Raw genomic sequence first — 54,758 nt, 5'->3', positions numbered from 1 at the left:
GCCCGCCCCCCCCCCGCCCGCCCCCCCCCCCCCCCCCCCCACGCCCCCCCCCCCGCCCCCGCCCCCCCCCCCCCCACCCCCCCCCCCCCCCCGCCCCGCCCCCCCGCCGCCCCCCCCCCCCCCCCCCCCCCCCCCCCGCGACGGGCTACGCGTTCCGGACCGACAACGCCCTGCGCAGGTCGTCCAGTTGGTCGACCAGTTTGCGGCGGAGGGCCGGGATCATGGCCGACTCGTCGAGGCAGCGTTCGCCCAGGGCGAGGGATTCCGCGTCCACCGCGTGGAGCGGGAAGGCGTACCGGCCCGCCGCCTCCGCGATCGCCGGGCCACGGCGGGACGCGAGGGCGATCGAGTCGGGGTAGTAGCGGGGGACGTACTCCCGTACCAGGTCCGCCTGTTCGGGCTGCCAGAAGCCCTGGGCCGTGGCCGTGAACAGGTAGTTGGAGAGCGAGTCGGCGCTGAACAGGCTCTGCCAGGCCGCCTCCTTCGCCTCCGGAGTGGGGAGTGCGGCCCGGCAGCGGGCCGCGCCCTCCTGGCCCGTGGCGCTGGGGTCGCGGTCCAGTTCCGCGGCGATCGACGCTTCGTCCGTCGCGCCGAGCACGGCGAGGCGGTAGAGGGTGCGCCAGCGCAGCTCGGGGTCGAGCTCCGGGCCGCCGGTGACGCTGCCGTCGGTGAGCCAGTGCTGGATGGTCTCCGGCTGCGCGGTGGCGTCGATGTAGTGGCGTACCGCGGTGAGCCGCAGACCGGGGTCGCTGCCGTCCTCCGTGCGGCGCAGCAGATCGCGGCAGATGCCGCGGATCGCGCGCAGCGCCTCGGGCCGCTCGTCGTCGGGCAGATAGCGGTCGGCGAGCTGCGACGCGGCGAACGCCAGGACGCCCTGGACGATAGCGAGGTCGGACTCGCGCGGGAGGTGGGCACGGGCGGCGTCGAGATAGGCGGTGGGCGGGAGCTGGCCGTCGCGGACCATGTCGCGCGCCGCGTTCCACACGACCGCGCGGGTCAGCGGGTCGGGCAGCCCGGACAGCGAGCGTACGGCCGTGTCCCAGGAGGTCGCGTCGAGGCGGACCTTGGCGTACGTCGGGTCGCCGTCGTTGAGGAGGACGAGGGCCGGACGGCGGCCGGGCTGCGCGCCGTTGTCGCTGTACGGGATGTCCAGTTCGAACCGGTTGCGCAGGACGAGCCGGCCCGCGTCCACCGGGTCGGTGTCGTACGCGCCGACGGCGATGCGGTGCGGGCGGCTGCCGTCGCGGTTGATCGACAGCGACCAGGTGCCGTTGGTCTCGGCGACGGTCGGCGTGAGCGTGTCGACACCGGTCGTGCGCAGCCAGGAGTCGGCCCAGCCGTGCACATCGCGGTCGGTGGCCTGGGCGAGCGAGTCGATGAAGTCGGCGAGCGTGGCGTTGCCGAACTTGTGCCGGGCGAAGTGGATGTTGATGCCGGCGAGGAAGTCCTTCTCTCCCATCCAGGTGACGAGCTGGCGCAGGGCCGACGCGCCCTTGGCGTAGGAAATGCCGTCGAAGTTGAGCATCGCGGACGCGGTGTCGGGCACGGCGTCCGGGTCGGGTGCGACGGGGTGGGTGGAGGGCCGCTGGTCGGCGTCGTAGCCCCAGGACTTGCGGCCGATGCCGAAGTCGACCCAGGTGTCGGTGAAGCGGGTGGCCTCGGAGAGCGTCTGGTAGCCCATGTACTCGGCGAAGGACTCGTTCAGCCAGATGTCGTCCCACCACTTGAGCGTGACGAGGTCGCCGAACCACATGTGGGCCATCTCGTGGGCGATCACCATGGCGCGGGTCTGCCGCTCGGTGTCGGTGACGGCGGAGCGGTAGACGAACTCGTCGCGGAAGGTGACCAGGCCCGGGTTCTCCATGGCCCCGGCGTTGAACTCGGGCACGAAGGCCTGGTCGTACGAGTCGAAGGGGTACGGCTCCTCGAACTTCTCGTGGTACCGGTCGTAGCACTGCCGGGTGACCTCGAAGAGCTCGTCGGCGTCCGCGTCGAGATAGGGCGCGAGGGAGCGGCGGCAGTGCAGGCCGAACGGCAGTCCGGCGTGCTCGGTGCGCACGGAGTGCCACGGCCCTGCGGCGACGGCCACGAAGTAGGTGGCGAGCGGCTGCGTCGGGGCGCAGGTCCAGACGCCGTCGTCGCCCTGCGTGGCGATGGTGTTGCCGAGAACGGTCCAGCCCTCGGGCGCGGTCACGGAGAGCTCGAATACGGCCTTGAGGTCGGGCTGGTCGAAGGCGGCGAAGACGCGCTGGACGTCCTCCATGAACAGCTGGGTGTAGACGTAGGTCTGGCCGTCGGTGGGGTCGGTGAAGCGGTGCATGCCTTCGCCGGTGCGGGAGTAGCGCATGTCCGCCTCGACGCGCAGCTCGTGCTCGCCGGCGCTCAGGCCGGTGAGCGGGAGCCGGTTCTCGACGAGCGACTCGAGGTCGATGGGCCGACCGTCGAGGGTGACGGAGTGCAGCACGGCCGGCTTGAGCTCGACGAAGGTGTCCCCGGCCGCGCGCGCGGTGAACTGGATGACGGTACGGGAAGCGAAATCCTCTTCGCCGGCCGTCAGATCGAGGGCGATCGTGTACCGGTGTACGTCGAGGAGCTGGGCACGGGTCTGCGCTTCGTCGCGCGTGAGTACGGACATGTGAGCCATGCTGCCTGATGGGTCCCGTTCCGCACACGGGGTATCGGTTGCGCTTCGGTCGCAGTGCCGTCACCGGACATGACGCACGGTGCCGTACCACGCATGGGACGACCCGTGGTGCGGGACTACGCGTCGTGCGTGGCCTCGGGGTTGGCGGCGATCGTCTCGTGGTGCCTGATCACCTCGGCGATGATGAAGTTCAGCAGCTTCTCGGCGAACGCCGGGTCGAGCCTGGCGCTCTCGGCGAGCTGGCGCAGCCGCTCGATCTGGCGGGCCTCGCGGTCCGGGTCGGCCGGCGGCAGCTGGTGCTGGGCCTTGAGCCGGCCGACCTGCTGGGTGCACTTGAAGCGTTCGGCGAGCATGTGGACGACGGCGGCGTCGATGTTGTCGATGCTCTCCCGCAGCCGGTTCAGTTCGGCTCGTACGCTCTCGTCGATGTCCCTCGTGGTCATGGTCATCGAGCTTACGTGGCCCGGCCGGGGCCGATCACGTGGCGATCGTGGGCGGGTGATCGGGATCGGGGATCTGGGTGCTCCAGCCGCCGGGGACGGCACGGCCCTGCTGTTCGCGGAAGCGGACCGGAGCCGTGCCGACACGGCGGGTGAACAGCCGGGAGAAGTACGCCGGGTCCTCGTAGCCGACGCGGCGGGCGACCGCGGCGACGGGCAGTTCGGTGGCCGCGAGCAGTTCCTTGGCCCGGCCGAGGCGGATGCTCAGCAGATAGTCCTTGGGGCTGCAGCCCGCGCCGCGGCGGACGGCCGTGCGCAGTTCGGCGGCCGTCATGCCGTGCCGGGCCGCGTGCTCGGCGACCGAGAGCGGCAGGTAGGCGTCGCGGGCGAGCGCGGTGAGCACCGGGTCGCCGGCGGCGTTGGTGTCGGCGCGGGCGCGGCGCAGCGCGACGAGCAGTTCATGGACGGCGGCGGCCGTCTCGACCTCCAGGAGCGGATTGCCGCGGCGGGCGGCCCTGGCTATGCGGCCGACGGCGGCGCGTGCGCCGGCGGCGTCGGAGAGCGGGACCACGGGCCGGTCCGGCTCGATGTATCCGAGCTCGGTGTACGTGGCGGTGGCGGGCCCGGTGAAGTCGACAAAGCTCTCGTCCCAGCCGCTGCCCGGATCCGGACCGTAATGATGAGGTGTGCCCGGAGTGAGCCAGATCAGCGCGGGCGCGGTGACGGTGGTGCGCCGGCCGTCGGGAGCGCGGAACCAGCCGCCGCCCGCGCTGATCACGACGGCGACATGGTGGTCCAGCGTGCGGGGGCCCACCGTCGGCAGCACGCCGTGCTGGAGGCCGACGCCGAGACAGACCAGGCCGAGGCGGTGATGGACCGGACTCGGAGTGAAATAGCGCATCCACGTGTGGTACATCCGACCTCCCGCCCGCCGGTCCGTCCGCGTCCAACAGCTGGTCCACACGCTATACGTCCAAACAACGCTGATCTTTGTCCATGGACCCGCTCACCGCCAGAGCGCGATCGTTGAAAGCCGTACATGATCATTGTGAGGGGTGGGACGGTGGCGGACTTCACCGTGGGCGAGACGGACTTTCTGCTGGACGGGCGGCCGGTGCGGCTGCTGTCGGGAGCGCTGCACTACTTCCGGGTGCACGAGGAGCACTGGGACCACCGGCTGGCGATGCTGCGGGCCATGGGTCTCAACTGCGTCGAGACGTACGTCCCGTGGAATCTGCACGAGCCCGAGCCGGGCCGGTACGACGACGCGGACGCGCTCGGCCGGTTTCTGGACGCGGCGCACGCGGCCGGGCTGTGGGCGATCGTGCGGCCGGGTCCGTACATCTGCGCCGAGTGGGACAACGGCGGGCTTCCGCACTGGCTGACGGGCCGCATCGGACGGCGGGTGCGCACCGAGGACCCGGAGTATCTGGGCCATGTGGAACGCTGGTTCACCCGGCTGCTCCCGCAGGTCGTGGCGCGCCAGATCGACCGCGGCGGACCGGTGATCATGGTGCAGGCGGAGAACGAGTACGGCAGTTACGGCACCGACCAGGCCTATCTGCGGCATCTGGTCGAGCTGCTGGGGAGCTGCGGAGTGACCGTGCCGCTGTTCACCTCCGACGGGCCCGAGGACCATATGCTCACCGGCGGTTCGGTGCCGGGGGTGCTGGCGACGGTGAACTTCGGGTCGGGAGCCGCCGACGCCTTCGAGACGCTGCGCCGCCATCAGCCGGGCGGGCCGCTGATGTGCATGGAGTTCTGGTGCGGCTGGTTCGATCACTGGGGCGACGACCATGTCGTACGTCAGTCCGCGGACGCGGCCGCGACGCTGCAGGCGATCCTCGACGCGGGCGCGTCGGTGAATGTGTACATGGCGCACGGCGGCACGAACTTCGGCGGCTGGGCCGGGGCGAACCGTGCGGGCGATCTGGCGGATCTGGAACTGGAGCCGACGGTCACGTCCTACGACTACGACGCGCCGATCGACGAGGCCGGCCGGCCGACGGAGAAGTTCTGGAAGTTCCGCGAGATCCTGGGCCGCTACCTGGAGGGCCCGCTGCCCGAACTGCCGCCCGAGCCCGCGGTTCTGGGCGCGCGGCTGTCCGTCGAGCCGGGCGAGTGGGCGCCGCTCGGCGACGTGCTCGAGGTGCTCGGCGACGACGAGTGCGAGGGCCCGGTCCCGCCCACCTTCGAGGAACTGGGCGTGGACCGCGGCCTGGTCCGCTACCGCGTCCGCATCCCCGGCCCGCGCGCCCCGCTCCCGCTGAGCGTGGCGGGCCTCCGCGACCGGGCGGTGGTGTACGTCGACGGCGTCCGGGCGGGCGTGCTGAGCGGCGAGTACCAGTCCCTGGAGAAGCCGGTGCCGGGCCCGGCGTCGGTGGAGCTGTGGGTGGAGTCGCTGGGCCGGGTCAACTACGGCCCGCGGACGGGCGAGCCGAAGGGGATCACGAGCGGGGTGCTGCACGAGCGGCAGTTCCTGCACGGAGTGGGGGCACGCGGCCTGCGGCTCTCCGCCTTCGAGCCGGCGGCGGTGGCGAAGGTCCCCTTCCGGCCGCGCGACGGCAAGGGCCCCGGCCTGTACCGGGGCTCGCTCGACATCGCGCTGCCCGGGGACGCACGGCTCGAACTCCCGGGCTGGACACGGGGGTTCGTGTGGGTGAACGGCTTCTGCCTGGGCCGGTACTGGTCGGCGGGACCGCAGAGGTCGCTGTTCGTGCCGGGACCGGTGCTGCGGGAAGGCGCGAATGACGTGTGGGTGCTGGAGGTCGAGAACGCGGGTGAGGCGCTCTGCCTGTCCAGCAGCTGAGAGCTCCGCCCCCGGACCCCGGTACTGCGGGGTCCGGGGGCGGACCCGGTGGACCGGCCCGGCTGGACCGGCCCGGCTGGTCCTCTCGGCTAGACCTCTCGGACCTCGAACGCGTCAAGGGCGAACTCCGCCACCCCGTCCCCGCCCACCTTCCGCAGGCCCACCCAAGCCTCGCCCGATCCCGGTGCCGTGAACTCGTAAACGAACCAGGTCGGTTCGAGGGCCACCGGGAGCGGTTCGCGCGTCAGCTCGGCGTCGTCCGCACCCGTCACCCACGCGTACTCCCCCGCCTTCTCGTTCTCGTATCGGAACGAGACCCGGTACCGCTTGCCCGTCTCGAACCGCACCGTGTGCTGCACCGTCCGGTACACCAGACCCTCGTTCTCGCCGCGGGACTTCAGGGACTCCGTGCCGTCGATGACGTCGTCGATCGCCTTGCCGTTCCAGCCGCGCTGGGTGAACGGCGCGTGGCGCTGGGCGATATGGGTGCGCGGGTCCGTCGCGCCGCCCGCGTCGCCCTTGACGAAGGTGCCCCAGCCCTGCGGGACGTTCTGGAAGTCCTCGTACGCCACCGTGCCCGGCCGCGTCGTCGGCACGGAAGCGACGACCCGCAGATTGTCGAAGCGGACCCGCGCGTCGCCCGCCTCGGCCCGCAGGGTGAGGACCACCGGGCCCCCGCCCTCCGGCACCGTGAAGTACGTGAACATCCGCTGGAAGCGGGTCCCGTGCTTGCGGTCTGCCGCGACAAAGTTGACCGCGGTCGACACGTCCGTCCAGTTCAGGGCCGTGACCCCGTCCGCCGTGCGGACCTCCAGGCTCGCCCTGCGCCGGTCCCCCGCCCGTTCGCCGACCTCGACCTGCACCGACGCGGCGTACGTTCCCGGTGCGAGGCGGGCGAGCCGCTGGCCCGCCGCTGCCGCCGCGCCCGGGGCGATCACCAGCTCGTAGTCGCCGAGCGGGCTGAGCACGACGGACGCGGGACCGGCCACGGTCCAGCCGGACAGGGAGCCGGAGTTGAAGCCCGGGTCGTGCAGCGGTGTCGCCTCGCCCCAGCCCGGGTCGCGCGAGGCCCGCACCCGGCTGCGGTAGACGACGTACGGCTGGCCGGCCGATGCCTCGATGGTCACCCTGCCGGAGCGGACCGGCAGGTCGCCGACGTGCACCCGGCCCTGGTCGGTGAGCCGGTACAGCGCGACCCGCGAGGTGCCCGACCAGCCGCGGGGCAGCTGCCAACTGCTGCTGCCGCCCTGCGGGTTGTAGTGGTAGAGCTTGGCCGGGTCGGTCGCCTTCCGTGGCTCCCACGGCAGCAGATACCGCCCGCCCTCGTACACCAGACGCCCGTCCGTGGTGATGCGCCGGACGCCGCCCGCGTCGGAGACGGAGCTCGGGCCGAAGAAGGTGATCTCGTGGTCGGTCCACCGCTTGATCGGATGGGCCTGGAGATACTTCGCGGGCAGCGACTCGGTCCAGATCAGGTCGTAGAAGACGGTCCAGTCGGTCTTGCCGACCCAGCCCTCGAAGTTGCCGGTGCGCCCAATGCCCAGCAGCGTGGGCCACTTGTCGGCGAAGACGTCCTTCTGGTGGTTGCGGATGAAGCGGATCAGCCGGGAGTTGATGCCGCGCGAGGTGTCGGGGCCGTAGTCGGTCTCGGTGGCCCAGTGCGCCCACAGCGCGGAGCGTTCGAGGCCGTGGCCCCACTCGGTGGTGATCAGCCAGCCCTGTTCGCGCAGGGCCCGCTGAAGCCGGTCGGAGGTCCAGCCGGACTCGCGGAAGACGTCGATGTAGAGCATGTTGAGCGCCGGATCGGTCTCGGCGCGCAGCTCGGCGAAGCGCCGCACGATGTCGCCCGAGACAAGATCGCGGCGTTGGTCGATGCGGTACGACTGGTCGAGCCAGTCCCACTGCTGGTTGGTCTTGTCGACGAGCGTCTCGGAGAAGGCGTTGGCGACGGGGTAGGACTCGGTGGCGTTGACGTGCACGCCGAAGTCGCTGCCCCAGATTCGGCCGTTCCGCACGAGGGTGTTGAGGTCGTCGAGCCCGCCCGCACGCTTGTTGTGGTTGCCCGCGTAGTCCGGGTGGGCCGAGTCGTGGCCCTCCGACTGGTAGCCCTTGAGCAGCGTGTACTGGCGCAGTCCGTCCGTCGCCAGCGAGATCCGCTTGACCTGGTCGAGCGTGGCCAGGAACGGATTGGTCGCCTGCGAGGCGAAGTTGAACGGGATGTGCGGCACGACCCGCAGATGCTGCTCGTCCGCGCCGAGCGGGCTGACCATGATGTCGCGGAAGGCGATGGCCGCGTCCTGCCAGTCGACGACACCGTCCCCGTTGCGGTCGCGGGTCAGCACGACGGTGGCGTACGGAAGCGGCTCGACGGCGTCGACGGGCGCGGTGGCCGCGCGGTGGGTCCACTGCCCGGGCGCGAGCTGCGCCTTGGTGTAGCCGTCCTTCTTGAGGGTCTGCCGCCAGAGCCTGCCGTTGTCCCAGGTGGTGCCGGACGCGGAGGCGGGCAGGTCGTAGACGGTGTTGGTCTCGATCGCGCCGCCGAGCCGGTCGTGCGCGACCACGGCGTACGCGCAGCCCGTCGGCGCGGCGTCCGCGGCCGTGTCCGCGGTGACGCTGACGAGCGTGTCGCCGCTGGTCGCCTTGTCCAGCTGGATACGGGCGGCGAGCAGGGTCGCGCCGGGCTGGTCGCTGCGCACGGAGAGCAGCGCGAGTGCCGGGATCTGCACGGTGCCCACCCGCAGGGCCGCGGTGTCGGCGATACGGGTCACGCGCCAGTGGACCCGCCATCCCTCGACCCGGATCTCGACATCGATCTCGGTGGCGCCGAAAGCGAGCGTGTACGCGATCCGGTCCAGGCCGGCCCGCGCGCTGACCGTGGGAGTGCGGGCGACGGAGTCGATCAGCACCGAGGTGACCGGGTCCTCCTGCCCGTGGAGCTGCGCGCCCGTCCCGCGGTCGGTGTACGACACGATCCGCGGGAATCCGCCGTCGACGCGGACTTCGAGCTCGCTCGAGCGCAGCACCGTCTCGGCGGCGGGTCCGGCGGAGGGTGCTGTCGCGGCGGCCCGTGCGGTTCCCGGGGCTCCGAGAGCCGCACCGGCACCGGCAAGGGCCGTGGCGGCCACGACGGTTCTGCGACTGGGCCCGCGTTCTTCTGCGTACACGCTCGCTCCTTCTCGTCCACGGTGTTCCGTGCACGTCAAGATGCGTCGCGTGAGCGGGGCGGGCCCATGGACAAAGAAGGGGCAGGTGTTGGACTAACGACCGGGGAACCGGCCACCGGCGCTGTCCGACACCTGCCCCACCTGTTCTGCGGGGAAGCTCAGTTGCTACAGACCGGCCGCGGCGGACTTGATGGCGGCGGCGAAGGTGGACACCTCGGTGTACACACCCGGGAGGTTGGGCCGTGCGCAGCCCTCGCCCCAGCTCACGATGCCGACCTGGATCCAGGCACCGGCGTTGTCACGGCGGAACATCGGGCCGCCGGAGTCACCCTGGCAGGTGTCGACGCCGCCCTGTGTGTAGCCGGCGCAGATCTCTTCCCTCGCGATGAGGCTCGGGTACGACTGCTTGCAGGAGGCGTCGGAGACGAACGGGACCTGCGCCTTGAGCAGGTAGCGCTGCTGGCCGCCGCCCTCGCGGGCCGCACCCCAGCCGGCGACGGTGAAGGTGCCGCTGTTGTACGCCGTCGTGTCGGCGATCTTCAGCGTGGGCAGGTTGATCGGCTGGGCGAGCTTGATCAGCGCCCAGTCCTTGCCGTTGCCGTTGTAACCCGGGGCCTGGAGGACCTTGGTCGACCTGACCTTGATGGCACTGGAGCTCTGGAGGTCCACGACACCGGCGGTGGCGGTGATGCTCGTGTTGTTGCCGGAGCCGCTCACACAGTGCGCGGCGGTCAGCACGATCTGCTGGGTGAGCAGCGAGCCGCCACAGCCCATGGAGAGCCGGACCATGAACGGGAACTCACCCTGCGCGGCGCGGGTGCCGCCGACGACGGGCGGGGCGGCGGCCGAGGCCGTCGAGGGCTGGAGACTGATCGCGGCGAGGACGACGGCGCCGGCCGCCGCGCATCTCTGGAGGACGCGGAGAAGCTTCAACGGACTGCCTTTCGTGGGGGGTTCAGAAACACGTCCGTGCCGGATCCAGACGGCACCGCCCGGTGCTGACATGGGCCCGACAAGACGTGATCCGGATTATGGAGAGTGGGTGAGCCACGCCACAAGAAGTGGTTTTCAGCCAGTCGGCGGGCCGGGACGGACGGCCGTCCGTCGCCCGTGGCCGCCCGCCGCCGCCCCGTAGAGTTGAACCGGGTCGGCCGTCGTGCGTGGGGAGCAGGGGACGTGGTCGCGAAGGACAGCGAGGTCGTGCATGGCTATCCGCACCTCGACACCGTGCGGGCGGCGATCACCGCGCTGCACCGGCGTCTCTCCGCCGACGGCGTGCTCTCCTACGCGCCGAGCGTGCTGCCCGCCGATGTGGCCTTCGCCGACCACAACGACCTCCATCTCGGCGCCCAGCGGGTCGCGCGGGCCCTGGTGCAGCATCTGAAGCTGCCGGAGGCGCGGATGATCGTCAGCTTCCGCGAGATGGACCATGCGGCGAGCGTCGAACTCACGGCCGGACCGGAGTACTTCATCGAGCTGAACGACCGCTTCCGCACTCACCGCAGGGACATCGGGGCGGCGCTGGCCCACGAGATCATGCATGTGCTGCTGCACCGGCTCGGCCTCTCCTTCCCCGGCACCCGCGACAACGAGATCCTCACCGACACCGCGACAACCTATCTCGGCGCGGGCTGGCTGCTGCTCGACGCGTTCAGAGAGGACGGAGTGTCCAGCCAGAAGCTCGGCTATCTGACTCCGGAAGAGTTCGGTTACGTGCTCGCCAAGCGGTCGCTCGCCTTCGACGAGGACCCCAGGCCCTGGTTCACCAGCCCGCAGGGCTACACCGCGTACACCAAGGGCCGCGCCCAGGCGCTGCGCGACGCACAGCGGCCGCCGCTGACCACCGCGGGCTGGGCGGGCCGCCACCGCTATGCCAAGGACCGGCGGTACGCGCGGGAGAACCCGGGGCACGCGTCGGCCGGGCCCCACCCGGCCGACGAATCGTCCTCGCCCGCCGGATCGTCCTCGCCCGGATCGTCCTCGTACGCCTTCGAGCACGGCCCGGACGGGATGCGGGTCTCGTTCCCGTGTCCCACCTGCAACCAGCGCATCCGCGTCCCCGTGCGCGGGCGGGTGCGGGCCCGCTGTGGGCTGTGCCGGACGATTCTCGAATGCGACACCTGACCGTGCTTCCGTAGGCTCGAATCATGACGAAAGAGCCGACGGCGGACGTCCAGGATCTGCGGGAGCTGTTCGAGGCCGTGTACGGCGGGGACGACGACGCCGTGGTGCGGCTGCTGCGGGCCGGGGTGCCGGCCGACGCGACCGACGAGGACGGGGAGACGCCGCTGTACCGTGCGGCCGTCCAGGACGAAGTGGGCATCGTGCGGCTGCTGCTGGCCGCGGGCGCGGACCCGGAGCGCGGCAGCGGGACGGAGGGTGGCGACCTGCCCCTGTGCGGGGCCGCGGTCGGCGGTCACACCGAGGTCGTACGGGCCCTGCTCGCCGCGGGCGCCCGGCCGGATCTCACGGAGGCCTTCGGCTTCCGGGCGATGACCTGGGCGGTCGGACAGGGACACGCGGGCACCGTCGAGGCGCTGCTGGAGTACGGCGCCGACCCGGATCTCGTGGGCCCGAGCGGCGAGCCGCCGCTGGTGCTGGCAGCCCGTCGCGGCTCGCCGTCGACCGTACGGGCGCTGCTGCACCACGGCGCCCGCACACAGGAGGCGGCGCTGGCGGAGGCCCGTAAGTGGCTCGGCCGCGATGTCGAGCGGGAGGTGCGGCAGGGGCTGCTGGAGACGTTCGGCGAGGAGTACGAGACGGTGACGCGCCGGATCGAGGAGGACGGCGGAGTGACCGTCGTCGTCGAGGTGCTGCGGGACGGCCGGCCGACGGCGGGCAACGAGCAGCAGACCGGCCATGCGGCGATCGCGACGCTGCTGGAGACCGAGTTGGGCATCCAGACCCCGTACGCGGAACTGGCGGAGCGGGCTCTGCGCTGCGGTGATCCGGAGCGGGACGACTGGATCGAGGCGGTGATGGCGCTGTGGGGCCGCGGGGACGAGGAGACGTTCCAGGCGGCGGCCGCGTGGTGCGCGAGCGGGGACCCGATGCGGCAGGCGTTCGCGGCGGAGGTGCTGGCGCAGCTGGGGTTCGCGGACGAGAAGGACGGCTCCGGGACCGGCCCGGACGAGACACCGAACTCCGACGCACTACGGCCGTTCGCGGCGCGGGCGCTGCCGCTCCTGCGGGAACTGTCACGGGAGGCGCGGGAGCCGGAGCTGATCCAGGCGGTCGTTCTCGGGCTCGGGCACCACGGGGATCCCGCCGCGCTGCCGGAGATCCTGCGGCATGCCGAGCATCCGGACGCTGAGGTGCGCAACCAGGTGGCGCTCTCGCTGTTCGGACTGGTGCCCGGCGACCACCAGGAAGGCATCGAGACGCTGATCGCGCTCAGCCGCGACCCGGAGGTCCATGTCAGGGACTGGGCGACGACGGCGCTGGCGGGCGTGGACGCCGATGTGCCCGTGCTCAGCGATGCGCTGGCGGCCCGGCTCGACGACCCGGACATCTGCACCGCGGCGGAGGCGGCGTACGGTCTGGCGAAGCGTCAGGACCCGCGCGCCGTACCGGTGCTGGAGCGCATCCTCGCGGACGAGGACCCGGACGGCTACGCCTACGAGACGGCCGTGGACGCCGTGCGCCATATCGAGGACGAGCGGATCAGGCGGCGGCTCGAAGGCACGGTGCCGCGCTGCCGCTGACCGGGAGTTTCGTCAGAGCAGCCGCAGCGCGCCCGGCGCCCGCTCCTCCATGATCTCCACCAGCCAGTCGAAGACCGTCGGCCCCCGGCCGGCCTTGGCCCGGTCCAACTCCTCCTGGAACGCAGCCTTGTTCGTGGGATGCGCCCGCGCCAGCCGAAGCTCCAGCCGGCGTACGGTCTCCTGCTGCCCCAGCGCCCGGCGCGAGGTCTCGTGGTCACGCCACTCGATGACGAAGTCGCCGTCGTCGGGCGTGCCCATGCCGCCGCTGAGGCAGTCCGCGAAGGAGTCGAGACTGCGGCCGAAGTATCCCTCCGGCCCGTTCACGGCCTCACCGATCACTCGCCAGAAGGCGTCCAGGCCGGTGACCTCCGCCCCGTCGATCACATAGGTCTTGGTCACGGGGCGGAGGATACCGGCTCAGCAGCCGTAGTCGACGAGGTCGAACGAGGCGTAGTGGTCGGCGGTGTAGTAGTCCTCTTCGAACGACTCACCGGTGACGATGCGGCGTGCGCCGCGGTTGGAGGAGCCCGGCGTCTTGACGGTGTACTCGTGGTAGTAGCCGGTCGAGTGCTGGGGCAGGATGCCTTCCCGGTTCTGGAAGACCGTGCCGTCCTGGGGGTACGGGAACGGCCCGTCCGATTCGATCAGATCCAGTGTGGTGTGGGCCTGTGAGGGGAGGTCGGAGTAGCAGATGTCACCGACCGCGGCGATGGCCGCGGGGGTGGCGGTGGCCTGCCCGCCGATGAGGAGGGTGGAGGCGAGCGCGGCGGCTGCGCCGATGGCGGCGATTCGTGGGGGGATTCGCATGTCGGCCATCATGACGCGCGTAGACATGGACGCGTCAATGCCAATTCCCTTGAGTTTTCTGTGAATTAACCTGAGGCAACCGGTTCAGCGCGAGCCGTACACAGGCTGCGACGGCTGAGCTTCCGACAGGAGTTTGAGCGCCGCGTCGCCCGCCTCCGCCGGAGTCCAGCGAGCGCCCTTGTCCGTCGTCGGGCCCGGACGCCAGCCCTCCATGACCGTGATGCGGCCCGCCTCGGCCTCGAAGACCCGGCCGGTCACGCCCGCGCTCGCGGCGGAGCCGAGCCAGACGACGAGCGGCGAGACATCCTCGGGCAGCGCGGCCAGAGCGGCGAAGGTCTGCTCGGTCATCCGCGTACGGGCGGCCGGCGCGATGGCGTTGACCTGGACGCCGTACCGGCCCATCTCGGCCGCCGCGACCAGCGTCAGACCGACGATCCCGGCCTTGGCCGCCGCATAGTTGCCCTGCCCGACACTGCCCAGCAGACCTGCTCCGGACGTGGTGTTGACGACGCGGGCCGCGACCTGCCGCCCGGACTTCGCCTCGGAACGCCAGTGCGCGGCCGCGTACTTCAGCGGCAGGAAGTGGCCCTTCACATGCACCCGCATGACCGCGTCCCAGTCGTCCTCGTCGAGGTTGACGAGCATCCGGTCACGCAGAAAACCCGCGTTGTTGACCAGAGTGTCGAGGTGTCCGTACGCATTCAGCGCGGCGGCGACGAGTGAGGCGGCGCCGTCACCGGTCGCGATGTCACCGCCGTGCGCCACCGCCTCGCCGCCCGCGGCCACGATCTCGTCGACGACCTGCTGGGCGGGGTCGTCGCCCGAGCCGCCGGAGCCGTCGAGGCCGACGCCCAGGTCGTTGACGACGACCTTCGCGCCCTCGGCGGCGAAGGCGAGCGCGTGCGCGCGGCCGAGGCCGCGGCCCGCGCCGGTGACGATCACCACTCGGCCTTCGCAGATCCCTGTCATGTCACTTCTCCTTGTTGGCGGTTGAGGCATCGAGAAAGGCCGGGCGCTCGCCGCCGCCGTGCACCAGCAGCGACGCGCCGCTCACATACGCCGCCCGGTCCGAGGCGAGGAAGACGGCCGCGTCGCCGATCTCGGAGGGCTCGGCGAGACGGCCCAGCGGCACGGTGCGGCCGACCGCCGCGATGCCGTCCTCGTCTCCGTAGTGCAGCCGCGAGAGCTCGGTGCGGACCATGCCGAGGACCAGCGTGTTCACCCGCACTTCGGGCGCCCACTCCACGGCCATCGAGCGGGCCAGGCTCTCCAGTCCGGCCTTCGCCGCTCCGTACGCCGCCGTGCCCGGCGAAGCCCGGCCGCCGCTGACGCTGCCGATCATCACGATGGAGCCGCGGGCCGTCCTGAGATGTTCGTACGCCGCGAGTGACGCGGTCAGCGGCGTGCTGAGGTTGAGCTCGATGACCCGGGCATGGCGGGCCGGATCTCCGTCGCCGAGCCGCTGGTACGGCGTCCCGCCCGCGTTGTTGACGAGCGTGTCCAGCCGGCCGTGACGCTTGGCGACCTCGTCGAAGAACGCGCCGACCGCGGCGGGATCACGCAGGTCGAGTGGTACGAACTCGGTTCCGCCGACCGGGACTTCGGGCGGTCTGCGAGCGCAGGTAATTACCGTCGCGCCCGCGGCCACGAACGCCCTCGCGATGCCCGCGCCGACGCCCCGCGTGCCGCCGGTGACGACGGCGACCCTCCCGTCCAGCTCCATCGGCTGCTACCTTCCTTGCCTAACAAACGTTTGGTGGAAAGGTAGCTGATCCGCTCATGGGTGTCTCCACCACAAGCCCCGAAAAGGGCGTCTGCGTCGTCACGGCCGACTTCCCACCCGTCAACGCCCTTCCCGTACAAGGCTGGTACGACCTCGCCGACGCACTGCGCGGCGCGGGCCGCGACCCCGACATCCGCTGTGTCGTGCTCGCCGCGGCCGGCCGCGGCTTCAACGCGGGCGTGGACATCAAGGAGATGCAGCGCGACGCCGGGCATGACGCCCTGATCGGCGCCAACCGCGGCTGCTACGAGGCCTTCGCCGCCGTCTACGAGTGCGAGGTGCCCGTCGTCGCCGCGGTCCAGGGCCACTGCCTGGGCGGCGGCATCGGCCTGGTCGGCAACGCGGACGCGATCGTCGCCTCCGACGACGCCTCCTTCGGCCTGCCGGAGCTGGACCGCGGCGCGCTCGGCGCTGCGACGCATCTCGCCCGGCTGGTCCCCCAGCACCTGATGCGCACGCTGTACTACACCTCGCGGACCGCCACCGCCGCCGAACTGCACGCGCACGGTTCGGTCTGGAAGGTCGTCCCGCGCGACGAACTCGCAGGTGCCGCCCTGGAGTTGGCCAGGGAGATCGCGCGCAAGGACGGAACTCTGATCCGGCTCGCCAAGGCGGCCATCAACGGCATCGACCCCGTCGACGTACGCCGCAGCTACCGCTTCGAGCAGGGCTTCACCTTCGAGGCGAACCTCAGCGGGATCGCGGACCGCGTCCGGGACACCTTCGGGAAGGAGCACCGGCCGTGACCGACAAGACGATGACGGTGGACGAGATCGTGGGCCGCCTCAGCAGCGGGATGACGATCGGCATCGGCGGCTGGGGCTCGCGCCGCAAGCCGATGGCGCTGGTGCGGGCGCTGCTCCGGTCCGAGGTCACCGATCTCACGGTCGTCTCCTACGGCGGCCCGGACGTCGGCCTGCTCGCCGCCGCCGGCCGGATCCGCAGGCTCGTCACGGCCTTTGTCACCCTCGACTCGATCCCGCTCGAACCGCACTACCGCGCCGCCCGCCAGCGCGGCGCCTTCGCGCTCACCGAGATCGACGAGGCAATGTTCATGTGGGGCCTGCACGCGGCTGCCAACCGGCTGCCGTTCCTGCCGGTGCGTTCCGGGATCGGATCCGACGTGATGCGGGTCAACCCCGAGCTGCGTACGGTCACTTCGCCGTACGAGGACGGCGAGGAGTTCGTCGCCGTACCCGCCCTGCGGATGGACGCCGCGCTCGTCCATCTGAACCGCGCCGACCGGCTCGGCAACGGCCAGTATCTCGGCCCCGACCCGTACTTCGACGATCTGTTCTGCGAGGCGGCGGACGCCGCGTACGTCTCCTGCGAGCAGCTCGTGGAGACCGCGGAGCTGACGAAGGAGGCCGCGCCGCAGACCCTGCTGGTCAAACGCCACTCCGTGACCGGCGTGACCGAGACGCCGAACGGCGCGCACTTCACGTCGTGCGCGCCGGACTACGGCCGGGACGAGGCGTTCCAGAGGCTGTACGCCTCCACGCCCTGGGCCGCGTTCGCCGAGCGCTTCCTGTCCGGCTCCGGCGAACACGACTACCAGTCGGCCGTCCAGGCCTGGCAGGAGGAGCAGCAGTGAGTGTCAGCCGCGCCGAATACTGCGTGATCGCCTGCGCCGAAGCCTGGCGCGACAACGGCGAGATCCTGGCCAGCCCCATGGGCCTGATCCCGTCGGTCGGCGCACGGCTCGCCCGGCGCACCTTCTCGCCCGACCTGCTGCTCACCGACGGCGAGGCGATGCTGCTCGGGCCGGACGGGGAACGCGAGGGCTGGCTCCCGTACCGGCAGCATCTGGCCATGGTCACCGGCGGAAGACGCCACGTCATGATGGGCGCGAGCCAGCTCGACCGGCACGGCAACCAGAACATCTCCTGCATCGGGGAGTGGGAGCGGCCGACGCGCCAGTTGCTCGGCGTCCGCGGAGCGCCGGTCAACACCCTCAACAATCCGGTCAGTTACTGGGTCCCGAAGCATTCCGCCCGGGTCTTCGTCGGCAAGGTCGACATGGTGTGCGGCGTCGGCTACGACAACGCGACCGCGGCGGGCCCGAGCGCCACCCGCTTCCACCGCATCCCGCGCGTCGTCTCCAACCTCGGCGTGTTCGACTTCGCGACACCGGACCGGTCGATGCGGCTCGCATCGCTGCATCCTGGCGTCACGGTGGCCGAGGTCGAGGAAGCGACGGGCTTCGCGCTGACGATCCCCGACGATGTCCCGTTCACGCGCGAGCCCTCCGCCGCCGAACTCCTGCTGATCCGCGAGGAGCTGGACCCGAAGGGGCTGCGAAACCGCGAGGTCGGGCCCTGATGGAGACGGCGCTCACGAAACTCACCGGAGTCCGGCATCCGATCGTGCAGACGGGGATGGGCTGGGTGGCGGGCCCGCGTCTGGTCACCGCCACGGCGCGTGCGGGCGCGCTCGGCATCCTCGCGTCGGCGACGATGACCGTGGACGAGCTGCGCACCGCGATCCGCGAGGTCAAGTCCCGTACGGACGCGCCGTTCGGCGTCAATCTGCGCGCGGACGCGGGAGACGCTCACGACCGGGTCCGGCTCATCGTCGACGAGGGCGTACGCGTCGCCTCCTTCGCGCTCGCGCCGTCCCGTGAACTGATCGCCGAACTCAAGGACGCGGGAGTGATCGTCATCCCGTCGGTCGGGGCGCGGCGGCACGCGGAAAAGGTCGCGGCGTGGGGCGCGGACGCGGTGATCGTCCAGGGCGGCGAAGGCGGCGGCCACACCGGACATGTCGCAACGACCGTGCTGCTGCCGCAGGTTGTCGACGCGGTCGGCATCCCGGTGATCGCGGCGGGCGGCTTCCACGACGGCCGCGGGCTGGTCGCGGCGCTCGCGTACGGCGCGGCGGGCATCGCGATGGGCACGCGCTTCCTGCTCACATCGGACTCGACGGTCCCGGACGCGGTCAAGGCGCGCTATCTCGCGGCGACGGTACGGGATGTGATGGTCACCCGGGCGGTCGACGGCCTGCCGCACCGGATGCTCCGTACGGACCTGGTCACGTCCCTCGAAAACGCGGGCCGCACGCGGACCCTGGCCCGCGCGGTCCGGCACGCGGCCGCCTTCCGGAAGCTCTCCGGCCTGACCTGGCGGCAGCTGCTCCACGACGGCCTGTCCATGAAACACGGAAAGGACCTGACGTGGAGCCAGGTCCTTCTCGCCGCGAACACCCCGATGCTGCTCCGGGCCTCCATGGTGGAGGGCCGCACCGACCTGGGCGTGATGGCCTCGGGTCAGGTGGCGGGTGTGATCGACGACCTGCCGAGCTGTGCGGAGCTGGTGGAGCGGGTGATGACGGAAGCAAAGCGGGTGCTCACGGAGCTCCCGAGGTAACTGGGGGCCGAAAACCCCCAGTTACTTCGACACTTCGACGGCTTACGCTACGCCGCGATTCCCCGGCCGCCCTGCGCCCCGCGTCCCGCGCGCCGCGCCTGACCGGACTGGCCGTCGCGCCGCGCCTGACCGGACTGACCGCCGGACTGGCCCGCGCCACCGCGCCGCCCGCGGCTGCGACCCGCGCCGCCGCCGCCCTGACCGCGACCTGCGCCGCCGCCCTGGCCGGGGACCTGCGCCCGCCGACGCTGCGTCGACGGCCGCTGCTGCACCGCCGGCTGCGGCACCTCGACCGTGACCGCGACTCCGGACGGCTCGCGCGCGCCCGTGATCCGGCTCAGTTCCTCGTCGCTGGACTTGACCCTGGCCGACCGCGGGCTGATGCCGGCGTCCGCCATCAGACGGGTCATCTCGCGCCGCTGCTCCGGCAGCACCAGGGTCACGACGCTGCCCGACTCGCCGGCCCGAGCGGTGCGGCCGCCGCGGTGGAGGTAGTCCTTGTGGTCGACGGGCGGGTCCACGTTGACCACCAGGTCGAGGTCGTCGACATGGATGCCACGGGCCGCCACGTTCGTCGCGACGAGCGCGGTGACCTGACCGTTCTTGAACTGGTCGAGCGTCCGGTTGCGCTGCGGCTGCGAACGGCCGCCGTGCAGTGCCGCCGCCCGTACGCCGCTGGCCAGCAGCCGCTTGGCGAAGCGGTCCGCGGACCGCTTGGTGTCCACGAAGAGGATCACCCGGCCGTCACGCGCCGCGATGCGCGTCGCCACGGCCTTCTTGTCCGTCTCGTCGGCGACGTGCAGCACATGGTGCTCCATCGTGGTGACCGCACCCGCGGACGGGTCGACCGAGTGCACGACGGGATCGGTGAGGAACATCCGCACGAGCCGGTCGATGTTCTTGTCCAGCGTCGCGGAGAACAGCATCCGCTGACCGTCCGGCTCGACCTGCTTGAGCAGCGCCGTGACCTGCGGCATGAAGCCCATGTCGGCCATCTGGTCGGCCTCGTCGAGGACGGTGATCGCCACTCGGTCGAGGACGCAGTCGCCGCGTTCTATGAGGTCCTTCAGACGGCCGGGCGTGGCGACGACGACTTCGGCGCCGCGCCGCAGCGAGCCGGCCTGCTTGCCGATCGACAGTCCGCCGACGACGGTCGCGAGCCGCAGCTGCACGGACGTCGCGTACGGCGAAAGGGCGTCGGTCACCTGCTGTGCGAGCTCGCGCGTCGGCACGAGTACGAGTGCGAGCGGGGCCTTCGGCTCGGCGCGGCGGCCGGCCGTACGGGCCAGCAGCGCGAGCCCGAAGGCCAGCGTCTTGCCGGAGCCGGTGCGTCCGCGGCCGAGGATGTCGCGGCCGGCGAGCGAGTTCGGCAGGGTCGCGCCCTGGATCGGGAAGGGCTCGGTCACGCCCTGGGCCGCGAGGGTCTTCAGCAGGGCGGCCGGCATGTCCAGCTCGTCGAACGCCTGGACGGCGGGCAGCGCGGGGGTGATGGATTCCGGCAGCGTGAATTCCTGCGGGGGCGCCACCTTACGGGCGGACGCCTTACCGGAAGCCTTGCCGGTGCCGTTGCCGGAACCCCTCACAGGGCCCTTGGCGCGAGAATTCACCGGGCGCTTTCGGGTCGTGGGACGGTCCGGGCGTTCGGAGCGAGTCATGCGGATATTGCCCTCCTGGGCATGTGAGACCGGACAGATGTGCCCGGGCAAGTGGAACAGCACGAGCCGGGGCCCGCACCTTCACGGTGCGGGCCCCGGCTGCGAGGTTCGCGTCCGGCGATCAGGCCGGGACGATGTTCTCCGCCTGCGGGCCCTTCTGGCCCTGCGTGACGTCGAAGGAAACCTTCTGGCCTTCCTGGAGCTCACGGAAGCCCGAGGTGGCAATGTTGGAGTAGTGGGCGAAGACGTCGGCGCCGCCGCCGTCCTGCTCGATGAAGCCGAAGCCCTTTTCCGAGTTGAACCACTTCACGGTTCCAGTAGCCATTTTTTTCATTCTCCTAAAACAGGGGCAAGCAAGAAACTCACACTTCGTGAATCTCCCGTCGCTGCATTGAGCCCCATCCGGAGAAGCCGGAAACAATAATGTGCGCCTGAGGAAGCATTCCCGTCAGGCGCACACAAAGTTCATGGGTACCAAAACTGCAACGGCTTCACCGTAGCACGCCCGAGCCGAAAAGGCTCGTGTTCACAGCCGCTCGATGATCGTGACGTTCGCCTGGCCCCCGCCCTCGCACATCGTCTGGAGCCCGAACCGGCCGCCGGTGCGCTCCAGTTCGTGCAGCAGGGTCGTCATCAGCTTGACTCCGGTGGCGCCCAACGGATGGCCCAGCGCGATCGCGCCGCCGTTGACGTTGACCTTGTCCGGGTCCGCGCCGGTCTCCTTGAGCCAGGCGAGCACCACCGGCGCGAAGGCCTCGTTGATCTCGACCAGGTCCATGTCGTCGATCGACATGCCCGTCTTCTTCAGCGCGTGGGCCGTGGCCGGGATCGGGGCCGACAGCATCCGGATCGGGTCCTCGCCGCGTACGGAGAGGTGGTGGACACGGGCCCGTGGGGTGAGGCCGTGCTCGGCGACGGCCCGTTCGCTTGCGATCAGCATCGCCGCCGCGCCGTCCGATACCTGCGAGGAGCAGGCCGCCGTGATCGTCCCACCCTCCATGACCGGCTTGAGGCCCGCCATCTTCTCCAGGGTCGTGTCGCGGCGCGGCCCCTCGTCGGCCGCCACGTCGCCGTACGCCACCGTCTCCCGCGCGAAACGGCCCTCGTCGATCGCGCGGATCGCCCGCTGATGCGAGCGGAGCGCGAATTCCTCCTGGTCACGCCGGGTGATCCGCCACTTCCGGGCGATCAGCTCGGCGCCGTGGAACTGGTTGACGGGCTGGTCGCCGTAGCGCGCACGCCAGCCCTCGCTGCCCGCGAAGGGGCCCTGGGTCAGCCCGAGCGGCTCGGCCGCCTGCCGGGACGCGAAGGCGATCGGGATCATCGTCATGTTCTGCGTGCCGCCCGCGACCACGAGGTCCTGGGTGCCGGAGAGGACCGCCTGCGCGGCGAAGTGCACCGCCTGCTGGGACGAGCCGCACTGCCGGTCGATCGTCACGCCGGGCACCTCTTCCGGCAGGCCCGCCGCCAGCCATGCGGTGCGCGCGATGTCGCCGGCCTGCGGGCCCACGGTGTCCAGGCAGCCGAAGACGACGTCCTCGACGGCGGACGGATCGACGCCGGAGCGCTCGACCAGGGCCCTGAGCACATGCGCGCCCAGGTCGGCCGGATGGACCGCGGCGAGCCCTCCTTTGCGCCGCCCCACCGGGGTGCGTACCGCTTCGACTATGTAGGCCTCGGCCATGGCGTATCCCCTATCACTCTGCACGTACGGCGATACCGTCCAGCACCATCGACAGGTACTGGCGGGCGATCTCCTCGGGGCTGTGCTGTCCGCCCGGCCGGTACCAGGACGCCGCGACCCACACCGTGTCGCGTACGAAGCGGTAGGTGAGGCGGACGTCCAGGTCGGCGCGGAAGACCCGGTCGGCGACCCCGCGCTCCAGCGTCCCGAGCCATGCCTTCTCGAACTTCTGCTGCGAGTCGGTGAGGTAGTGGAAGCGCGGCTGCGCGGCGAGCTGCTTGGACTCCTTCTGGTAGATCGCGACGGCGGCGCGGTGCCGGTCGATCTCCCGGAACGACTCGGTGACCAGTGCCTCGATGGTCTCGCGCGGGCCGAGTCCGGCGGCGAGCACCGCGTCGTAGCCCTGCCACAGCTCGTCCAGGAAGCCGGAGAGGATCTCGTCGAGGATCGATTCCTTGGAGTCGAAGTGGTAGTAGAGGCTGCCGGCCAGCATTCCGGCCTCGTCCGCGATCTTGCGGACGGTGGTGGCGTTGTAGCCCTGCGCGGCGAAGACCTCGGCGGCGGTGCCGAGGAGTTCGCGGCGACGCTCGGGCGACGGGGTCACCGGCGTCTTCTTCTTGTTCGGCGTGTTCGGCGTGTTCGGCACACGGTCATTCTCCGTCTACGGGTGCTGACTGCTGACGGAGACGACCTCGCCGGTCAGGTACGAGGAGTAGCCGCTGGCCAGGAAGACGATGGTGTTGGCGATCTCCCACGGCTCGGCGTACCGCCCGAAGGCCTCCTTGGCCGTCAGTTCCGCCAGCAGCTCGGCCGAGGTGACCTTCACCAGATGGGGGTGCATGGCGAGGCTGGGTGCCACGGCGTTGACGCGTACTCCGTACTCGGCCGCCTCGACCGCGGCGCAGCGGGTGAGGGCCATGACTCCTGCCTTGGCGGCGGCGTAGTGGGCCTGGCCGGCCTGGGCGCGCCAGCCGACGACGGAGGAGTTGTTGACGATCACTCCGCCGCGGCCGGTCGCGCGGAAGGCGCGGAGCGCGGCCCTGGTGCAGCGGAAGGTGCCGTTCAGTGTGACGTCGAGGACCGCGTCCCACTGGTCGTCTCTCATGTCGACGAGGGCGGCCGTGCCGCCGAGCCCGGCGTTGTTGACGACGATGTCGAGTCCGTCGTGCTCCTGCGCCGCCCGGTCGATAAGTGCCTGGACCTGTGTCTCGTCGGTGACGTCGCAGGGCAGCGAGGTGACGGCGTCGGCGCCGAACTCGGCGGCGAGCGCGGACTCGGTCTCCTTGAGGCGGCGCGTGTGGGCGTCGCTGATGAGGATGCGCGCGCCTTCTTCGAGGAACTTGCGCGCGGTGGCGCCGCCGATGCCCGCGCCCGCCGCGGCGGTGATGACGGCGGTACGGCCCTTCAGCAGGCCGTGGCCCGGTACGTACTGAGCCCTGTTGTTCGTCACACCGGCACGTTAACCTACCAAACACTTGTTAGGGAAGGATGGGCGTATGGACCTGCACCACTCCCCCGAGGAGGAGGCCTTCCGGGCGGAGGCCCGCGAGTGGCTCGCCGCGCGGGTGCCGGAGCGGCCGCTGCCGTCCCTCGAGACGCGCGAGGGCTTCGCGGCCCACCGCGCCTGGGAGTCGGCGCTGTACGCGGACCGCTGGTCGGTCGTCTCCTGGCCGCGGGAGTACGGCGGCCGGGGTGCCGACATCTTCCGCTGGCTGATCTTCGAGGAGGAGTACTACTCGGCGGGCGCACCGGGCCGGGTCTCGCAGAACGGCATCAACCTCCTCGCTCCGACGCTCTTCGACCACGGGAGCGCCGAACAGCGGGCCCGCGTGCTGCCGTCGATGGCGAGCGGCGAGGTGATCTGGGCGCAGGCCTGGTCGGAGCCGGAGGCGGGCTCCGACCTCGCCTCGCTGCGGTCCCGTGCGGTGCGGACGGACGGCGGCTGGCTGCTGCACGGCCAGAAGACCTGGTCGTCACGGGCCGCTTTCGCCGACCGCGCGTTCGGCATCTTCCGTACCGACCCGGAGGCCGCGAAGCCGCATCACGGCCTGACGTATCTGATGTTCGACCTGTCCGCACCCGGAGTGACGGTCCGGCCGGTCGGCCGCCTCGACGGAAAGCCGGCGTTCGCGGAGCTCTTCCTCGACTCGGTCTTCGTCCCCGACGAGGACGTGATCGGCGAGCCGGGCCAGGGCTGGCGGATCGCGATGTCGACGACGGGCAACGAGCGAGGGCTGACGCTGCGCTCCCCCGGCCGTTTCCTGGCCGCGGCGGACCGGCTGCGGCGCCAGTGGCGCGCGTCGGCCGACCCGTCGGACACTGCGCTGCGGGACCGGGTCGCGGACGCGGTGATCGGCGCGCGTGCGTACCAGCTCTTCACCTGCGCGGGCGCGTCGCGCTTCGCGGCGGGCGCGAGCATCGGCGCGGAGTCCAGCCTGAACAAGGTGTTCTGGTCGGAGTACGACATCGCCCTGCACGAGACGGCCCTCGATCTGCTGGGCGCGGAAGGTGAGTTGGCGGACGGTGAGTGGGCGGAGGGTTATGTCTTCTCGCTCGCCGGACCGATCTACGCGGGCACGAACGAGATCCAGCGCGACATCATCGCCGAGCGGCTGCTCGGCCTTCCGAAGGGCCGTCGCTGATGCGGTTTCTGCTTGACGACGAACAAGAGGCGTTCGCGCGTTCGCTGGACACCATGCTGTCGGCGTCGGACGTCCCGTCGGCGGCCCGAGCATGGGCGTCGGGCGACCACGCGCCGGGTCTTGCGGTGTGGTCCCGGCTGGCGGAGGCGGGTGTCTTCGCCCTGGCGGTCCCGGAGACGTACGAGGGTGTGGGCCCGCTCCCGGTCGAACTGGTCGTCGCCTTCCTGGAGTTGGGCCGGCACGCGGTACCGGGCCCGGTGGTCGAGACGGTCGCGGCGGCGGCCCTGCTGACCCGGCTGTCGGAACTGGGCGACGCGTCTCCCGCGAAACGGCTGCTGCCGGGCGTGGCGGGCGGCGACGAGATCGCGACGCTGGCGGTGGAGGGCTGTGGTCCGTACGCACTGGACCCGGACGCGGCGACGGTGACGCTGGTGGTGTCGGCCGACGTCCTGTGCGTCGCGCCGGGGCACGGCCCACTGCACCCGTCCGTCGATCCCGTGCGCCGGCTGGCCGTGCCTGCCCGTGAGGGCGAGGCCCTGGCCGTCGGGCCGCAGGTCGCCGCCGCCGCAGCGTACGCGGCGGATGTCGCCGCGCTCACCACCGCCGCGCAGGCGCTCGGCGTCGGGCTCGCCCTCCTCGACCGGACCGTCGCGTACGTCAAGCAGCGCACCCAGTTCGGGAGCCCCGTCGGTTCCTTCCAGGCCGTGAAACACCGGCTCGCCGACACCCTGATCGGGCTCGAATTCGCCCGTCCGCTGCTGTACGGAGCGGCCCTGACCATGGCCTCCGCCGATGTCGCCGCCGCAAAGGCCGCCGCCGGCGAGGCCGCGTACGCCGCCTCCCGGACCGCGCTCCAGCTGCACGGCGCGGTCGGCTACACCGACGAACTCGATCTGTCGCTGTGGCTGCGCAAGGCGCGGCCCCTGCGGGACGCGTGGGGCACGCCCGCCGGCTGCCGGGCGAGAGTCCTCGCGGGCTGACTCAGCGGCGGCGCTGCTCGCGGACCGTGCCGCCCGGCCGCCAGGTCCGTACGACCAGTTCCTCGTCTTCGACGTACGTCTGCACCACCTCGCCCAGCTCCACGCGGAACAGATGGAACGGCTCCGGCGGCTTGGCCTCTTCCGTGAACCGGGCCATCACCTCCGGGTCGGTCTCCTCCACCGCACGCCCGCCGATCCGTACGTCACCGCCGCCCATCGAGTCGTCGGGGCCGGGATTGGCCTGCACGGCGAACCTCGGATCGCGGTGCAGGTCCTGCGCCTTGCGGGAGTTCGGCATCATGCCGAGCCAGAGCTCACCGAAACGGAAGTCCACTTCGAGGCCGGTCACCCGCGGGGAGCCGTCCTTGCGGACGGTCGCCAGGACATGGTGCTTGTACAGCTGGAACCGCTTCTGCACGGTCTCGGCGAAGACCGGCTCCGCGGCCAGGAAGTCTGCCCAGGAGGTCATGAGGCCATGGCAGCACAGAATCCCGACACCTTCTGTCGCAATTCACACCCAGGTGCGATCGGAGTGCCGCGGTGCTGTGCTGGATGGAGTATCCGCATCCGCACCTGAGGAGGACCCGATGGCGATCTTCATGCATGCCACCTTGCCGGGCGTCACGACCGACCAGTACGACGCCCTCAACGCCGAACTGCAGGCTCTTCCGGGCGACACGTTCGCCGGCTGCCTGTCGCACGCCTGCCTGCCGTCGGCCGCCGGCCTGGAGATCTTCGACATCTGGGACTCCGAGGAGTCCATGGACAAGTTCGGCACAGTGATGATGCCGGTCGCCGAGAAGCTGGGCCTGCCCCAGGCACCCAACCGTCCGACCGTCCGGCAGATCCACAACTACTGGATCCCGCCGACCACTTAGGGCCTGTCCGGTCGATCAGGCCGGATCACCCGGTCCGCAGCGTGACGACCGCCGCGTGCCCGTCCGTGTGCAGCGATCCCGGCGAGTCGTCCAGCACCACCGCGTCGTACCGGCCGAGGGTCACGCCCGCCTCCTTGAGGACCGTGGGCCCGTCCAGCGCGACGACCACAACTCTCGAGCTTGACGGCACGACGACCAGCAGTCCCCCGCGCACCACAGAGGTCAGGCATGCCGTACGACCCCTGCGGTGCATGACGTTGAAGTTGACGACGGGCCCCGAGAGCAGGCGTCCGCCGGTCTCCACGTCGCCCGGAAAGCGATAGGGCCGGTACGGCTCGTCGGCCACCGTGGACCGCCCGCCGACCGTGAGGTCCATCCCCGCGCCCTCGACCACGGTCAGGGTCCGGTCGACGCCGGGGAACGCGGAGAACGGCCCGTCCGCGGCCACATCCGCCAGACTGATCCGCCAGTCGAAGGCATCCATCGAGGCGTCTTCGGGAGAGGCGGCGATCTCCCGGGTGACTCCCCCGCCGTTCTTCCATGCCACGGCCGTACGGTCGGCTGCGCGCAGCACCCGCAGTGTCATCGGACGATGCCCTGCGCACGCGCCGCCGCCAGCCACAGCGGGAATTCGGCGACCAGCCGGTCGTACAGCTCGGCGTCCGGGACCTGTCGCGGGTCGAGTCCGGCGTGGAAGAAGCCCGCGTTGTCGACGGCGCGTTTGGCGGGGACGGCGAGTTCGTCGAGCTTGTGCAGAAAGTCGAACTGCGAGCTGCGTTTGTTGCCGAAGCCTATGAACTGCCAGAACAGCGGCAGCTTCGCCGCCTTGCAGAGATAGCGCTCCGCCGCGTGCTTGCTGATCGGGCCGCCGTCGGTCTGGAAGACGACGAGCGCGGGCGCGGTCGAGCCGCTGTCGATGTAGTGGTCGATGACGGCGTCCATGGCCAGGTGGTAGCTGGTCTTGCCCATGTGCCCGAGGCCCGCCACGATCTCGTCGACCCGCCCGTGGTGGTTGTCCAGCGCGATGTCGGTGACCGCGTCCACGTCCGTCGAGAAGAAGACGACCGGGACGCGGCCGTCGTCGTCGAGATGCGCGGACAGCCCGAGCACCCGGTCGGCGAGCGCCTGGACGCTGCCGTCCTTGTAGTAGTCCTTCATGGAGCCGGAGTAGTCGAGCACGAGATAGACGGCCGCACGCTCCCCGCTCAGCCGGTGCTTGTGCAGACTGACGCCCGCGCTCTTGTAGAGGCTGACGAGCGCGGGCGCGGTCTCCTCGACCTTGCGGAGGCTGATGGCCGACATGCGAGGGCTCCGTCTCTGGGTGGCGGGAGGTCCGGGAGTGCCGAGATTACGTGACCGGACCGAACCGCCCCCTTGCGCGTCGCCGACAGGGACGGCGCACGCAGCGCGGCGCCTGCCCGTGTCCGGTCGGGGACGGGGCAGGCGCCGCGTTCGTGTCCGTACGCCGTTGTACGGGACGACTGTTGAGGTGGTGCGTCAGACCGTCAGCGCACGGTCCGTCGGGCGGATCGGCGCCGGCAGCTCGCTGCGGCCCGTGAGGAAGCGGTCCACGCCACGCGCCGCCGAGCGGCCCTCGGCGATCGCCCAGACGATCAGCGACTGGCCGCGGCCCGCGTCGCCGGCGACGTACACGCCGTCGACGTTCGTCGCGAAGTCCGCGTCGCGCGCGACGTTGCCGCGCGCGTCCAGCTCCAGACCGAACTGCTGCACCAGGCCGTTGGCCTGGTCCGTGCCCGTGAAGCCCATCGCCAGCGTGACCAGCTGCGCCGGGATCTTGCGCTCGGTGCCGGGCTTCTGGGTCAGCTTGCCGTCGACGAACTCCACCTCGACGAGGTGCAGGAACTGGACGTTGCCGTCCTCGTCGCCCTCGAAGTGGGTGGTGGAGACGGAGTAGACCCGCTCGCCGCCCTCCTCGTGCGCCGAGGTGACCTTGTAGAGCATCGGGAAGGTCGGCCACGGCTGACCCGTCGGCCGCTCCTCGCCCGGGCGGGGCATGATCTCCAGCTGGGTGACCGAGGCCGCGCCCTGGCGGTGGGCCGTGCCGACGCAGTCCGCGCCGGTGTCGCCGCCGCCGATGACCACGACATGCTTGCCCTCGGCGGTGATCGGCGGCGCCACGAAGTCACCCTCCTGCACCTTGTTGGCGAGCGGCAGGTACTCCATCGCGAAGTGGATGCCGTTCAGCTCACGGCCGGGGACGGGCAGATCGCGCGAGACCGTGGCGCCGGCCGCGATGACCACCGCGTCGTACCGCCGGCGCAGCTTCGCCGCGTCGATGTCGCGGCCGATCTCCACCTCGGTGCGGAACTTGGTGCCCTCCGCGCGCATCTGCTCGATGCGGCGGTTGATGTGCACCTTCTCCATCTTGAACTCGGGGATGCCGTACCGGAGAAGTCCTCCGATGCGGTCCGCGCGCTCGTAGACGGCGACCGTGTGGCCCGCCCGGGTCAGCTGCTGGGCGGCGGCGAGACCCGCCGGGCCCGAGCCGATGACCGCGACCGTCTTGCCGGAGAGGCGCTCCGGCGGCTGCGGGGTGACGTCGCCGGAGTCCCACGCCTTGTCGATGATCGAGACTTCGACGTTCTTGATGGTGACGGCCGGCTGGTTGATGCCGAGCACGCACGCCGACTCGCACGGGGCCGGGCACAGCCGGCCGGTGAACTCCGGGAAGTTGTTCGTGGCGTGCAGCCGCTCGGACGCCTGCTGCCAGTCCTCGCGGTACGCGTAGTCGTTCCACTCCGGGATCAGGTTCCCGAGCGGACAGCCGTTGTGGCAGAACGGGATGCCGCAGTCCATGCAGCGGCCGGCCTGCTTGCTGATGATCGGCAGCAGCGAGCCGGGAACGTAGACCTCGTTCCAGTCCTTGACGCGCTCCGCCGCGGGGCGGGTCTTGGCGACCTCGCGGCCGGTGGTCAGGAAGCCCTTGGGGTCAGCCATTGATCGCCGCCTCCATCATCTTCTCGGTGGTCTCCTGCTCGGAGAGACCGGCGAGCTCAGCGGCGTCCTTGGCGGCGAGCACTGCCTTGTACGTGGTCGGGATGATCTTGCTGAACCGGTCGACGTTCGCGGACCAGTCGGCGAGAAGCTTCTCTGCGACGGTGGAGCCCGTCTCCTCCTGGTGGCGGCGCACGACGTCGTGCAGCCACTGCCTGTCGGAGTCGTCGAGCGTCTCGATCGCGCCGAGGTTGCCCACGTTGACGTTGTCGCGGTCGAGGTCGATGACGTACGCGATACCGCCGGACATGCCGGCCGCGAAGTTGCGTCCGGTCTCGCCCAGCACCACCGCGCGGCCGCCGGTCATGTACTCGCAGCCGTGGTCGCCCACGCCCTCCGAGACGACCGTGGCGCCGGAGTTGCGGACACAGAACCGCTCGCCGGTGCGGCCGCGCAGGAACAGCTCGCCGCCGGTCGCGCCGTACGCGATAGTGTTGCCCGCGATCGTCGAGTACTCGGCGAGATGGTCGGCGCCGCGGTCCGGGCGGACGATCACACGGCCGCCGGAGAGGCCCTTGCCGACATAGTCGTTGGCGTCGCCCTCGAGGCGCAGCGTGATGCCGCGCGGCACGAACGCGCCGAAGGACTGGCCCGCGGAACCGGTGAAGGTGATGTCGATGGTGTCGTCGGGCAGGCCCTCGCCGCCGAACTTCCGCGTCACCTCGTAGCCGAGCATCGTGCCGACGGTGCGGTTGATGTTGCGGATGGCGATCTGCGCGCGGACCGGCTGGGCGGCCTCGGCGGAGTCGGCCTTCAGCGCTTCGGCGGCGAGCTCGATCAGCTCGTTGTCGAGTGCCTTGGCCAGGCCGTGGTCCTGCTCGATCAGGGCGTGGCGCACCGCGCCGTCCGGCAGTTCGGGCACGTGGAAGAGCGGGGTCAGGTTGAGGCCCTGCGCCTTCCAGTGGTTGACCGCCCGCTCGGTGTCGAGGAGTTCGGCGTGGCCGACGGCCTCCTCGATCGTACGGAAGCCCAGCTCGGCGAGGATCTCGCGGACCTCTTCGGCGATGAACTCGAAGAAGTTGACGATGTACTCGGCCTTGCCGGAGAAGCGGTCGCGCAGCACCGGGTTCTGTGTGGCGATGCCGACCGGGCAGGTGTCCAGGTGGCAGACGCGCATCATGACGCAGCCGGAGACGACGAGCGGCGCGGTCGCGAAACCGAACTCCTCGGCGCCCAGCAGCGCGGCGATGACCACATCGCGGCCGGTCTTCAGCTGGCCGTCGGTCTGCACGACGATGCGGTCGCGCAGGCCGTTGAGCAGCAGCGTCTGCTGGGTCTCGGCGAGGCCGAGCTCCCAGGGACCGCCCGCGTGCTTCAGCGACGTCAGCGGCGAGGCACCGGTGCCGCCGTCGTGGCCGGAGATCAGGACGACATCGGCGTGTGCCTTGGAGACACCCGCGGCGACCGTGCCGACGCCGACCTCGGAGACCAGCTTCACGTGGATGCGGGCCACCGGGTTGGCGTTCTTGAGGTCGTGGATCAGCTGGGCCAGATCCTCGATGGAGTAGATGTCGTGGTGCGGCGGCGGCGAGATCAGGCCGACGCCCGGGGTCGAGTGCCGGGTCTTGGCGACCCAGGGGTAGACCTTGTGGCCGGGCAGCTGGCCGCCCTCGCCGGGCTTCGCGCCCTGCGCCATCTTGATCTGGATGTCGTCCGCGTTGACCAGGTACTCGGAGGTCACGCCGAAGCGGCCGGAGGCGACCTGCTTGATGGAGGACCGGCGCTCCGGGTCGTACAGGCGCTCCGCGTCCTCGCCGCCCTCACCGGTGTTGGACTTGCCGCCCAGCCGGTTCATGGCGATGGCGAGGGTCTCGTGCGCCTCGCGGGAGATGGAGCCGTACGACATCGCGCCGGTGGAGAAGCGCCTGACGATGTCGGAGACCGGCTCGACCTCGTCGATGGAGATCGGCTGCCGCTCCTGCGACTTGAAGCCGAACAGGCCGCGCAGCGTCATCAGCCGCTCGGACTGCTCGTTCACCCGGTCCGTGTACTGCTTGAAGATGTCGTAGCTGCGCGAGCGCGTGGAGTGCTGCAGCCGGAAGACCGTCTCCGGGTCGAAGAGATGCGGCTCGCCCTCGCGACGCCACTGGTACTCGCCGCCGATCTCCAGCGCGCGGTGCGAGGCGGAGATGCCGGACGCCGGGTACGCCTTGGCGTGCCGGGCGGCGACCTCCTCGGCGACGACGCCGAGTCCGGCTCCACCGATCTTCGTGGCGGTGCCGTTGAAGTACTTCTCGACGAAGGCCTCGTCCAGGCCGACGGCCTCGAAGACCTGGGCGCCGCGGTAGGAGGCGACGGTCGAGATGCCCATCTTGGACATGACCTTCAGGACGCCCTTGCCCAGGGCGTAGATGAGGTTGCGGATGGCCTTCTCGGGCTCCAGGCCCTCTATGAAGGTGCCGGCGCGGACCAGGTCCTCGACCGACTCCATCGCCAGATACGGGTTGACCGCGGCCGCTCCGTAACCGATGAGCAGCGCGACATGGTGCACCTCGCGCACATCGCCGGCCTCGACCAGCAGACCCACCTGGGTGCGCTGCTTGGTGCGGATGAGGTGGTGGTGCACGGCGGAGGTGAGCAGCAGCGACGGGATCGGCGCGTGCTCGGCGTCCGAGTGGCGGTCGGAGAGGACGATCAGCCGGGCGCCGTCCTCGATGGCCGCGTCGGCCTCGGCGCAGATCTCCTCGATACGGGCCGCCAGCGCGTCGCCGCTGCCGGAGACGCGGTAGAGGCCGGAGAGCGTCGCCGCATTCATGCCGGGCATGTCGCCGTCGGCGTTGATGTGGATGAGCTTGGCCAGCTCGTCGTTGTCGATCACCGGGAACGGCAGCGTGACGCTGCGGCAGGAGGCCGCGGTCGGCTCCAGGAGGTTGCCCGCGGGGCCGAGCGAGGAGCGCAGCGAGGTGACGAGCTCCTCGCGGATGGCGTCCAGCGGCGGGTTGGTGACCTGCGCGAACAGCTGGGTGAAGTAGTCGAAGAGCAGCCGGGGCCGCTCGGACAGCGCCGCGATCGGCGAGTCCGTGCCCATGGAGCCGAGCGGTTCGCCGCCGGTGGTGGCCATCGGCGCGAGGATGACGCGCAGCTCCTCCTCGGTGTAGCCGAAGGTCTGCTGGCGACGGGTGACGGAGGCGTGGGTGTGGACGATGTGCTCGCGCTCGGGCAGATCCTCGAGCTCGATCTCACCGGCCTCCAGCCACTCCTTGTACGGCATCTCGGCGGCAAGGCCCGACTTGATCTCGTCGTCCTCGATGATGCGGTGCTCGGCGGTGTCGACGAGGAACATCCGGCCGGGCTGGAGGCGGCCCTTGCGGACGACCTTGGCCGGATCGATGTCCAGGACGCCGACCTCGGAGGAGAGGACGACCAGGCCGTCGTCGGTGACCCAGTAGCGGCCGGGGCGCAGTCCGTTACGGTCGAGGACCGCCCCGACCTGGGTGCCGTCGGTGAAGGTGACACAGGCCGGGCCGTCCCAGGGCTCCATCATCGTGGAGTGGAACTGATAGAAGGCGCGCCGGTCCGGGTCCATGGACTCGTGGTTCTCCCACGCCTCCGGGACCATCATCAGGACGCTGTGCGGCAGCGAGCGGCCGCCGAGGTGGAGCAGCTCCAGGACCTCGTCGAAGGAGGCGGAGTCGGAGGCGTCGGGCGTACAGACCGGGAAGATCCGCTCCAGCTCCTCCTCTCCGAAGAGGTCGGAGACGAGCTGGGACTCGCGGGCGCGCATCCAGTTGCGGTTGCCCTTGACCGTGTTGATCTCGCCGTTGTGCGCGACGAAACGGTACGGGTGGGCGAGCGGCCAGCTCGGGAAGGTGTTCGTGGAGAACCGCGAGTGGACGAGCGCGACGGCGGTGGCGAAGCGCCGGTCGGAGAGGTCCGGGAAGAAGGGTTCCAGCTGCCCGGTCGTCAGCATGCCCTTGTAAACAATGGTCCGGGCGGAGAGCGACGGGAAGTAGACACCGGCCTCGCGCTCGGCGCGCTTGCGCAGGACGAAGGCCTTGCGGTCGAGGGCGATGCCCGTGCTCGTACCGTCCGAGACGAAGAGCTGGCGGAAGGCGGGCATGGTGCCGCGGGCGCCGTTGCCGAGCAGATCCGGCGTGACCGGAACGTCGCGCCAGCCGAGGACGGTGAGGCCCTCTTCGGCGGCGATCGTCTCAATACGTGAGACGGCTTCCGTGCTGTCCTCGGCGGGCAGGAAGGCGATGCCGACGGCGTACGAGCCGGCCTCGGGGAGCTCGAATCCGGTTGCCTCGCGCAGGAACGCGTCCGGAACCTGGAGCAGGATGCCCGCACCGTCACCCGAGTCGGGCTCGGAGCCGGTGGCACCCCGGTGCTCGAGATTCCGGAGTACGGTCAGCGCCTGTTCGACCAGCTCATGGCTGGCAACACCGGTGAGGGTGGCCACGAACCCGACGCCGCATGCGTCGTGTTCGTTACGGGGGTCGTACATCCCCTGCGGAGCGGGGCGACCGTCCATGGGCGACCAGGCGTCGGAACGCATCGGCTCTCCCGTCGTCGTCGTGGCATATGCAAGTGCCGAGGGACGACGTTGGCCCTCCGCGAAATTTCGTGCAGGTTACATGATGGAGTGATTCTCGGGAAGCGGATAGCTCATTCCAACATGCGGACACCGCACGAGGCAGTTGATGTGGGTCGCCGCCGGACAGATCGGTATCCGCGGGACCGTCGCAGGCGGGCTTCATTGCCCACAGCGCTTCCGGCTCATGCCCGGTGATCAAGGGCTCGAAACCGCGTAGTAACGACTACTTATGTAGCGCCTCGCATAGTGTCTCACCGGAAGCGGGATCCGCGGAGGGGACGTACGTCACAAACTGCGGGGACGTGCGGGTGGAGCCGTCCGCACGGAGAAGCGCCGGCCCCATTGTGCGGGGCCGACGCTTCGACGACGGGGCCGGGAGGTTACCGACGGCTCCGGGTCACAGTGCCGCGCCGAACAGGGCGCCGAGACCGTACGTGAGGGCCGCCGCCGTGCCGCCGAGCGCCAGCTGGCGCAGTCCGCTGTACCACCAGCCGCGCGCGGTCACCCGCGAGACCAGCGCACCGCAGGCGAACAGACCGGCCAGCGCGAGCAGCACGGCGGGCCACAGGGCGGTGGCGCCGAGCAGATACGGCAGCACGGGCAGCAGCGCGCCGAGCGCGAACGCGCCGAACGACGAGACCGCGGCCACGACCGGCGACGGAAGATCGTCCGGGTCGATGCCGAGCTCCTCACGGGCGTGTATCTCCAGGGCCTGCTCGGGGTCCTTGGACAGCTGCATCGCGACCTCGCGGGCGAGCGGAGGCTCGACGCCGCGGGCCACGTAGAGGGCTGCGAGCTCCTCCATCTCGTCGACCGGGTGCTTGCGCAACTCCCGCCGCTCCACGTCCAGTTCGGCCTGGACGAGCTCGCGCTGGGAAGCGACCGAGGTGTACTCGCCGGCCGCCATGGAGAACGCGCCCGCGGCCAGCCCGGCGAGCCCGGTGATGACAATGGTCTGCTGGGACACCGAACCGCCCGCGACACCGGTCATCAGGGCGAGGTTGGAGACCAGCCCGTCCATCGCGCCGAAGACGGCGGGGCGCAGCCAGCCGCCGTTGACATCACGGTGGGTGTGGTTGTCGCGGTGCGCCTCGTGAAGCGTCGCCTCGGTTTCGATGATGGACACAGCTCTCCCCTTGATGGTGTGCGCGGGCAGCGTCATACCGCGGAACCGGTGTTCCGCCCTCCCCCAACACCTTTGAAACTACGCCGAATGTAAGGGGCTCGCCAGCAAGGCAGGCCGTACTTACCTGGGTCGGAGGTGATTGCTCGACAGATGGCAGAACGGGTGACAGAGGCGTTTCTCAGACTCGCCGCGGTCCGCGTGTGGCACAGATGCATGAACAGGCTCGGTGCACGCGAAAGAGGCCCGCCCCATGGAGTTGATTGCATGCAATCCCTCTGATCCTTCCGAGCACGCCCCAGGTCCGGCATCGGTTGTTCCGTCGGTGTTGCGGGAGCGGGCCTGCGGTGCGCTGCTCGGCCTCGCGGTCGGCGACGCGCTCGGCGCACCGGCGGAGAATCTGCGCCCGTCCGAGATCCGCCGCCGGTGGGGCCGTATCGAGGGCTTTGTGAACGACGACCCGGCCGGTACGGACGACACGGAGTACGCGATCTTCTCCGGCCTCCTGCTGGCGCGGCACGGCTCGGCGCTGACCGTGGCGCATGTCGAGGCGGCATGGCACCACTGGATCGCGGATCTGGACGAAGGCCCGTTCCGCGGAGCGGGATTCAGCGAACGCGGCACCCTCGAAAACCTCCGCCGCGGGCTGGCCGCCCCCATCTCCGCGCAGCACCGCCACGCCTGGAGCGACGGACTCGCGATGCGGGCGGCCCCGTTCGGCGTCTTCGCGGCGGGCCGCCCGGCGGAGGCCGCGCGCCTGGTCGCCATCGACGGCAGCGTCAGCCACGACGGCGAAGGCATCTACGGCGGCCAATCGGTGGCGGCGGGCGTGGCGGCGGCGATGACGGGCGCGGGGCCGGCCGGAGTGATCGGCGCTGCGTTGTCGGTGGTCCCGATGGACTCGTGGACGGCGCGCTCGCTGCGCCGTGCGGTGGTGACGGCCCAGCGCAGCCACGCGGACACCCTGGCGATGGAACGCGCGGTCCGCTCGTCGGTGGTGATCGGCGGCTACCCGTGGACGGACCTGGCGCCGGAGGCGGTGGGCCTGGCGTTCGGCGCCTTCGCCGCGGCGCGCGGCGACTTCCGTGCATCGGTCCTGACGGCGGTCAACATGGGCCGCGACGCGGACACGACGGCGGCGGTGGCGGGCGCGCTGGCGGGCGCGGTCTCCGGAGCCTCGGCCATCCCTCCTGAATGGTCCTCGGCCATCGGCCCGGTCCGCGGCAGTTGCCTCCCGTCGATGGCGGGCCACCACATCCTGGACATCGCGGACCTCCTGACACCGGACGACGACGCGCAGGCGCCGTCATGACCGCGCCCTCGCGCGACCCCGCGGTCCCGGGCACTTCCGCGCCCGGCCCGGACCGTGCCGGAGGACTTCGCCCCACGGACCGGGCCCGGAGGCTTCGCCCCACGCGCGGCATCGAAGGGCTGCTCCTCGGGCTCGCCGCCGGAGACGCCGCCGGTTGGCCCGCCGCTCGGCACCGGGCCGCACGGATGCCCGAGTGGACCCGGCGGCTCACGCGGGAGCTCGACACCTTCGCCGAGCAGAACGCGACCACCACCCTCCCCGTGCCCATCGCCCTCAACCAGCCGCCCGAGCCGCTGCGCCTGGGCCCCTCCGACGACGCCGAGTGGGCCGCCTTCGCCGCCGAGACCGTGCTCACCGCCGCGGGCCACCTCTTCGCCGGGCTCGCGCCGGGCCGCCGGATGCGTGCCGCCGTCGATCTCGCCTGGAACTCCCTGGCCAGCGAGGTCGCCGCGGCCGCCGACCGCGCGCCCGAGGTCGAGTCGGCCGTGCTCCACCTCCGCGCCCGGATCTCCGTACGCGCCGGACTCGGCAATCTCGCCACCGGACTGCGACCGCCCGCCACCGGGCACGACAATCCGCACTACTTCGACGACGCCGCCTGCGTACGGGCCGCCGTGCTCGCCGTCGTCCACCCCGGCGACCCCGCCGCGGCCGCCGCGCTCGCCGAGTTCGACGCGCGCTACACCCAGGACGGCGACGGAGTGCACGGCGCGCGCGCCATGGCCGCGGCCGTCGCCGTCGCGCTGGACGGCGCTCACGTCGACGCCGCCGTCGACGCCGCCCTCGCCGAACTGCCCGAAGCCACCGAGATCGGCCGCAACGCCCGGCACGCCGTCAAGCTCGCCCGCGACGCGGACGCCGCCTTCGACCTCGTACCGCTGCTCGAGCACCAGATCGTCGACCATGTCTACAGCTATGGGATCGCCGCCGCGGAGACCGTCCCCGTCGCTCTCGCCGTCGCCACCGCCGCCCGCGGCAAACTCGCCGACGCGGTGCCCGCCGCGGCCTGTCTGTCCCGGGTCGCCGACTCGGCGCCCGCGCTCGTCGGCGCGCTGACCGGCGCACTCGGCGGCGGCGACGCCGTGCCCGCCACCTGGCGCGAGGCCTGCCGCACCCTCGCGGGCTGCGCGCTGCCCCGTCTCGCCGGCACCGATCTCGTGGAACTCGCCGGGCTGCTCGCACACACGGAACTGACCGCGCCGGGTGGACAATTCCGGCATGACGACGACACTCGAGACGCTCTCACTCGATGACCGGATCACCGGGAGCCTGGTCGGCGCGGCCGTCGGTGACGCGCTCGGCGGCCCGGTGGAGGGCTACAGCCCCGAGCAGATCACCGAGCGGCACGGCGGCCGCGTCCACGGCATCGTCGGCCCGTGGCACGGCGAGAACTGGCGCACCGCCCGCCCCATCGCGCCGTACCACAAGGGCGACGGCCACATCACCGACGACACCCTCATGACCCACGCGCTGGTCAGGGTGTACGCGGCAGTCCGCGACCATCTCGACGCGTACGCCGTCGCCGACCATCTGGTGCCCGACCTGGTCACCAACCCCCGCTGGATCCCGGAACTCGAGGCCGAGGCGCTGCCCCTGCAGCGGATCTTCCTCGCCGAGAAGTGGCTCGTGGCCCGTATCCACTACGGCCACAACGACCCGCGCGAGGCGGGCGTCGGCAATATCGTCAACTGCGGCGCGGCGATGTACATGGCCCCGGTGGGCCTGGTCAACGCGGCGAACCCGGCGGCCGCGTACGCCGAGGCCCTCGACGTCGCCGGCGCGCACCAGTCCTCGTACGGGCGGGAGGCAGCGGGCGTGTTCGCGGCGGCGGTGGCGGCGGCCTGTCTGCCCGGCGCGACGCCCACGACGGTCGTCGACACCACGCTGTCCCTGGCGAAGGACGGCACGCGCGCCGCGATCGAGGAGGTCGCCGAAGTCGCCGCGCGGCACACGGACTTCGAGTCCGCGCTGGCCCCGCTCCGCGCCGCGGTCGCCCCCTTCGACACCGTCGGCCCGGACTACCGCGCCCCGTCCCTGGCCGCCCGCCGGCCCTCCCGGCTCCACTCCATCGAGGAGCTGCCGATCGCGCTCGCCATGCTGGTGGTCGGCGGCGGCGACTACCGCCGTACGGTCCTCGGCGCGGTGAACTACGGACGCGACTGCGACTCGATCGCGACGATGGCCGGTGCGATGGCGGGCGCGCTCCGGGGCGAGGCGGACATCCCGCAGGACTGGGCGAAGACGGTGGCCGAGGCCAGCCGCCTGGATCTGCACGCTCCGGCGAGCGACTTGGCGACAGTGACCCGCGACATCTTCACCCGCGACAGGGAGCGCCGGCGCGCCCACGAGTCGGCGTTCGCAAGCCTGACGGGCGCACGATGACCGGCCTGCGGCTCACCTGGGTCCAGCCGGAGGACCTGGTGGGGCACGAACTGCGCCAGGCCACGGAGGACGGCCGGGACGCCCGCGCGATCCGCACCAGGTGGACCGCCGCGGGCGGCCCCCCGCCCCCACCCCTCGCCGGTGCCTCCACCACCTCCGCCTCGCCCGAACTGCGCGCCCTGGCCACCCGCCTTCTCGACGAACTGGCCAACCTCCCTTCCCCGTTGACCCAGCACGAGCCGACATCCCTCAAGGCCGTCCGGGCGACCTGCCCTACCTGGCCCCTGCCGCACACCACGGCACGCGGAGCCCTGCTGCCGCGGCTGCACGCCGGCTGGCTCGGGCGCGCCGTGGGGTGCCTGCTCGGCAAGCCCGTCGAGAAGCTTCCGCTCCACGCCGTCCGAGCCCTCGCCCGCGCCACCGGCAACTGGCCCCTGGCCACCTGGTTCACCGCCAAGGGCGTACCCGGCGAACTGCTCTACGCCCATCCGTGGAACCGCCGTTCCGCGCCGACGTCGCTCGCCGAGAACATCGACGGCATGCCCGAGGACGACGACCTCAACTTCCCGCTGCTCAATCTGCTGCTCCTCCAGCGCCACGGAAGGGACTTCAGCACCACCGACGTCGCCCGGCTCTGGCTCGACGAACTGCCCGCGGGCCGTACGTTCACCGCCGAGCGTGTCGCCTACCGCAACCTGCTCTCCGGCCTCGAACCACCGCTCACCGCCCGCCACCACAACCCGTTCCGCGAGTGGATCGGCGCGGCGATCCGCGCCGACCTGCACGGCTGGACCCATCCCGGCGACCCCGCGGCCGCCGCGGCCCAGGCCCACCGCGACGCCACCCTCACCCACACCGCCAACGGCGTCTACAGCGCGATGTTCGTCGCCGCCGTCATCGCCACCGCCGCCGCCGGCACCCGTGACGTGCACCGCGCCCTCGCCACCGGCCTCACCGTCGTCCCGCCGCACTCACGGCTCGCCGACGCCGTCCGCCTCGGCATCGAAACCGCCTCCGCGCACACCGACTTCGACACCGTCGTGGACCGGCTCCACTACGCACTCGGCCACTACCACTGGGTCCACGCCATCCCGAACGCCGCCCTCCTCTCCGCCGCCCTCACCCACGCAGACGGCGACTTCACCGGCTCCATCTGCCGCGCCGTCTCCGGCGGCTGGGACACCGACTCCAACGGCGCGACCGCCGGCTCCGTCGCCGGACTGCTCGCCGGTGATCCCGGCGCGCTTCCCGACCGCTGGACCGCTCCGCTCAAGAACCGTCTCGCCACCTCCGTCGCCGACTTCAACGGCATCGGCTTCGACACGCTCGCCCGGCTCACACACCAGGAGGCGCTCCGCCCATGACCTTCATCGCGGTGCTCGGCAGTACCAACATGGACCTCGTCGCCTACGTCGCGCACCCGCCGAAACGCGGCGAGACCGTCACCGGACGGGAGTTCCGTACGATCCCCGGCGGCAAAGGCGCCAACCAGGCCGTCGCCGCCGCCCGCGCCGGGGGTGACGTCGCGATGATCGGCGCGGTCGGATCGGACGACTTCGGCAGGCGCCTGCGCCAGACGCTCGTCACTTCCGGCGTCGACACCGATCTCCTGCGCACGGCGGAAGGCCCCTCCGGCACCGCCCACATCGTCGTCGACGACGAGGGCGGCAACGCGATCGTCGTGATCCCCGGCGCGAACGGCACCGTCACCGCACTCGCCCCCGGCGACGAAGCCCTCATCGCCACCGCCGACACACTCCTCCTTCAGCTCGAACTCCCGCTCAGCGCCGTCCTCGACGGCGCACAGGCCGCGCGCCGCCACGGAGTACGGACCGTGCTCACCCCCTCTCCCGCCCAGCCGCTGCCTCCCGAACTCCTCGCCGCCACCGACCTGTTGGTGCCCAATGAACACGAGGCGGCGACGCTCGCCGGAGTCGCCGACCCGCACCGTGCGGCCGAGGCACTGCTGCGTCAGGTCCCCGAGGTGGTGATCACGCTCGGCTCGGCGGGCAGCCTGTACGCGAGCCGGGACGCCGACCCCCTCACCGTCCCCGCTCCCCGGGTCACCGCCGTGGACACCACCGCAGCCGGTGACACCTTCGTCGGTGCGCTCGCCGTCGCGCTCGGCGAGGGCAAACCCGTGCGCCAGGCCCTCGGCTGGGCCTCCGCCGCGGCCGCCCTGTGCGTCCAGCGTGCGGGCGCGTCCACCTCCATGCCGTACCGCTCCGAGATCGACACTGCCTCATGACGCCGACGACGCCTCCCTCCGCGCAGCCCTCGCGGCCCTCCGATCCTTCGCAGGCCTCGCAGGCCTTGCAACCCTCGGAGCCCTCCGAGCCCTCAACACCCGCTCCCCTGCAGCCGCTGCGTGTGCTCGACCTGGCCACTCTCTTCGCCGGTCCGCTCGCCGCCACCATGCTCGGCGACTTCGGCGCCGAGGTGATCAAGGTCGAGCACCCCACCCGGCCCGACCCGTCCCGTGGCCATGGCCCGGCCAAGGACGGCATCGGCCTGTGGTGGAAGCTGCTCGGCCGCAACAAGCGCACCATCACTCTCGATCTGTCCACGCCCGGCGGCCGCGAGACCCTGCTCCGACTGGCCGCCACCGCGGATGTGATCATCGAGAACTTCCGCCCCGGCACCCTGGAGAAGTGGCAGCTCGGCTGGGAGGAGCTGAGCCGCGCCAACCCCCGTCTCGTCCTGACCCGCGTCACCGGCTTCGGGCAGTTCGGCCCGTACTCCCACCGGCCCGGCTTCGGCACCCTCGCCGAAGCCATGAGCGGCTTCGCCTCCATCACCGGCGAGCCCGAAGGCCCGCCCACCCTCCCTCCGTTCGGCCTCGCCGACTCGATCGCTGCCCTCGCCACCGCCTATGCCGTCCTGACCGCGCTCACCGCCCGCACCGCCACCGGCCGCGGCCAGGTCGTCGACATGGCGATCATCGAGCCGATCCTGACCGTGCTCGGTCCGCAGCCGCTCTGGTACGACCAGCTGGGATACGTACAGACCCGCACCGGCAACCGCTCCCTCAACAACGCACCCCGCAACACCTACCGCACGGCGGACGGCTGCTGGGTCGCCGTCTCCACCTCGGCCCAGTCCATCGCCGAACGCGTCATGCAGCTGGTCGGCCGTCCCGAGCTGATCGACGAGCCGTGGTTCGGCACCGGGACCGGGCGCGCGGAGCACGCGGACGTACTCGACGATGCGGTCGGCGGCTGGATCGCACAGCGCACCCGCGCCGACGCCATGGCCGCCTTCGAGAAGGCCGAAGCCGCGATCGCACCGATCTACGACATCCAGGACGTCATGGACGACCCTCAGTACCAGGCGCTGGACACCATCACCGAGGTCCCCGACCCCGAGCTCGGCCCCATCCGTATGCAGAACGTCCTCTTCCGCCTCTCCGAGACGCCCGGCGCCATCCGCTGGGCCGGCCGCCCGCACGGCGCCGACACGGACGCGGTCCTGACCGAACTCGGCCTGACCGGGGCCGATATCACCGCACTCCGCACACAGGGCGCCCTATGATCACCCCGCTCACCTATCTCTACGCCCCCGGCGACCGCCCCGAAGTGGTGCGCAAGGCGCTCGCCACCGAAGCCGACGTCGTCATCGTCGACCTCGAGGACGCCGTATCCCCCGACCGCAAGAAGTACGCCCTGGCCGCCACGGCCGAACTTCTCGCTTCCCCTCAGCCTCTCCCGGTCCATGTCCGCATCAACTCCCCCCAGGACATCGAGACCCTGACCGGACTTCCCGGCCTGCGTGCTCTCCGTGTTCCCAAGGTCGCACACGGCACTGACATCCGGCTGATCGCGGCTCTCGCACCGGGCATTCCGCTCTATCCGCTGCTGGAATCGGCGATCGCCATCGAGCACGCCTACGACATCGCCACCGCCCATCCGGACGTGCACGGCATCGCGATCGGCGAGGCGGACCTCCGCGCCGACCTCGGCGTCCGGGACGGCACCTCGCTCGACTGGCCGCGCACCCGGATCGTGATCGCCGCCCGCGCCGCCGGTCTCGCACCGCCGGCCCAGTCCGTCTTCCCAGACATCCGCGACCTGGACGCGCTCTACGCCTCCTGCACCCACGGCCGCGCCCTCGGCTTCCTGGGCCGGGCGGCCATCCATCCCCGCCAGCTACCCGTCATCGAGCGTGCCTTCCGCCCCACACCCGAGGAGATCGAGGCGGCGGAGGAGGTCGTCAAGGCCGCGGCCACGGACGAGGGTGCGCTGGCCCTGCCGGACGGCCGCTTCGTCGACGCCGCGATCGTGGCCGCGGCCCGGCGCACGCTGTCTCTCGCCCAACGGGCGAGGCCGTAGGCGACCTGAGCCGCCCGGCCGGGCCGGGTCCGTCCGTACGTCGTGCGTCCGTTCACGGGCAATCGCGGCTGAACGGGGCGGAACGCGGCGAGGCCGCCGGAACCCGAGGGTTCCGGCGGCCTCGCTCGCCGTTCAGCGTTCGCGATCAGCCCTTTGGGGCGGACTCAGCGTCCGTCTTCTCGTCCTGGTCGCCCCGGTCCCCGTCCGCGACATCCTCGACGGGGTCCGCCGCGTCCGCGCCGTCGGCAGCCTCCGACGAGGCTTCGGCCGACGTGTCGGCCTTCGCGGGCTTCTCCGGCTCGACGATCTCCTCACGCCCCGGCCGCAGCCGCGCCGAGAGCACCATGTACACCACGGCCAGCACGAAGACCACGATCGCGGTCCACACGTTCAGTCGCAGCCCCAGCACGGTGTGCGCCTCGTCGACCCGCATGTACTCGATCCAGGCGCGGCCCGCGCAGTACGCCGCGACATACAGCGCGAACGCCCGGCCGTGGCCCAGCTTGAACCGGCGGTCGGCCCAGATGACCAGTACGGCGACGCCGATGCACCACAGGGACTCGTACAGGAACGTCGGGTGGTAGAGGCCGGCCTCGCGGTTCGTACCCTCGGTGATCTTGAGGGCCCACGGGAGGTCGGTCTCCTTGCCGTACAGCTCCTGGTTGAACCAGTTGCCCCAGCGGCCGATGGCCTGCGCGATGGCGACGGCGGGTGCGAGGGCGTCAGCCCAGGCCGGCAGGGGGATCCCCCGGCGGCGGCAGCCGATCCAGGCGCCGACCGCGCCGAGCGCGATCGCGCCCCAGATACCGAGGCCGCCCTCCCAGATCTTGAAGGCGTCGACCCAGTTCTCACCCTCGCTGAAGTACAGCTGGTAGTCGGTGATCACGTGGTAGAGCCGGCCGCCGACCAGACCGAAGGGCACCGCCCAGACGGCGATGTCGGCCACGGTGCCGGCTTTGCCGCCCCGCGCGATCCAGCGCTTGTTGCCGTACCAGACGGCCACAAAGACGCCGATGATGATGCAGAAGGCATAGCCGCGCAGCGGAAGCGGTCCGAGATGGATCACTCCGGTCGACGGGCTGGGAATGTAGGCAAGTTCCATGGCAGGTCCGACGCTACCTTGCCGGGCGGGAAGCGCGGCAACCCACCCGGGCAACGTCTGGATAACGAGCGTGGCCCGGGCCGACGGCTCGAAGCCGTCGGCCGGGTCCCCGGGACTCTAAGAGGACTCCGGGCTCGGCGGCGCCGAGGGCCGCTGGGTGCCCGGCTTCTTGCCCGTGTTCGCCTCCGCGACCCACTTCTTCAGATTCGCCGGGGAGATCTGCTCGCTGCCCTTCGCCGGGAAGATGTTCTCGCCATTCAGCAGCACCGTCGGGGTGCCACGGAAGCCGCCCTCGGTGAAGGCGGTGTTCGACTTCTCCACCCAGGCGTCGTGCTTGCCGTCCTCCACGCAGCTGCGGAAGGCCGGAGTGTCGAGTCCGTCGACCTTGCCCGCGAGCTCGATCAGCGTGCTGTTGTCGCCGAAGGCGTCGTCCGTCTCCGGCGGCTGGTTCTGGTACAGCACGTCGTGGTACGGGACGAACTTGCCGACGTCCTGCGCACAGGCCACGGCATTGGCGGCGCGCAGCGAGCCGGTGCCGCCCATGTTCCCGTCGATGATCGTGGCGAGGTTGTACTCGACCTTGATCTGGCCGTCCCGCTCCAGCTCCTGGATGGTCTCCCGGAAGAGGTTCTCGAACTGGGCGCAGACGGGACAGCGGAAGTCCTCCCACACCGTGAGCGTGGACGGGGCGTCGCTCGCGCCCACCGGGATCGCCAGCTGGTCCTTGCCCTGCACACCGGCCGGTGCGAGCAGCGGACCCGCCTCCGAACCGCCATCCTTCTTACCGGCGTTGGCGGCGATCACGCCGACGACGGCGGCCAAGGCGAGGACGCCGACCACCGCCGCCGACACGATCAGCACGCGGCGGCGCTTCTCGCGTGCCTTCTCCGACTCACGTTCCCGCTGGAGCCGCTCGCGCGCGGCCCGTCTCCGTTCCTGGTTCTCGCTCACATCCCGGCAAACGAACCGGGGAGGCACGTACGCGCCTCCCCGGTCCCAGATCCACCCGTACGAGCGATCCGTACGAGCCGCGCGTCAACCTGCACAACGCAGGCCGCGCCTTTGGCTACGCGTCCCTGCGCACGCCCCGCGCGAGTTCGGCCGCCAGCTCGCGTACCGCCGCCAGGCCCGCGGCCTGGTCCGGCGCGTCCAGGAGCCGCTTCACAAACGCGGAGCCGACGATCACGCCGTCGGCGAAGACGGCGACCTCCTTCGCCTGTCCGGCGTTGGAGACGCCGAGGCCCACGCAGACCGGCAGTCCGGTGGTGGCACGGGTGCGCCGGACCAGGTCCTGGGCCTGTGCGCCGACCGATTCGCGGGTGCCGGTGACGCCCATCAGCGAGGCCGCGTACACAAAGCCGGAACCGGCCTGCGTGATCTTCGCGATCCGTGCGTCCTTGCTGCTCGGAGCGACGACGAAGACCGTGGCGAGACCGTGCTTCTCGGCGTGCTCGCGCCACACGCCGGCCTCCTCGACCGGCAGGTCGGGCAGGATGCAGCCCGCACCGCCGGCCTCGGCGAGCTCGGTGGTGAAGCGTTCGATGCCGTACCGGTCGATCGGATTCCAGTACGTCATCACCAGGACCGGCTTGCCGGTGGCCGTGTGCGCCTCGCGGACGGTGCGCATCACATCGGCGATCTTGACGCCGCCGCGCAGGGCGATGTCGTCGGCGGTCTGGATGACGGGCCCGTCGAGGACCGGGTCGCTGTGCGGCAGGCCCACCTCGACCACGTCGGCGCCGCCGTCCAGCACGGCCCTGACCGCCTCGATGCCGCCGTCGACGGTCGGGAAACCGGCCGGGAGGTAGGCGATGAGCGCGGCCCGGTTCTCGCCCTTGGCCCGCGCCAGGGTGTCGCTCAACAACTGGATGTTGCCGCTCACTTGGCGTCCCCCTCGATCTCGGCGACCTCGCCGGCCGCGTCCGCCTCGACGGCGGCGTCTTCCCCGTCGTACAGCCCGAAGTAGCGGGCGGCGGTGTCCATGTCCTTGTCGCCGCGGCCGGACAGATTGACCAGAATCAGTCCGTCCTTGCCGAGCTCCTTGCCGAGCTCGATCGCGCCGGCCAGCGCGTGCGCCGACTCGATCGCCGGGATGATGCCCTCGGTACGGGACAGCAGCCGCAGCGCCTGCATCGCGGCGTCATCGGTGACCGCGCGGTACTCGCCGCGGCCGATGTCCTTGAGATACGAGTGCTCGGGGCCGATGCCCGGGTAGTCGAGTCCGGCCGAGATCGAGTACGGCTCGGTGATCTGGCCCTCCTCGTCCTGCAGGACATAGCTCCTGGAGCCGTGGAGGATGCCGGGCTCGCCCGCGGTGAGCGTGGCCGCGTGCTCGCCGGACTCGATGCCGTGGCCCGCCGGCTCGCAGCCGACGAGGCGTACACCGGCGTCCGGGATGAAGGCGTGGAACAGTCCGATCGCGTTCGAGCCGCCGCCGACGCAGGCGACGGCGGCGTCGGGCAGTCGTCCGGCGCGCTCGAGAATCTGGCGGCGGGCCTCGACGCCGATGACGCGGTGGAAGTCGCGGACCATGGCCGGGAAGGGGTGCGGTCCCGCGACCGTGCCGAAGAGATAGTGCGTGTGGTCGACATTGGCGACCCAGTCGCGGAACGCCTCGTTGATGGCGTCCTTCAGGGTCCTGCTGCCGGACTTCACCGGGATGACCTCGGCGCCGAGCATGCGCATCCGGGCCACGTTCAGGGCCTGGCGCTGGGTGTCGATCTCACCCATGTAGACGGTGCATTCGAGGCCGAACAGGGCGCAGGCGGTGGCGGTGGCGACGCCGTGCTGGCCCGCGCCGGTCTCGGCGATGACGCGGGTCTTGCCCATGCGCTTGGTGAGCAGCGCCTGGCCGAGCACGTTGTTGATCTTGTGCGATCCGGTGTGGTTCAGATCCTCCCGCTTGAGGAAGACCCGCGCGCCACCTGCGTGCCCGGCGAACCTCGGCACCTCGGTGAGCGCGCTCGGCCGGCCGGTGTAGTCGACCATGAGCTCATTGAGCTCGGCGACGAAGGCAGGGTCGGCCTTGGCCTTGTCGTACTCGACGGCAACCTCGTCGACGGCGGCGACGAGGGCCTCGGGGATGAACTTTCCGCCGAAGGGGCCGAAGTAGCCCTGGGGGGTGGGGACGTGACCGTCCGGGTCGGGAATGAAGAAGTCGCTGGACATGGCGACGGTGCTCCTTGTCGGGGCGATGCCCCAGAAGTGAGGTGCAGGGACGCGGGTGTGCGCGCGGGTGGCCGGGGTTCTGTTCCCGCTCCCCGCAGCTTCCCGTAACCGGGGGCTGCGACCCCGGACCCCGCCCCGGACGGGACGGCGTCCGCTCCCAACTACGGGTAACCGAGGCGAGAGCCCGAGCCTGAGGACAGGTTTCCGCCGCACGCCCATGGGGCGTGGCGGTCGGGCGCGGGGCCCTCGACGGGTCCGAGGTTGGGACCTGGGGCGGAGCCCCAGTTACGGGAGGATGCGGCTGGCGCGCGCGGGCGCGCGCCATCGCATGCCGTTGACCTGGCCCGGCTCCGAGCCGATCACATACCTCACCCGGCGGCCGTGCACACGCCGCGCCGGCGCCCGGCAGCCGCGCGGCTTGCAGCCACGGGCCAGCGGCGCGTGCGGATCCCGCGCGGGCAGCACCGCACGCGCACCCACCAGGCCCGGACGGGCGCAGGCGTCCGCGCCCGAAGGGCGGCGGAGGGCGGCGGGGCGCGCGGAGGTCACGGCGGTGTCAGCTCCGTCCGTGGCGCAGTGCCGGATGAGCGCCGGCCGCCACCAGGTCCGCGACCGCCGACTTCGGGTCGCGGCCGGTGACCAGGGACTCGCCGACGAGGACCGCGTCCGCGCCCGCGTTGGCGTAGGCGATCAGGTCGTGCGGACCGCGCACGCCGGACTCGGCGATCTTGACGATGTGCGCCGGGATCTCGGGGGCGACCCGATCGAACGTGGAGCGGTCCACCTTGAGCGTCTTCAGGTCGCGCGCGTTGACGCCGATGATCTTCGCGCCGGCGTCCACCGCCCGCTCGACCTCGTCCTCGTCGTGCACCTCGACCAGCGGCGTGAGACCGATCGACTGGGCCCGCTCGATCAGCGAGACCAGGGCCTCCTGCTCCAGCGCGCCGACGATCAGCAGCACCAGGTCGGCCCCGTACGCCCGGGCCTCCCACAGCTGGTACGCCGTGACGATGAAGTCCTTGCGCAGCAGAGGGATGTCGACCCGGGCCCGGACGGCCTCCAGGTCGGCGAGCGAGCCGCCGAAGCGGCGCTGCTCGGTCAGTACGGAGATGACGGCCGCGCCGCCCGCCTCGTAGTCCGCGGCGAGCCCGGCAGGGTCGGCGATCGCGGCCAGCGCGCCCTTGGACGGGCTGGAGCGCTTGACCTCGCAGATCACCTGGACGCCCTCGCCGCGCAGGGCGGCGACTCCGTCCTTGGCCGCAGGAGCCTTCGCGGCGCGCTCCTTGAGCTCGTCGAGGCTGACGCGCGCCTGCCGCTCTGCGAGGTCGGCGCGTACGCCTTCGATGATCTCGTCGAGCACACTCACGCGAGCGGCCCCCTTCCGGGACGGTGATGGTTCAGGATCAGCGATGTTCAGGGATGGTTCAGGATCAGCCATCTCGATGGTATCCGCAGGATGGCCCCGGGCTCGCATCCGGTCGGCGCCCGTCCCACTACCTGGGACTTCGTGACCCGGCCGCAGCGCTGGTCAGCCCGGTCACGGGGCCAGCGCAGAGCCGAACGGCAGGTTCCGGATCACGCTGAAGATCAGTCCGACGGCGCCGAGCGACCACCACCAGGCGGGCGCGACGGCGAACCGCATCGGCACACCCCGTACGGCGCGAATCAGCCACACCAGCATCACCACGGCGAAGATCCCGTAGCCGATGACCGCCATGGCGTTGGCCCCGGCGGCGGTGGTCAGATCGCCGTGGATGAAGGCATGCGCGCTGCGCAGCCCGCCGCAGCCCGGGCAGTAGATCCCGGTGACCCTCAGCAGCGGGCAGACCGGATAGTGGCCAGGCTCATTGGGGTCGACCGTGCCGACGTACGCGAAGGCCGCGGCGACTCCGGCGAGGGTGGCCAGGGGCGTGGCGAGGCGCCGCGCGAGCGGGGCGGGCCCGGGGGCCGGAGCGGGTGTCGCCGCGGAAGGCGAGGAAGGCATGGCGTCCACCCCGTGATTGTCTCCGTCGGTACGCAAAGGCGCAGCCCGGCTGATTCGCCGGTCTGCGCCTCGAGTCGTGAGGCCGCGAAGGCCCCGTGCTGCCGCGAAAGCGTCAGGCGACCGACTGCGCCGTGGCCGGCTCCGCGACGGCGCTCGCCGTGATGGCCTGCGACCGGGCGTGCGCGACGGCCGCTGACTCCTTCGGCATGCCGAGACCCGCGGCCTTCATGAGGAGGCCCACGACTCCGCCGAGGAGGATGACGACGATGCCGCCCCAGAAGCCGAGCGGGTTGGCCGCGACCATGAAGACGCCTGAGATGCAGAAACCGATGAAGGAGATGGTGACACCGGTCCAGGCGGCCGGGGTGTGTCCGTGGGCGCTGCCCGCCATGAGTTTGCTCCTCGTTGCTGATGCTGTGGGGTGAGCTGGTGCTCTGTGCTGAGCCGGACGCTCACATGCCATTGTCCCGTACGCCGGAGCGTGCTCGGATGCGGGGTGCGTCACGTCCACGCGTCCACGTCCACGCGCTCCCGTGGACGCGAGGTCACGCATGCGACGTCACGCTTCGCGCGTCGGGTCCTCGCCGCGGTCCAGGGCCTTCCAGAGGTCCTCGGGCCGGTCGGGGTCGACGACCGGGGCCTTGCGGGGCCTGGGCGTCCCGTCCCGTTCGTACCGGCCGGACATCGCGGGCCACAGCTTGCCGTACCGCAGCGCCAGCAGGCCGGCGAGCAGGATCAGCAGCCCGGCGACCGCGGTGATGTAGGGCCAGGCGGTGTGCGTGAGGGCGTCGACGGTGGCGGCGGTGTCGCCGGTGGTCTGCGCGGCCCGTTCGTCGAGGGCGTCGCTGTCGGAGGCACCGAGGTAGGCGGCGACCGCAGCGCCCGCGCCGCTCAGCGCGAGCAGCGCGGAGACCAGCAGCCGGCCGGCGCGGCGTACGGCGAAGACGGCGACCAGCGCGGCCAGGCCGACGATCGCGAGCGCGGTCGGGACGCCGGTGACATCGCTGCCGTCGGCGTCGAGCGGAATGCTGCCGCCGCCGACGGCGGCGGTGCCTTCGGCCCAGGTCTGGCCGGAGGCGAGCAGCACGACGGTCGCGCCGACGGCGCCGAGGAACAGCGCCGCCGCGAGGCTGCGGCGACCGCTGTTCGCGGCGGCAGCGGAGGCGGCTGAGGCGCGCGGCTGGGGTACGGGTACGGCACTCACGCCCCCCACTATCCCTTACGGCCCGTTGTGACCGTTCAGCCGGTTGGCCGTATGGACGGCGCGGAGCACCGCGGCCGCCTTGTTGCGGCACTCGGTGTCCTCGGCGACCGGGTCGGAGTCGGCCACGACACCGGCTCCGGCCTGCACGAACGCCGTGCCTTCGCGGAGCAGCGCGGTGCGGATGGCGATCGCGGTGTCGGAGTTCCCCGCGAAGTCGAGATAGCCGACGCAGCCGCCGTACAGCCCGCGCCGGGACGGTTCGAGCTCGTCGATGATCTGCATCGCGCGGGGCTTGGGAGCACCGGAGAGGGTGCCGGCCGGGAAGCAGGCGGTCAGCACGTCGAAGGCACTGCGGCCGTCGGCGACCTTGCCGGTCACGGTCGAGACGATGTGCATGACGTGCGAGTACCGCTCGATCGACATGAAGTCGACGACCTCGACGCTGCCCGGCTCGCAGACCCGGCCCAGGTCGTTGCGCCCGAGGTCGACGAGCATCAGATGCTCGGCGCGCTCCTTGGGGTCGGCCATCAGCTCGTCGGCGAGCGCCTGGTCCTCCTGCGGCGTGGCGCCGCGCGGCCGCGTCCCGGCGATCGGATGGACCATCGCGTGACCGTCCTCGACCTTGACGAGGGCTTCCGGGCTGGAGCCGACGACATCGAATCCGTCGAACCGGAAAAGGTACATGTACGGCGACGGATTGGTGGCCCGCAGCACCCGGTAGACGTCCAACGCGCTTGCGCCGCAGGGGGTTTCGAACCGCTGGGACGGCACGACCTGGAAGGCCTCGCCGGCCCGGATGCGTTCCTTGATGTCCTCGACGGCGGCCTGGTAATCCTTGCCGCCCCACTCCACGGTGAACTCGGGCAGCTCGGACGGCGGCAGCGCGGCGGGCGCGGAGGCCAGCGGCCTGGCGAGATCGTTCTCCATGGCGTCGAGCCGCGCGACGGCGTCCGCGTGCGCCTCGTCGACGCCGGTGTCGAGGTCGTTGTGGTTGATGGCGTTGGCGATCAGCAGGACGGTGCCGTCCCAGTGGTCGAGTACGGCCAGGTCCGAGGTGAGCAGCATGGTCAGCTCGGGCAGCTTGAGGTCGTCGCGCTCGCCCGGGCCGATCTTCTCCAGCCTGCGGACGATGTCGTAGCCGAGATAGCCCACCATGCCGCCGGTGAAGGGCGGCATTCCGGCGGCGAGGTCGTGCGGGGTGTGCAGCGCCTCGACGGTGGCACGCAGCGCGGCCAGCGGGTCACCGTCGACCGGGACACCGACGGGCGGGGTGCCGAGCCAGTGGGCCCGACCGTCGCGCTCGGTGAGTGTGCCCGCGCTTCGTACGCCGATGAAGGAGTAGCGCGACCAGGAGCGGCCGTTCTCGGCGGATTCGAGGAGGAACGTGCCGGGGCGCTCGGCGGCAAGCTTGCGGTAGAGCGCGACCGGGGTGTCACCGTCGGCGAGCAGGCGGCGGCTGACGGGGATGACGCGCCGGTCGGCGGCGAGCTTGCGGAAGGTCTCGAGATCCATGGCGTCCGACCCTACTGGCCGAGCGGCAGGACGTCGGCGTCGAAGCAGGTGCGGGCCCCGGTGTGGCAGGCGGCGCCGATCTGGTCGACCTTGACGAGGATCGTGTCGGCGTCGCAGTCCAGCGCCACCGATTTGACGTGCTGGACATGGCCGGAGGTGTCGCCCTTGACCCAGTACTCCTGGCGGCTGCGCGACCAGTAGGTGCAGCGGCCGGTGGTGAGCGTGCGGTGCAGGGCCTCGTCGTCCATCCAGCCGAGCATCAGCACCTCGCCGGTGTCGTACTGCTGGGCGATGGCGGGGAGGAGTCCGTCGGCGGTGCGCTTGAGGCGGGCGGCGACGGCGGGATCGAGCGGGCTGGCGGGGACACTGCTGGTCATAGGGCCATTGTGCCGTGCTCCGGGCGCGTGACGGGCGGTGCGTCCACTGGGCGGACCACCCGCCCCGGTCGTAGGCTGGCGGACATGTCGACCCATGCGAAGCGTGAACGACTTCTGCTCGCCGACCTGTTGGAGGCGGCGGGCCCCGATGCCCCGACCCTGTGCGAAGGCTGGACGACCCGGGAACTCGCCGCCCATGTGGTGGTGCGGGAGCGGCGGCCCGACGCGGCGGCCGGGCAGCTGATCCCCGCGCTGAGGGCCCGCATGGAGCGGGCGCAGGCGGAGTTCGCGGAGAAGCCGTACGAGGAGCTGATCCAGCTGATCCGTACGGGACCGCCGCGGATGTCGCCGTACGGGATCAAGCAGGTGGAGGAGGCGGCGAACACCGTCGAGTTCTATGTGCACGCCGAGGACGTGCGGCGGGCCCAGCCGGACTGGTCGCCGCGCAAGCTGGACAAGGTCTTCGAGGACGCGCTGTGGTCCCGCCTGGAGAAGGCGGCCAGGCTGATGGGCCGCAAGGCGCCGGTGGGCATGGTGCTGCGCCGCCCGGACGGCCAGACGGCGGTCGCACACCGCGGCACACCGGTGGTGACGGTGACCGGCGAGCCGGGTGAGCTGACGATGTTCACGCTCGGCCGGCAGAACGTGGCGCAGGTGGACCTGGAGGGCGACAAGGAGGCGGTGGAGCGGCTGCGCGAGGCCAAGCTCGGCATCGGTATGTGAGCGGCCCGGGCGGTTCAGCGGACGAGGTGGCCGGCCTCCCGCAGCGCGTCCTTGACCTGCGAGATACGCAGATCACCGAAGTGGAAGACCGAGGCCGCGAGCACCGCGTCCGCGCCCGCCTCGATGGCCGGCGGGAAGTCCCCGAGCCGTCCGGCGCCGCCGCTCGCGATGACCGGGACGGTCACGTGCTTGCGCACGGCCGCGATCATCTCGGTGTCGTAGCCGTCCTTCGTGCCGTCCGCGTCCATCGAGTTGAGCAGGATCTCGCCGGCGCCCAACTCCGCGGCGCGGTGCGCCCATTCGACCGCGTCGATTCCGGTGCCCTGGCGGCCGCCGTGCGTGGTGACCTCGAAGGACCCGGTCGGGGTCCGGCGCGCGTCGACCGACAGCACCAGCACCTGACGGCCGAAGCGCTCGGCGATCTCGCGGATCAGCTCCGGGCGGGCGATCGCCGCCGTGTTGACGCCGACCTTGTCCGCGCCGGCCCGCAGCAGCTTGTCGACGTCGTCCGCCGAGCGGACGCCGCCGCCGACCGTGAGCGGGATGAAGACCTGCTCGGCGGTGCGGCGCACCACGTCGTATGTCGTCTCGCGGTTGCCGGAGGAGGCCGTGATGTCGAGGAAGGTCAGCTCGTCGGCGCCTTCGGCGTCGTACAGCTTGGCCATCTCGACGGGATCGCCGGCGTCCCGCAGATTCTGGAAGTTGACGCCCTTGACGACCCGGCCGTTGTCGACGTCCAGGCAGGGGATGACCCGTACGGCGAGTGTCATGCGGCACCTCCTCGGTACGCCTCGAGCTCGACCTCGACGACCAGACGCGGGTCGACGAAGCCGGAGACGATGAGCATCGACGCGGCGGGCCGTACGGAGCCGAACAGCTCCCGGTGGGCGCGGCCGACCGCCTCCACGTCGCGGGCGTGGGTGAGGTACATCCGTGTGCGCACCACATGCTCGCGGTCGAGACCGAGGTCCTTCAGCGCGCCGATGGCCACACCGAACGCGGTGATCGCCTGGTCGTAGGGGTCGCCGTCGAGGATCACGCCGTCGACCACGGAGGTGCATCCCGACACCAGGGCAAGGCCGTTCGGGAGCTCCACGGCACGGGAGTAGCCGAAGGCTTCCTCCCAGGGGCTCTGCGACGAGATACGGCGTACCGAGTCGGTCATGGCGCCACCGCCGCGAGCGCTTCCTCGAGCGTGAACGCCTTCGCGTACAGCGCCTTGCCGACGATCGCGCCCTCGACGCCCTCGGGGACGAGTGAGGCCAGGGCCCGCAGGTCGTCGAGCGAGGAGACGCCGCCGGAGGCGACGACCGGCTTGTCGGTGGCCGCGCAGACGTTCTTCAGCAGCTCCAGGTTCGGGCCCTGGAGCGTGCCGTCCTTGGCGATGTCGGTCACCACGTAGCGGGCGCAGCCCTCGGAGTCGAGGCGCGCGAGCG

At 71.4% G+C, this 54,758-nt stretch carries 52 protein-coding genes (1 of these 52 cut by a window edge); 18 read left to right on the top strand and 34 right to left on the bottom strand.

What is annotated here, in order from left to right; translation table 11 throughout:
• Positions 1 to 145: 145 nt before the first annotated feature.
• The 3 genes from pepN to ACH4YL_RS30310 all read right to left on the bottom strand — a co-directional run bounded on the left by pepN (position 146) and on the right by ACH4YL_RS30310 (position 4,000).
• Positions 146 to 2,635 (bottom strand): aminopeptidase N, encoded by a 2,490-nt coding sequence (pepN, locus tag ACH4YL_RS30320; protein ID WP_398510646.1) that lies wholly within the window; start codon positions 2,633 to 2,635, stop codon positions 146 to 148.
• A 125-nt stretch (positions 2,636 to 2,760) separates the two neighbouring features.
• Positions 2,761 to 3,087: a chorismate mutase gene (locus ACH4YL_RS30315; RefSeq protein ID WP_398510645.1), complete on the bottom strand. Its 327-nt coding sequence runs from the start codon at positions 3,085 to 3,087 to the stop codon at positions 2,761 to 2,763.
• A gap of 34 nt (positions 3,088 to 3,121) precedes the next feature.
• On the bottom strand, positions 3,122 to 4,000 hold the full coding sequence (locus ACH4YL_RS30310) for a helix-turn-helix domain-containing protein (RefSeq protein ID WP_398510644.1): 879 nt from the start codon (positions 3,998 to 4,000) through the stop codon (positions 3,122 to 3,124).
• A 147-nt stretch (positions 4,001 to 4,147) separates the two neighbouring features.
• Between ACH4YL_RS30310 and ACH4YL_RS30305 the strand changes: the two genes are divergently transcribed.
• Positions 4,148 to 5,893 carry a beta-galactosidase family protein gene (locus tag ACH4YL_RS30305; RefSeq protein ID WP_398510657.1) on the top strand — a complete coding sequence of 582 codons (1,746 nt, stop codon included), beginning with the start codon at positions 4,148 to 4,150 and terminating at the stop codon, positions 5,891 to 5,893.
• Positions 5,894 to 5,982: 89 nt separating this feature from the next.
• Here the strand turns inward: ACH4YL_RS30305 and ACH4YL_RS30300 are convergent, their stop codons facing one another.
• Positions 5,983 to 9,057, bottom strand: coding sequence for an endo-alpha-N-acetylgalactosaminidase family protein (locus ACH4YL_RS30300; protein ID WP_398510643.1), 3,075 nt, complete (start codon positions 9,055 to 9,057; stop codon positions 5,983 to 5,985).
• Positions 9,058 to 9,222: 165 nt separating this feature from the next.
• A complete protein-coding gene (locus ACH4YL_RS30295) occupies positions 9,223 to 9,990 on the bottom strand; it encodes a S1 family peptidase (RefSeq protein WP_398510642.1) in 768 nt (255 codons plus the stop codon).
• Positions 9,991 to 10,233: 243 nt separating this feature from the next.
• Between ACH4YL_RS30295 and ACH4YL_RS30290 the strand changes: the two genes are divergently transcribed.
• Positions 10,234 to 11,181 (top strand): hypothetical protein, encoded by a 948-nt coding sequence (locus ACH4YL_RS30290; protein ID WP_398510641.1) that lies wholly within the window; start codon positions 10,234 to 10,236, stop codon positions 11,179 to 11,181.
• Positions 11,182 to 11,204: 23 nt separating this feature from the next.
• Positions 11,205 to 12,761, top strand: a complete 1,557-nt coding sequence (locus ACH4YL_RS30285; RefSeq protein WP_398510640.1) for an ankyrin repeat domain-containing protein — start codon at positions 11,205 to 11,207, stop codon at positions 12,759 to 12,761.
• 12 nt (positions 12,762 to 12,773) lie between these two features.
• Here ACH4YL_RS30285 and ACH4YL_RS30280 read toward each other — a convergent pair whose 3' ends face one another.
• The 4 genes from ACH4YL_RS30280 to ACH4YL_RS30265 all read right to left on the bottom strand — a co-directional run bounded on the left by ACH4YL_RS30280 (position 12,774) and on the right by ACH4YL_RS30265 (position 15,291).
• Positions 12,774 to 13,160 (bottom strand): barstar family protein, encoded by a 387-nt coding sequence (locus ACH4YL_RS30280; RefSeq protein ID WP_398510639.1) that lies wholly within the window; start codon positions 13,158 to 13,160, stop codon positions 12,774 to 12,776.
• 18 nt (positions 13,161 to 13,178) lie between these two features.
• On the bottom strand, positions 13,179 to 13,568 hold the full coding sequence (locus ACH4YL_RS30275) for a ribonuclease domain-containing protein (protein ID WP_398510638.1): 390 nt from the start codon (positions 13,566 to 13,568) through the stop codon (positions 13,179 to 13,181).
• An 84-nt stretch (positions 13,569 to 13,652) separates the two neighbouring features.
• Entirely contained in the window at positions 13,653 to 14,537 is an 885-nt protein-coding gene (locus ACH4YL_RS30270) for an SDR family oxidoreductase (protein WP_398510637.1), read from the bottom strand.
• Position 14,538: 1 nt separating this feature from the next.
• Positions 14,539 to 15,291, bottom strand: coding sequence for an SDR family oxidoreductase (locus ACH4YL_RS30265; protein WP_398510636.1), 753 nt, complete (start codon positions 15,289 to 15,291; stop codon positions 14,539 to 14,541).
• A 56-nt stretch (positions 15,292 to 15,347) separates the two neighbouring features.
• Here ACH4YL_RS30265 and ACH4YL_RS30260 point away from each other — a divergent pair, with 56 nt between their 5' ends.
• The 4 genes from ACH4YL_RS30260 to ACH4YL_RS30245 are packed head-to-tail and all read left to right on the top strand — an operon-like array spanning position 15,348 to position 18,716.
• Complete coding sequence (locus ACH4YL_RS30260; protein ID WP_398510635.1) at positions 15,348 to 16,097, top strand: enoyl-CoA hydratase family protein; 750 nt, start codon at positions 15,348 to 15,350, stop codon at positions 16,095 to 16,097.
• Complete coding sequence (locus tag ACH4YL_RS30255) at positions 16,094 to 16,945, top strand: CoA transferase subunit A (RefSeq protein WP_398510634.1); 852 nt, start codon at positions 16,094 to 16,096, stop codon at positions 16,943 to 16,945. The genes ACH4YL_RS30260 and ACH4YL_RS30255 overlap by 4 nt, the downstream gene beginning before the upstream one ends.
• The gene (locus ACH4YL_RS30250) at positions 16,942 to 17,673 is read left to right on the top strand and encodes a CoA-transferase subunit beta (protein ID WP_398510633.1); all 732 of its coding nucleotides are present in this window, start codon (positions 16,942 to 16,944) and stop codon (positions 17,671 to 17,673) included. The genes ACH4YL_RS30255 and ACH4YL_RS30250 overlap by 4 nt, the downstream gene beginning before the upstream one ends.
• A complete protein-coding gene (locus ACH4YL_RS30245) occupies positions 17,673 to 18,716 on the top strand; it encodes an NAD(P)H-dependent flavin oxidoreductase (protein ID WP_398510632.1) in 1,044 nt (347 codons plus the stop codon). Before ACH4YL_RS30250 ends, ACH4YL_RS30245 begins: the two co-directional genes overlap by 1 nt.
• 47 nt (positions 18,717 to 18,763) lie before the next feature.
• Here the strand turns inward: ACH4YL_RS30245 and ACH4YL_RS30240 are convergent, their stop codons facing one another.
• The 5 genes from ACH4YL_RS30240 to ACH4YL_RS30220 form a co-directional block, all read right to left on the bottom strand.
• A complete protein-coding gene (locus ACH4YL_RS30240; RefSeq protein ID WP_398510631.1) occupies positions 18,764 to 20,371 on the bottom strand; it encodes a DEAD/DEAH box helicase in 1,608 nt (535 codons plus the stop codon).
• 121 nt (positions 20,372 to 20,492) lie between these two features.
• Positions 20,493 to 20,696, bottom strand: a complete 204-nt coding sequence (locus ACH4YL_RS30235) for a cold-shock protein (protein ID WP_003969786.1) — start codon at positions 20,694 to 20,696, stop codon at positions 20,493 to 20,495.
• 201 nt (positions 20,697 to 20,897) lie between these two features.
• Positions 20,898 to 22,055: an acetyl-CoA C-acetyltransferase gene (locus ACH4YL_RS30230; protein WP_398510630.1), complete on the bottom strand. Its 1,158-nt coding sequence runs from the start codon at positions 22,053 to 22,055 to the stop codon at positions 20,898 to 20,900.
• A 13-nt stretch (positions 22,056 to 22,068) separates the two neighbouring features.
• Positions 22,069 to 22,701, bottom strand: a complete 633-nt coding sequence (locus tag ACH4YL_RS30225; RefSeq protein ID WP_398510629.1) for a TetR/AcrR family transcriptional regulator — start codon at positions 22,699 to 22,701, stop codon at positions 22,069 to 22,071.
• 15 nt (positions 22,702 to 22,716) lie between these two features.
• Positions 22,717 to 23,505 (bottom strand): SDR family oxidoreductase, encoded by a 789-nt coding sequence (locus ACH4YL_RS30220; protein ID WP_398510628.1) that lies wholly within the window; start codon positions 23,503 to 23,505, stop codon positions 22,717 to 22,719.
• Between the two features lie 46 nt (positions 23,506 to 23,551).
• On the opposite strand from ACH4YL_RS30220, the gene ACH4YL_RS30215 reads away from it, so the two are divergent.
• The gene (locus ACH4YL_RS30215) at positions 23,552 to 24,697 is read left to right on the top strand and encodes an acyl-CoA dehydrogenase family protein (RefSeq protein WP_398510627.1); all 1,146 of its coding nucleotides are present in this window, start codon (positions 23,552 to 23,554) and stop codon (positions 24,695 to 24,697) included.
• On the top strand, positions 24,697 to 25,677 hold the full coding sequence (locus tag ACH4YL_RS30210) for an acyl-CoA dehydrogenase family protein (protein ID WP_398510626.1): 981 nt from the start codon (positions 24,697 to 24,699) through the stop codon (positions 25,675 to 25,677). The genes ACH4YL_RS30215 and ACH4YL_RS30210 overlap by 1 nt, the downstream gene beginning before the upstream one ends.
• A 1-nt stretch (position 25,678) precedes the next feature.
• Here ACH4YL_RS30210 and ACH4YL_RS30205 read toward each other — a convergent pair whose 3' ends face one another.
• Positions 25,679 to 26,146, bottom strand: a complete 468-nt coding sequence (locus ACH4YL_RS30205) for a pyridoxamine 5'-phosphate oxidase family protein (RefSeq protein WP_398510625.1) — start codon at positions 26,144 to 26,146, stop codon at positions 25,679 to 25,681.
• A gap of 118 nt (positions 26,147 to 26,264) precedes the next feature.
• Here ACH4YL_RS30205 and ACH4YL_RS30200 point away from each other — a divergent pair, with 118 nt between their 5' ends.
• The gene (locus tag ACH4YL_RS30200) at positions 26,265 to 26,555 is read left to right on the top strand and encodes a hypothetical protein (RefSeq protein WP_398510624.1); all 291 of its coding nucleotides are present in this window, start codon (positions 26,265 to 26,267) and stop codon (positions 26,553 to 26,555) included.
• Between the two features lie 25 nt (positions 26,556 to 26,580).
• Here the strand turns inward: ACH4YL_RS30200 and ACH4YL_RS30195 are convergent, their stop codons facing one another.
• From ACH4YL_RS30195 to ACH4YL_RS30175, 5 genes are all read right to left on the bottom strand, one after another.
• On the bottom strand, positions 26,581 to 27,141 hold the full coding sequence (locus ACH4YL_RS30195) for a HutD family protein (RefSeq protein WP_398510623.1): 561 nt from the start codon (positions 27,139 to 27,141) through the stop codon (positions 26,581 to 26,583).
• A complete protein-coding gene (locus ACH4YL_RS30190) occupies positions 27,138 to 27,857 on the bottom strand; it encodes a vWA domain-containing protein (protein ID WP_398510622.1) in 720 nt (239 codons plus the stop codon). The genes ACH4YL_RS30195 and ACH4YL_RS30190 overlap by 4 nt, the downstream gene beginning before the upstream one ends.
• A gap of 195 nt (positions 27,858 to 28,052) precedes the next feature.
• Positions 28,053 to 29,513 carry a glutamate synthase subunit beta gene (locus ACH4YL_RS30185; protein WP_398510621.1) on the bottom strand — a complete coding sequence of 487 codons (1,461 nt, stop codon included), beginning with the start codon at positions 29,511 to 29,513 and terminating at the stop codon, positions 28,053 to 28,055.
• Positions 29,506 to 34,068, bottom strand: coding sequence for a glutamate synthase large subunit (gene gltB / locus ACH4YL_RS30180; RefSeq protein ID WP_398510620.1), 4,563 nt, complete (start codon positions 34,066 to 34,068; stop codon positions 29,506 to 29,508). The genes ACH4YL_RS30185 and gltB overlap by 8 nt, the downstream gene beginning before the upstream one ends.
• Before the next feature lie 436 nt (positions 34,069 to 34,504).
• Positions 34,505 to 35,233: a VIT1/CCC1 transporter family protein gene (locus ACH4YL_RS30175; protein WP_398510619.1), complete on the bottom strand. Its 729-nt coding sequence runs from the start codon at positions 35,231 to 35,233 to the stop codon at positions 34,505 to 34,507.
• A 250-nt stretch (positions 35,234 to 35,483) separates the two neighbouring features.
• Between ACH4YL_RS30175 and ACH4YL_RS30170 the strand changes: the two genes are divergently transcribed.
• From ACH4YL_RS30170 to ACH4YL_RS30140, 7 genes are read left to right on the top strand one after another with little or no spacing between them, the layout of a single operon-like run.
• Complete coding sequence (locus tag ACH4YL_RS30170) at positions 35,484 to 36,542, top strand: ADP-ribosylglycohydrolase family protein (protein ID WP_398510618.1); 1,059 nt, start codon at positions 35,484 to 35,486, stop codon at positions 36,540 to 36,542.
• Complete coding sequence (locus ACH4YL_RS30165) at positions 36,539 to 37,795, top strand: ADP-ribosylglycohydrolase family protein (RefSeq protein WP_398510617.1); 1,257 nt, start codon at positions 36,539 to 36,541, stop codon at positions 37,793 to 37,795. Before ACH4YL_RS30170 ends, ACH4YL_RS30165 begins: the two co-directional genes overlap by 4 nt.
• Positions 37,761 to 38,924 (top strand): ADP-ribosylglycohydrolase family protein, encoded by a 1,164-nt coding sequence (locus ACH4YL_RS30160; protein WP_398510616.1) that lies wholly within the window; start codon positions 37,761 to 37,763, stop codon positions 38,922 to 38,924. The genes ACH4YL_RS30165 and ACH4YL_RS30160 overlap by 35 nt, the downstream gene beginning before the upstream one ends.
• Positions 38,921 to 40,288 carry an ADP-ribosylglycohydrolase family protein gene (locus tag ACH4YL_RS30155; protein ID WP_398510615.1) on the top strand — a complete coding sequence of 456 codons (1,368 nt, stop codon included), beginning with the start codon at positions 38,921 to 38,923 and terminating at the stop codon, positions 40,286 to 40,288. Before ACH4YL_RS30160 ends, ACH4YL_RS30155 begins: the two co-directional genes overlap by 4 nt.
• Positions 40,285 to 41,172: a ribokinase gene (gene rbsK / locus ACH4YL_RS30150; RefSeq protein ID WP_398510614.1), complete on the top strand. Its 888-nt coding sequence runs from the start codon at positions 40,285 to 40,287 to the stop codon at positions 41,170 to 41,172. The genes ACH4YL_RS30155 and rbsK overlap by 4 nt, the downstream gene beginning before the upstream one ends.
• The gene (locus tag ACH4YL_RS30145) at positions 41,169 to 42,455 is read left to right on the top strand and encodes a CaiB/BaiF CoA transferase family protein (RefSeq protein WP_398510613.1); all 1,287 of its coding nucleotides are present in this window, start codon (positions 41,169 to 41,171) and stop codon (positions 42,453 to 42,455) included. Before rbsK ends, ACH4YL_RS30145 begins: the two co-directional genes overlap by 4 nt.
• Complete coding sequence (locus ACH4YL_RS30140) at positions 42,452 to 43,252, top strand: HpcH/HpaI aldolase/citrate lyase family protein (protein ID WP_398510612.1); 801 nt, start codon at positions 42,452 to 42,454, stop codon at positions 43,250 to 43,252. The genes ACH4YL_RS30145 and ACH4YL_RS30140 overlap by 4 nt, the downstream gene beginning before the upstream one ends.
• A gap of 145 nt (positions 43,253 to 43,397) precedes the next feature.
• On the opposite strand, the gene lgt is transcribed toward ACH4YL_RS30140, so the two are convergent.
• The 11 genes from lgt to hisI form a co-directional block, all read right to left on the bottom strand.
• Positions 43,398 to 44,354: a prolipoprotein diacylglyceryl transferase gene (gene lgt / locus ACH4YL_RS30135; RefSeq protein WP_398510611.1), complete on the bottom strand. Its 957-nt coding sequence runs from the start codon at positions 44,352 to 44,354 to the stop codon at positions 43,398 to 43,400.
• Between the two features lie 117 nt (positions 44,355 to 44,471).
• Positions 44,472 to 45,305 carry a DsbA family protein gene (locus ACH4YL_RS30130; RefSeq protein ID WP_398510610.1) on the bottom strand — a complete coding sequence of 278 codons (834 nt, stop codon included), beginning with the start codon at positions 45,303 to 45,305 and terminating at the stop codon, positions 44,472 to 44,474.
• A 115-nt stretch (positions 45,306 to 45,420) separates the two neighbouring features.
• Positions 45,421 to 46,236, bottom strand: a complete 816-nt coding sequence (gene trpA, locus ACH4YL_RS30125; protein ID WP_398510609.1) for a tryptophan synthase subunit alpha — start codon at positions 46,234 to 46,236, stop codon at positions 45,421 to 45,423.
• Complete coding sequence (trpB, locus tag ACH4YL_RS30120) at positions 46,233 to 47,522, bottom strand: tryptophan synthase subunit beta (protein WP_398510608.1); 1,290 nt, start codon at positions 47,520 to 47,522, stop codon at positions 46,233 to 46,235. Before trpB ends, trpA begins: the two co-directional genes overlap by 4 nt.
• Positions 47,523 to 47,807: 285 nt before the next feature.
• Positions 47,808 to 48,071, bottom strand: a complete 264-nt coding sequence (gene trpM / locus ACH4YL_RS30115; protein WP_398510607.1) for a tryptophan biosynthesis modulator TrpM — start codon at positions 48,069 to 48,071, stop codon at positions 47,808 to 47,810.
• Positions 48,072 to 48,078: 7 nt separating this feature from the next.
• Positions 48,079 to 48,888: an indole-3-glycerol phosphate synthase TrpC gene (trpC, locus tag ACH4YL_RS30110; RefSeq protein ID WP_398510606.1), complete on the bottom strand. Its 810-nt coding sequence runs from the start codon at positions 48,886 to 48,888 to the stop codon at positions 48,079 to 48,081.
• A gap of 171 nt (positions 48,889 to 49,059) precedes the next feature.
• The gene (locus tag ACH4YL_RS30105; RefSeq protein WP_398510605.1) at positions 49,060 to 49,506 is read right to left on the bottom strand and encodes a DUF2752 domain-containing protein; all 447 of its coding nucleotides are present in this window, start codon (positions 49,504 to 49,506) and stop codon (positions 49,060 to 49,062) included.
• A gap of 112 nt (positions 49,507 to 49,618) precedes the next feature.
• Entirely contained in the window at positions 49,619 to 49,897 is a 279-nt protein-coding gene (locus ACH4YL_RS30100; RefSeq protein WP_398510604.1) for an HGxxPAAW family protein, read from the bottom strand.
• A gap of 168 nt (positions 49,898 to 50,065) precedes the next feature.
• Positions 50,066 to 50,719, bottom strand: coding sequence for a TIGR02234 family membrane protein (locus ACH4YL_RS30095; RefSeq protein ID WP_398510603.1), 654 nt, complete (start codon positions 50,717 to 50,719; stop codon positions 50,066 to 50,068).
• A gap of 6 nt (positions 50,720 to 50,725) precedes the next feature.
• The gene (locus ACH4YL_RS30090; RefSeq protein WP_398510602.1) at positions 50,726 to 52,222 is read right to left on the bottom strand and encodes an anthranilate synthase component I; all 1,497 of its coding nucleotides are present in this window, start codon (positions 52,220 to 52,222) and stop codon (positions 50,726 to 50,728) included.
• Between the two features lie 11 nt (positions 52,223 to 52,233).
• On the bottom strand, positions 52,234 to 52,599 hold the full coding sequence (gene hisI / locus ACH4YL_RS30085; RefSeq protein WP_398510601.1) for a phosphoribosyl-AMP cyclohydrolase: 366 nt from the start codon (positions 52,597 to 52,599) through the stop codon (positions 52,234 to 52,236).
• 84 nt (positions 52,600 to 52,683) lie between these two features.
• Here hisI and ACH4YL_RS30080 point away from each other — a divergent pair, with 84 nt between their 5' ends.
• Positions 52,684 to 53,322 carry a TIGR03085 family metal-binding protein gene (locus ACH4YL_RS30080; protein WP_398510600.1) on the top strand — a complete coding sequence of 213 codons (639 nt, stop codon included), beginning with the start codon at positions 52,684 to 52,686 and terminating at the stop codon, positions 53,320 to 53,322.
• 14 nt (positions 53,323 to 53,336) lie between these two features.
• Here ACH4YL_RS30080 and hisF read toward each other — a convergent pair whose 3' ends face one another.
• The 3 genes in view from hisF to priA are tightly spaced (each overlapping or abutting the next) and all read right to left on the bottom strand, a layout consistent with a single transcriptional unit that may run on beyond the window.
• Positions 53,337 to 54,092: an imidazole glycerol phosphate synthase subunit HisF gene (gene hisF / locus ACH4YL_RS30075; protein ID WP_398510599.1), complete on the bottom strand. Its 756-nt coding sequence runs from the start codon at positions 54,090 to 54,092 to the stop codon at positions 53,337 to 53,339.
• The gene (locus ACH4YL_RS30070; protein ID WP_398510598.1) at positions 54,089 to 54,487 is read right to left on the bottom strand and encodes a RidA family protein; all 399 of its coding nucleotides are present in this window, start codon (positions 54,485 to 54,487) and stop codon (positions 54,089 to 54,091) included. Before ACH4YL_RS30070 ends, hisF begins: the two co-directional genes overlap by 4 nt.
• Positions 54,484 to 54,758, bottom strand: the final stretch of a protein-coding gene (priA, locus tag ACH4YL_RS30065; protein WP_398510597.1) for a bifunctional 1-(5-phosphoribosyl)-5-((5-phosphoribosylamino)methylideneamino)imidazole-4-carboxamide isomerase/phosphoribosylanthranilate isomerase PriA. Its footprint extends 454 nt past the window's final position; only the last 275 of its 729 coding nucleotides appear in the window; its start codon lies off the right edge, out of view — the gene reads right to left on this strand; it ends in the stop codon at positions 54,484 to 54,486. The genes ACH4YL_RS30070 and priA overlap by 4 nt, the downstream gene beginning before the upstream one ends.

The sequence above is a fragment of the Streptomyces sp. NPDC020681 genome (assembly GCF_044334895.1).
In the GTDB taxonomy this organism is placed as follows: domain Bacteria; phylum Actinomycetota; class Actinomycetes; order Streptomycetales; family Streptomycetaceae; genus Streptomyces.
Note: the sequence above shows the minus strand (reverse complement) of the source record. Positions and strands in the feature narration are given on the sequence as shown.

Bases quoted from the DNA above. Each gene is read 5' to 3' on its own strand.
- trpB (WP_398510608.1), bottom strand. From the start codon at position 47,522: ATGTCCAGCGACTTCTTCATTCCCGACCCGGACGGTCACGTCCCCACC.
- ACH4YL_RS30195 (WP_398510623.1), bottom strand. From the start codon at position 27,141: ATGACACTGCGGGTGCTGCGCGCAGCCGACCGTACGGCCGTGGCATGG.
- ACH4YL_RS30285 (WP_398510640.1), top strand. From the start codon at position 11,205: ATGACGAAAGAGCCGACGGCGGACGTCCAGGATCTGCGGGAGCTGTTC.
- ACH4YL_RS30155 (WP_398510615.1), top strand. From the start codon at position 38,921: ATGACCGGCCTGCGGCTCACCTGGGTCCAGCCGGAGGACCTGGTGGGG.
- ACH4YL_RS30080 (WP_398510600.1), top strand. From the start codon at position 52,684: ATGTCGACCCATGCGAAGCGTGAACGACTTCTGCTCGCCGACCTGTTG.
- ACH4YL_RS30160 (WP_398510616.1), top strand. From the start codon at position 37,761: ATGACGACGACACTCGAGACGCTCTCACTCGATGACCGGATCACCGGG.
- ACH4YL_RS30240 (WP_398510631.1), bottom strand. From the start codon at position 20,371: ATGACTCGCTCCGAACGCCCGGACCGTCCCACGACCCGAAAGCGCCCG.
- ACH4YL_RS30100 (WP_398510604.1), bottom strand. From the start codon at position 49,897: ATGGCGGGCAGCGCCCACGGACACACCCCGGCCGCCTGGACCGGTGTC.
- ACH4YL_RS30205 (WP_398510625.1), bottom strand. From the start codon at position 26,146: ATGACCTCCTGGGCAGACTTCCTGGCCGCGGAGCCGGTCTTCGCCGAG.
- ACH4YL_RS30265 (WP_398510636.1), bottom strand. From the start codon at position 15,291: ATGGAGCTGGACGGGAGGGTCGCCGTCGTCACCGGCGGCACGCGGGGC.
- hisI (WP_398510601.1), bottom strand. From the start codon at position 52,599: ATGACCAGCAGTGTCCCCGCCAGCCCGCTCGATCCCGCCGTCGCCGCC.
- ACH4YL_RS30235 (WP_003969786.1), bottom strand. From the start codon at position 20,696: ATGGCTACTGGAACCGTGAAGTGGTTCAACTCGGAAAAGGGCTTCGGC.
- ACH4YL_RS30245 (WP_398510632.1), top strand. From the start codon at position 17,673: ATGGAGACGGCGCTCACGAAACTCACCGGAGTCCGGCATCCGATCGTG.
- lgt (WP_398510611.1), bottom strand. From the start codon at position 44,354: ATGGAACTTGCCTACATTCCCAGCCCGTCGACCGGAGTGATCCATCTC.
- rbsK (WP_398510614.1), top strand. From the start codon at position 40,285: ATGACCTTCATCGCGGTGCTCGGCAGTACCAACATGGACCTCGTCGCC.
- ACH4YL_RS30260 (WP_398510635.1), top strand. From the start codon at position 15,348: ATGGGTGTCTCCACCACAAGCCCCGAAAAGGGCGTCTGCGTCGTCACG.
- ACH4YL_RS30190 (WP_398510622.1), bottom strand. From the start codon at position 27,857: ATGTCGGCCATCAGCCTCCGCAAGGTCGAGGAGACCGCGCCCGCGCTC.
- hisF (WP_398510599.1), bottom strand. From the start codon at position 54,092: ATGACACTCGCCGTACGGGTCATCCCCTGCCTGGACGTCGACAACGGC.
- ACH4YL_RS30170 (WP_398510618.1), top strand. From the start codon at position 35,484: ATGGAGTTGATTGCATGCAATCCCTCTGATCCTTCCGAGCACGCCCCA.
- gltB (WP_398510620.1), bottom strand. From the start codon at position 34,068: ATGCGTTCCGACGCCTGGTCGCCCATGGACGGTCGCCCCGCTCCGCAG.
- pepN (WP_398510646.1), bottom strand. From the start codon at position 2,635: ATGTCCGTACTCACGCGCGACGAAGCGCAGACCCGTGCCCAGCTCCTC.
- ACH4YL_RS30105 (WP_398510605.1), bottom strand. From the start codon at position 49,506: ATGCCTTCCTCGCCTTCCGCGGCGACACCCGCTCCGGCCCCCGGGCCC.
- ACH4YL_RS30310 (WP_398510644.1), bottom strand. From the start codon at position 4,000: ATGTACCACACGTGGATGCGCTATTTCACTCCGAGTCCGGTCCATCAC.
- ACH4YL_RS30275 (WP_398510638.1), bottom strand. From the start codon at position 13,568: ATGCGAATCCCCCCACGAATCGCCGCCATCGGCGCAGCCGCCGCGCTC.
- ACH4YL_RS30315 (WP_398510645.1), bottom strand. From the start codon at position 3,087: ATGACCACGAGGGACATCGACGAGAGCGTACGAGCCGAACTGAACCGG.
- ACH4YL_RS30230 (WP_398510630.1), bottom strand. From the start codon at position 22,055: ATGGCCGAGGCCTACATAGTCGAAGCGGTACGCACCCCGGTGGGGCGG.
- ACH4YL_RS30090 (WP_398510602.1), bottom strand. From the start codon at position 52,222: ATGGATCTCGAGACCTTCCGCAAGCTCGCCGCCGACCGGCGCGTCATC.
- ACH4YL_RS30210 (WP_398510626.1), top strand. From the start codon at position 24,697: ATGCGGTTTCTGCTTGACGACGAACAAGAGGCGTTCGCGCGTTCGCTG.
- ACH4YL_RS30200 (WP_398510624.1), top strand. From the start codon at position 26,265: ATGGCGATCTTCATGCATGCCACCTTGCCGGGCGTCACGACCGACCAG.
- ACH4YL_RS30215 (WP_398510627.1), top strand. From the start codon at position 23,552: ATGGACCTGCACCACTCCCCCGAGGAGGAGGCCTTCCGGGCGGAGGCC.
- ACH4YL_RS30165 (WP_398510617.1), top strand. From the start codon at position 36,539: ATGACCGCGCCCTCGCGCGACCCCGCGGTCCCGGGCACTTCCGCGCCC.
- ACH4YL_RS30140 (WP_398510612.1), top strand. From the start codon at position 42,452: ATGATCACCCCGCTCACCTATCTCTACGCCCCCGGCGACCGCCCCGAA.
- ACH4YL_RS30185 (WP_398510621.1), bottom strand. From the start codon at position 29,513: ATGGCTGACCCCAAGGGCTTCCTGACCACCGGCCGCGAGGTCGCCAAG.
- ACH4YL_RS30145 (WP_398510613.1), top strand. From the start codon at position 41,169: ATGACGCCGACGACGCCTCCCTCCGCGCAGCCCTCGCGGCCCTCCGAT.
- ACH4YL_RS30270 (WP_398510637.1), bottom strand. From the start codon at position 14,537: ATGACAGGGATCTGCGAAGGCCGAGTGGTGATCGTCACCGGCGCGGGC.
- ACH4YL_RS30070 (WP_398510598.1), bottom strand. From the start codon at position 54,487: ATGACCGACTCGGTACGCCGTATCTCGTCGCAGAGCCCCTGGGAGGAA.